Origin of the sequence: Cellulophaga fucicola (assembly GCF_900119145.1) — a bacterium.
Taxonomy (GTDB): domain Bacteria; phylum Bacteroidota; class Bacteroidia; order Flavobacteriales; family Flavobacteriaceae; genus Cellulophaga; species Cellulophaga fucicola.
Genome location: NZ_FPIY01000002.1, coordinates 342,205 through 399,875 on the forward strand (window position 1 = coordinate 342,205; position 57,671 = coordinate 399,875).

Annotated in this window: 49 protein-coding genes (2 of these 49 only partly in view); 21 read left to right on the forward strand and 28 right to left on the reverse strand. The window is 32.5% G+C overall.

Going from position 1 to position 57,671, the window contains the following annotated elements; translation table 11 throughout:
• The 4 genes from BT107_RS07850 to BT107_RS07865 form a co-directional block, all read right to left on the reverse strand.
• A protein-coding gene (locus BT107_RS07850; protein ID WP_072303238.1) for a DUF1444 domain-containing protein crosses the window boundary here: on the reverse strand, nt 1–463 show its 5' portion. The gene continues 158 nt to the left of window position 1, outside the view; the window shows 463 of its 621 coding nt (coding positions 1–463); it begins with the start codon at nt 461–463; its stop codon lies off the left edge, out of view.
• Between the two features lie 117 nt (nt 464–580).
• Nucleotides 581–997 (reverse strand): hypothetical protein, encoded by a 417-nt coding sequence (locus BT107_RS07855; RefSeq protein ID WP_072303239.1) that lies wholly within the window; start codon nt 995–997, stop codon nt 581–583.
• 123 nt (nt 998–1,120) lie between these two features.
• Nucleotides 1,121–6,112, reverse strand: coding sequence for a DUF4132 domain-containing protein (locus tag BT107_RS07860; RefSeq protein WP_072303240.1), 4,992 nt, complete (start codon nt 6,110–6,112; stop codon nt 1,121–1,123).
• A 27-nt stretch (nt 6,113–6,139) separates the two neighbouring features.
• Complete coding sequence (locus tag BT107_RS07865; protein WP_072303241.1) at nt 6,140–6,901, reverse strand: hypothetical protein; 762 nt, start codon at nt 6,899–6,901, stop codon at nt 6,140–6,142.
• A gap of 121 nt (nt 6,902–7,022) precedes the next feature.
• Here BT107_RS07865 and BT107_RS07870 point away from each other — a divergent pair, with 121 nt between their 5' ends.
• From BT107_RS07870 to BT107_RS07910, 9 genes are all read left to right on the forward strand, one after another.
• The gene (locus BT107_RS07870) at nt 7,023–9,593 is read left to right on the forward strand and encodes a leucine-rich repeat domain-containing protein (protein ID WP_170854720.1); all 2,571 of its coding nucleotides are present in this window, start codon (nt 7,023–7,025) and stop codon (nt 9,591–9,593) included.
• Between the two features lie 78 nt (nt 9,594–9,671).
• On the forward strand, nt 9,672–12,197 hold the full coding sequence (locus BT107_RS07875) for a leucine-rich repeat domain-containing protein (protein WP_072303243.1): 2,526 nt from the start codon (nt 9,672–9,674) through the stop codon (nt 12,195–12,197).
• Nucleotides 12,198–12,417: 220 nt separating this feature from the next.
• A complete protein-coding gene (locus tag BT107_RS07880; RefSeq protein ID WP_072303244.1) occupies nt 12,418–13,137 on the forward strand; it encodes a YqjF family protein in 720 nt (239 codons plus the stop codon).
• Nucleotides 13,138–13,141: 4 nt separating this feature from the next.
• Entirely contained in the window at nt 13,142–13,645 is a 504-nt protein-coding gene (locus tag BT107_RS07885; RefSeq protein WP_072303245.1) for a GbsR/MarR family transcriptional regulator, read from the forward strand.
• Between the two features lie 7 nt (nt 13,646–13,652).
• Nucleotides 13,653–14,045 carry a DoxX-like family protein gene (locus tag BT107_RS07890; RefSeq protein WP_072303246.1) on the forward strand — a complete coding sequence of 131 codons (393 nt, stop codon included), beginning with the start codon at nt 13,653–13,655 and terminating at the stop codon, nt 14,043–14,045.
• Nucleotides 14,039–14,773: a DUF2071 domain-containing protein gene (locus BT107_RS07895; RefSeq protein ID WP_072303247.1), complete on the forward strand. Its 735-nt coding sequence runs from the start codon at nt 14,039–14,041 to the stop codon at nt 14,771–14,773. The genes BT107_RS07890 and BT107_RS07895 overlap by 7 nt, the downstream gene beginning before the upstream one ends.
• A complete protein-coding gene (locus BT107_RS07900; protein WP_072303248.1) occupies nt 14,767–15,516 on the forward strand; it encodes a class I SAM-dependent methyltransferase in 750 nt (249 codons plus the stop codon). Before BT107_RS07895 ends, BT107_RS07900 begins: the two co-directional genes overlap by 7 nt.
• A gap of 19 nt (nt 15,517–15,535) precedes the next feature.
• The gene (locus BT107_RS07905; RefSeq protein WP_072303249.1) at nt 15,536–15,934 is read left to right on the forward strand and encodes a hypothetical protein; all 399 of its coding nucleotides are present in this window, start codon (nt 15,536–15,538) and stop codon (nt 15,932–15,934) included.
• Between the two features lie 4 nt (nt 15,935–15,938).
• The gene (locus tag BT107_RS07910) at nt 15,939–16,826 is read left to right on the forward strand and encodes a TIGR01777 family oxidoreductase (protein ID WP_072303250.1); all 888 of its coding nucleotides are present in this window, start codon (nt 15,939–15,941) and stop codon (nt 16,824–16,826) included.
• A gap of 2 nt (nt 16,827–16,828) precedes the next feature.
• On the opposite strand, the gene BT107_RS07915 is transcribed toward BT107_RS07910, so the two are convergent.
• Nucleotides 16,829–17,185 (reverse strand): rhodanese-like domain-containing protein, encoded by a 357-nt coding sequence (locus BT107_RS07915; RefSeq protein WP_072303251.1) that lies wholly within the window; start codon nt 17,183–17,185, stop codon nt 16,829–16,831.
• Nucleotides 17,186–17,258: 73 nt separating this feature from the next.
• Here BT107_RS07915 and BT107_RS07920 point away from each other — a divergent pair, with 73 nt between their 5' ends.
• Together BT107_RS07920 and BT107_RS07925 are read left to right on the forward strand one after the other, a co-directional pair.
• Nucleotides 17,259–17,807: a sigma-70 family RNA polymerase sigma factor gene (locus BT107_RS07920; protein ID WP_072303252.1), complete on the forward strand. Its 549-nt coding sequence runs from the start codon at nt 17,259–17,261 to the stop codon at nt 17,805–17,807.
• Between the two features lie 2 nt (nt 17,808–17,809).
• Entirely contained in the window at nt 17,810–18,040 is a 231-nt protein-coding gene (locus BT107_RS07925; RefSeq protein WP_072303253.1) for a hypothetical protein, read from the forward strand.
• Here the strand turns inward: BT107_RS07925 and BT107_RS07930 are convergent.
• Nucleotides 18,003–18,857: a UbiA prenyltransferase family protein gene (locus BT107_RS07930; protein ID WP_072303254.1), complete on the reverse strand. Its 855-nt coding sequence runs from the start codon at nt 18,855–18,857 to the stop codon at nt 18,003–18,005. The genes BT107_RS07925 and BT107_RS07930 overlap by 38 nt on opposite strands.
• Before the next feature lie 134 nt (nt 18,858–18,991).
• Here BT107_RS07930 and gcvP point away from each other — a divergent pair, with 134 nt between their 5' ends.
• The 4 genes from gcvP (at nt 18,992) to BT107_RS07950 (ending at nt 24,458) form a co-directional block, all read left to right on the forward strand.
• Nucleotides 18,992–21,844: an aminomethyl-transferring glycine dehydrogenase gene (gene gcvP, locus BT107_RS07935; protein ID WP_072303255.1), complete on the forward strand. Its 2,853-nt coding sequence runs from the start codon at nt 18,992–18,994 to the stop codon at nt 21,842–21,844.
• A gap of 157 nt (nt 21,845–22,001) precedes the next feature.
• Nucleotides 22,002–23,060, forward strand: a complete 1,059-nt coding sequence (locus tag BT107_RS07940) for a 3-oxoacyl-ACP synthase III family protein (protein ID WP_072303256.1) — start codon at nt 22,002–22,004, stop codon at nt 23,058–23,060.
• A gap of 1 nt (nt 23,061) precedes the next feature.
• A complete protein-coding gene (locus tag BT107_RS07945; RefSeq protein ID WP_072303257.1) occupies nt 23,062–23,586 on the forward strand; it encodes a class I SAM-dependent methyltransferase in 525 nt (174 codons plus the stop codon).
• Between the two features lie 20 nt (nt 23,587–23,606).
• Nucleotides 23,607–24,458, forward strand: a complete 852-nt coding sequence (locus tag BT107_RS07950) for a glycosyltransferase family 2 protein (RefSeq protein WP_072303258.1) — start codon at nt 23,607–23,609, stop codon at nt 24,456–24,458.
• On the opposite strand, the gene pafA is transcribed toward BT107_RS07950, so the two are convergent.
• Nucleotides 24,455–26,149: an alkaline phosphatase PafA gene (gene pafA / locus BT107_RS07955; RefSeq protein WP_072303259.1), complete on the reverse strand. Its 1,695-nt coding sequence runs from the start codon at nt 26,147–26,149 to the stop codon at nt 24,455–24,457. The two genes, BT107_RS07950 and pafA, sit on opposite strands and share 4 nt — an antisense overlap.
• A gap of 113 nt (nt 26,150–26,262) precedes the next feature.
• Here pafA and BT107_RS07960 point away from each other — a divergent pair, with 113 nt between their 5' ends.
• Nucleotides 26,263–27,000, forward strand: coding sequence for an MlaE family ABC transporter permease (locus BT107_RS07960; protein WP_072303260.1), 738 nt, complete (start codon nt 26,263–26,265; stop codon nt 26,998–27,000).
• Entirely contained in the window at nt 27,000–27,767 is a 768-nt protein-coding gene (locus BT107_RS07965; protein ID WP_072303261.1) for an ABC transporter ATP-binding protein, read from the forward strand. Before BT107_RS07960 ends, BT107_RS07965 begins: the two co-directional genes overlap by 1 nt.
• Here BT107_RS07965 and BT107_RS07970 read toward each other — a convergent pair.
• The 9 genes from BT107_RS07970 to porV all read right to left on the reverse strand — a co-directional run bounded on the left by BT107_RS07970 (nt 27,764) and on the right by porV (nt 37,291).
• Nucleotides 27,764–29,269, reverse strand: a complete 1,506-nt coding sequence (locus BT107_RS07970; protein ID WP_072303262.1) for a DUF389 domain-containing protein — start codon at nt 29,267–29,269, stop codon at nt 27,764–27,766. The genes BT107_RS07965 and BT107_RS07970 overlap by 4 nt on opposite strands.
• A gap of 11 nt (nt 29,270–29,280) precedes the next feature.
• On the reverse strand, nt 29,281–30,351 hold the full coding sequence (locus tag BT107_RS07975; RefSeq protein ID WP_072303263.1) for a mannose-1-phosphate guanylyltransferase: 1,071 nt from the start codon (nt 30,349–30,351) through the stop codon (nt 29,281–29,283).
• Between the two features lie 4 nt (nt 30,352–30,355).
• Nucleotides 30,356–30,955 (reverse strand): SprT-like domain-containing protein, encoded by a 600-nt coding sequence (locus BT107_RS07980; protein WP_072303264.1) that lies wholly within the window; start codon nt 30,953–30,955, stop codon nt 30,356–30,358.
• 179 nt (nt 30,956–31,134) lie between these two features.
• Nucleotides 31,135–31,815 carry an SDR family NAD(P)-dependent oxidoreductase gene (locus BT107_RS07985; RefSeq protein ID WP_072303265.1) on the reverse strand — a complete coding sequence of 227 codons (681 nt, stop codon included), beginning with the start codon at nt 31,813–31,815 and terminating at the stop codon, nt 31,135–31,137.
• Nucleotides 31,815–32,774 (reverse strand): M28 family metallopeptidase, encoded by a 960-nt coding sequence (locus BT107_RS07990; RefSeq protein ID WP_072303266.1) that lies wholly within the window; start codon nt 32,772–32,774, stop codon nt 31,815–31,817. The genes BT107_RS07985 and BT107_RS07990 overlap by 1 nt, the downstream gene beginning before the upstream one ends.
• Before the next feature lie 87 nt (nt 32,775–32,861).
• Complete coding sequence (locus tag BT107_RS07995) at nt 32,862–34,487, reverse strand: pyruvate dehydrogenase complex dihydrolipoamide acetyltransferase (RefSeq protein ID WP_072303267.1); 1,626 nt, start codon at nt 34,485–34,487, stop codon at nt 32,862–32,864.
• A 3-nt stretch (nt 34,488–34,490) separates the two neighbouring features.
• A complete protein-coding gene (pdhA, locus tag BT107_RS08000; protein ID WP_072303268.1) occupies nt 34,491–35,489 on the reverse strand; it encodes a pyruvate dehydrogenase (acetyl-transferring) E1 component subunit alpha in 999 nt (332 codons plus the stop codon).
• 173 nt (nt 35,490–35,662) lie between these two features.
• The gene (locus BT107_RS08005) at nt 35,663–36,145 is read right to left on the reverse strand and encodes a cytidine deaminase (RefSeq protein WP_072303269.1); all 483 of its coding nucleotides are present in this window, start codon (nt 36,143–36,145) and stop codon (nt 35,663–35,665) included.
• Complete coding sequence (gene porV, locus BT107_RS08010) at nt 36,146–37,291, reverse strand: type IX secretion system outer membrane channel protein PorV (protein WP_072303270.1); 1,146 nt, start codon at nt 37,289–37,291, stop codon at nt 36,146–36,148.
• 404 nt (nt 37,292–37,695) lie between these two features.
• Here porV and gldJ point away from each other — a divergent pair, with 404 nt between their 5' ends.
• Both gldJ and BT107_RS08020 read left to right on the forward strand, forming a co-directional pair.
• Nucleotides 37,696–39,363: a gliding motility lipoprotein GldJ gene (gene gldJ, locus BT107_RS08015; RefSeq protein WP_072303271.1), complete on the forward strand. Its 1,668-nt coding sequence runs from the start codon at nt 37,696–37,698 to the stop codon at nt 39,361–39,363.
• A gap of 66 nt (nt 39,364–39,429) precedes the next feature.
• The gene (locus tag BT107_RS08020) at nt 39,430–40,707 is read left to right on the forward strand and encodes a UDP-N-acetylmuramoyl-tripeptide--D-alanyl-D-alanine ligase (RefSeq protein WP_072303272.1); all 1,278 of its coding nucleotides are present in this window, start codon (nt 39,430–39,432) and stop codon (nt 40,705–40,707) included.
• 36 nt (nt 40,708–40,743) lie between these two features.
• On the opposite strand, the gene BT107_RS08025 is transcribed toward BT107_RS08020, so the two are convergent.
• From BT107_RS08025 to BT107_RS08050, 6 genes are read right to left on the reverse strand one after another with little or no spacing between them, the layout of a single operon-like run.
• A complete protein-coding gene (locus tag BT107_RS08025; RefSeq protein ID WP_072303273.1) occupies nt 40,744–41,520 on the reverse strand; it encodes an RMD1 family protein in 777 nt (258 codons plus the stop codon).
• Nucleotides 41,521–41,522: 2 nt separating this feature from the next.
• A complete protein-coding gene (locus BT107_RS08030; RefSeq protein WP_072303274.1) occupies nt 41,523–41,822 on the reverse strand; it encodes a hypothetical protein in 300 nt (99 codons plus the stop codon).
• Between the two features lie 2 nt (nt 41,823–41,824).
• Nucleotides 41,825–42,793: a deoxyhypusine synthase family protein gene (locus BT107_RS08035; protein WP_170854721.1), complete on the reverse strand. Its 969-nt coding sequence runs from the start codon at nt 42,791–42,793 to the stop codon at nt 41,825–41,827.
• An 8-nt stretch (nt 42,794–42,801) separates the two neighbouring features.
• Nucleotides 42,802–44,334: a bifunctional GNAT family N-acetyltransferase/carbon-nitrogen hydrolase family protein gene (locus BT107_RS08040; RefSeq protein ID WP_072303276.1), complete on the reverse strand. Its 1,533-nt coding sequence runs from the start codon at nt 44,332–44,334 to the stop codon at nt 42,802–42,804.
• A gap of 9 nt (nt 44,335–44,343) precedes the next feature.
• On the reverse strand, nt 44,344–45,291 hold the full coding sequence (speB, locus tag BT107_RS08045; protein ID WP_072303277.1) for an agmatinase: 948 nt from the start codon (nt 45,289–45,291) through the stop codon (nt 44,344–44,346).
• The gene (locus BT107_RS08050) at nt 45,275–46,678 is read right to left on the reverse strand and encodes an arginine decarboxylase (protein ID WP_072303278.1); all 1,404 of its coding nucleotides are present in this window, start codon (nt 46,676–46,678) and stop codon (nt 45,275–45,277) included. The genes speB and BT107_RS08050 overlap by 17 nt, the downstream gene beginning before the upstream one ends.
• A gap of 593 nt (nt 46,679–47,271) precedes the next feature.
• Between BT107_RS08050 and BT107_RS08055 the strand changes: the two genes are divergently transcribed.
• Both BT107_RS08055 and BT107_RS08060 read left to right on the forward strand, forming a co-directional pair.
• On the forward strand, nt 47,272–49,194 hold the full coding sequence (locus tag BT107_RS08055) for a DUF294 nucleotidyltransferase-like domain-containing protein (RefSeq protein WP_072303279.1): 1,923 nt from the start codon (nt 47,272–47,274) through the stop codon (nt 49,192–49,194).
• Complete coding sequence (locus BT107_RS08060; RefSeq protein ID WP_072303280.1) at nt 49,191–49,856, forward strand: 3'-5' exonuclease; 666 nt, start codon at nt 49,191–49,193, stop codon at nt 49,854–49,856. The genes BT107_RS08055 and BT107_RS08060 overlap by 4 nt, the downstream gene beginning before the upstream one ends.
• A gap of 78 nt (nt 49,857–49,934) precedes the next feature.
• On the opposite strand, the gene BT107_RS08065 is transcribed toward BT107_RS08060, so the two are convergent.
• The 6 genes from BT107_RS08065 to BT107_RS08090 all read right to left on the reverse strand — a co-directional run.
• Complete coding sequence (locus BT107_RS08065) at nt 49,935–50,351, reverse strand: heavy-metal-associated domain-containing protein (protein WP_072303281.1); 417 nt, start codon at nt 50,349–50,351, stop codon at nt 49,935–49,937.
• A gap of 43 nt (nt 50,352–50,394) precedes the next feature.
• Nucleotides 50,395–52,158, reverse strand: coding sequence for an efflux RND transporter periplasmic adaptor subunit (locus BT107_RS08070; protein ID WP_072303783.1), 1,764 nt, complete (start codon nt 52,156–52,158; stop codon nt 50,395–50,397).
• A gap of 3 nt (nt 52,159–52,161) precedes the next feature.
• A complete protein-coding gene (locus BT107_RS08075) occupies nt 52,162–54,657 on the reverse strand; it encodes a heavy metal translocating P-type ATPase (protein ID WP_072303282.1) in 2,496 nt (831 codons plus the stop codon).
• Nucleotides 54,658–54,727: 70 nt separating this feature from the next.
• A complete protein-coding gene (locus BT107_RS08080) occupies nt 54,728–55,282 on the reverse strand; it encodes a helix-turn-helix domain-containing protein (protein ID WP_072303283.1) in 555 nt (184 codons plus the stop codon).
• 2 nt (nt 55,283–55,284) lie between these two features.
• Nucleotides 55,285–56,526 (reverse strand): TolC family protein, encoded by a 1,242-nt coding sequence (locus BT107_RS08085; RefSeq protein ID WP_072303784.1) that lies wholly within the window; start codon nt 56,524–56,526, stop codon nt 55,285–55,287.
• Between the two features lie 2 nt (nt 56,527–56,528).
• A protein-coding gene (locus BT107_RS08090; RefSeq protein WP_072303284.1) for an efflux RND transporter permease subunit crosses the window boundary here: on the reverse strand, nt 56,529–57,671 show its final stretch. It continues 2,652 nt past the right edge of the window; only the last 1,143 of its 3,795 coding nucleotides appear in the window; its start codon lies beyond the right edge, outside the window — the gene reads right to left on this strand; its stop codon occupies nt 56,529–56,531.

Genomic DNA, 57,671 nt, shown 5'->3' on the forward strand with positions numbered 1-57,671 from the left:
TATTACCACGTCTAGGTATAGATACAAATAATTCTTCTGACTCTAAAAAATCATGAGCCATACGCATCTGTGTATAACTAAGAGCTCTTTCATTAGAAAATCGAGTTCCATTTGAACTCAACACTTTATTATCAAATTCTTTTTCAAACTTAAATCCTTGTTCAAGATCGTCTAAGTTGTCGCTAGCTTCTTGATATAAGTTTCTATTTCCAAAAAAATCTTTATGTTTCTTTGATAGATATACCAAACCATTTGGCGTTTCTACGGCATAAGATTTAACAACTAAAGGAATTTTATCATCATCATTATCTTCAAGAACTTCTACATTATAGAGTGCTCCATTTTTAACACCTGGCCAACTTGCTGGTTGTAGTACAGGATAAAGTTTATATTCTCCATCTACAGCTTTTTGCACGTCTTGGTCTATTTCTGCTAAATATTGTTTTTTTTCTTGATCTGTCATAAGTATAGTGATGTGTAATTAATTTAATACAAATGTATAAGAGTATATGACCAATTTTATCCCTGTATTCAGCCATTTAAAGATTTAGTGGTTTACATAGTTTTAGTCCATAAAAAACTACCAGTAAGTGCCCACTAAAAACGTCATACGTATAAAAGCAATTACACTTTCTTCCGTCAAGACTAAGGGAGTTTCCAAGGTGGTAACTTCATCACCATCTACAAAAACCACAAATAATCCGTCTTTAAAAGCTAGTATTACATTATCTATAGCCTCTTGTTCTACAGCTAAATCTTTATTTGCTAAGTCGCCAAAATCTACTTTACCTCTCTGGGCTTGGTCTTGTATTTCTGCTGGACTTAAAAAACCAACTACATTAACTTCTATTCTTTTTTTATTAAAAGCCTCTACTTGGTTTTTTACACAACCTACCAATAACTCTTGCAGGTTTTTTGGAGTAGTTTCTAGCGTTAATGGTATTTGTTTTACCTTTTTTTTACCTAGTCTTTTAAGTTGTAGTGTTAGTTGTGGCATATGTGCATTTTGTTTTTTGGTGCGTTAGGGATTGGCGTGTAAAGCCCAAAGTGCGATAGCACGAGGACTTGCAACAAAAGCCCGCCCCACCTTAAGTGGGGAACGCCCTTATTATTTTATAAATTAGCTATTTATTTGTGCTAAAATGGTTGGATCTTGTATTTTGTTGTCTTCTGATAAAAGTTTCATTTTAGAAATAATTTCTGCTGATTTTGGATCGTCGTCTACAAAGGGTAAAAACATACGGCCTCTGTGCTGACTGTGAACCGGAATTATTGATAATTGCAAGCCGTTTTTACTTACTTGTCCGCTTCCTAAATGTATACTATACTCGCCCAAAGTACCTGCTACCAATATGTGGCGCTCTTTAACCGTAATGTTTTTGAGTTTAAACAGCTGTGCAGACTCGGTTGCTAGAACAGCACGCATTTGCATTGTACTATGGCTAGCTTCTGGGTCTACACCACCTACGTGAGCAACACTTACCACTAGGTCTATGTCTCTCATAATTTCGCTAAAAACTACCGAAGGCACATCTTTTAAAGGTATTGGCTTGTAATTTTCTAGTGAATAAAACACAATATGTTCTAAGGTAGGTGCTTCTATATCTGCTGGCGAAAACCAATCTGCCATTGCGTACATAGTTGCCATAAATCCTAGTTTATGATATACTTTTTGCAATCCGTCTTCATGGCTAACCGTCCAGCCACGACCGCGTAATAAGGCTACCGTTTTTTGTGGCTGTATTTGGTGTCCTTGGTAACGCTCTGACTTTGCGCCAAGCTCTAGCTCGTCTTTAGTAACCAAGTACAGTTCTCTAAAAACTTGTTTAAATGGTTGTATTAAGCGCTCTGCAAATAGGTGTTTTTGGTACAAATCCCACTGTACGGCTTTGTATAAGTGAGATGGATGTGCAATGACCAAAACATCGTCTTCTTGTAAATGATGTTTTTTACCTTGTGTGTCTGTTAGTACACCGTCTGCATAAAAACCAGAAATTTCTTTTTCTGGAGAAAACAACACCAATTTGCTAAGCATAACCTTTACAATTGGGTGCTGCATTATTTTGTGTATCTCTGCTGCGGTAAACTTATCTTCGTTTACCATAGCATTTTCTAGAGATAAACGAGTTCTACTGTATTGTTTAGATAAATAAGATTTGCCTTCTTTTAAAGCTAATACTTGCTTGTCTTTTTTATACTTAGCAGGTATAGACTTTTGCTTTTTATTGCCTTTGGTAACTATAATGTCTGTTTTACCTTCATCTGTAATTACCAATTCTATAACTGCATCTTCAAAGGTGAGTACGGCATTTTCCATTATAGCTAATGTTGCTTTACTCTCCATAGCCCAGCTAAAGCGTACGCGGTCCTGGAAACCTGCGTTCCTAGACAGGTTGTCTAACGCAATTTCTACAGCATTTTTCTCGCTCTCTTGACGTTGTGCACCAAATTGCTTACTTTCTTTTAAAAACTGTTGCAACAAGTTGTAGCGCTTTAATAAATCTTTTTCTGGAATGGTTTTACTAAGCGGAATTAACCCTAGTGCACGTACATAGTCTTTATCTCTTTTCTCTGTAATTTTCTTTAAGGTTTCGGTAATTTTTACCTCACCCAACATTACACTAGAGTATAATTTTACTTGTCTGTGCCCATTACCATCTGTAATATATTTGGCAGCATCATGCAAAATTTTCCAATTGGCTTTACCTATACTTTTGTATACTTTATTAAACCAATCTATATCTATTGCACCAATTGCAAAGTCGGACTTTGGAATATTAGAATACCTAGAAATTATAGTTTCCTTTTCGCCACTCATATAATCTGATGCATGCGCTTGAAACCACCAAACTGCATCTTCTAACTTCTCTAACCCTAGATATTCGCCAACAAAACCTGCCCATTGCGTTGCGTAGCAAGCCAGTTCTACCAATCGTTTTTTAGGAATTTTAGTTTCATCTGCAAGTGCCGCAAAATCTGAATAACTTTCTGTTTCTTTAAGTACACTCTTTTTTAAAATAGCACTAAACTTAGATTTTTTAGTATCGCCATAATAACTATAACCACGCTCAAAAGTATCTTTACCCATACGTTGTAATACTTTAAAAACATAGTCTACACCCTCTACCTTACTAAGACTAGAAATATATTCTGATGCATCTGTAGCTAAATCTCCACGTTCTAATTCTACCGAAAGAATATTTGTTTTTAAATCGTTAAAAACACCTTTAGGAACTAAGCTTACATCTAAATTACCATTGCGTATTCTGTAGTTTTGTGCACCATCTAAAATAGACATTAACTCTGATGAGTTTAGTGCTTGAAAAAGAAGATCGTCTTTAGTAATTAGATTTTTTTGATATAATACCAAAGAAATATCTATGAATGGCAATACCAAACCTCTATCTATTACTCTCTTCTCTGTAATGTCTTTTATATCTGTTATTGGTTTTGGATACCCAATATATTGCGCTCCTAAAAACATTTTTATATCCCAAAATTTCTTTAACTGTGCTTCATCTGCAAACTGTTTTAAATCTTCTTCATTTATTATGCAAACTAAACCATCAATAACATTAATCCAGTGATAATCATCGTACCTATAACTTCTATTATAAGAAAATTTAGTTGTTTTTAGTTTCTCTGGAAAGTTAGCAATGACATCTTCCCATAAATCTAATTTAAAGCTAAATACAGCTGCTCTATCTGCATTAACATTATACAAACGTTTTAAAATTGTTGTGTACTTGGTATTAGTACTGTAGTAACTACGATCTGTAGTGTCTAATTTTATCTGAGTTAAATCTGGAACATATTGTTTAGTATACTCTTCTAACTTTTCATAATTACCATAAGGAGCATTAATTCTGTTTATATAACGAATAGCAAAATACATTTCAAAATCGTTAAGATTACTCTCTTCATACCATTTTATCCATAGATCTGCTAAGGGTAAATTTTGTAGATGTACTTCTGGAGTAACTATTTCTTGAATTCTTTTTATGTCATGAATACCATTCGCTATTAAGGTTGTACCTGTTTCACCATCATAAGCCTCAAATTGGTATTCGTGATTTCTATGCTCGTGCACAAGTGTTATTAGGTTATTAATTGCAGTTACTATTTTACGTTCATCTACAAAATCTCTAAACTTAAAACTCCCTGTGGTAATACCTAGCTTATTAAAAAAACCTTTATTATCATTAAACCTAACTTGTGGCGTATATAATGGAGATAAGTTAGCGTAATCTACCTCTCCAAAACCATTACTGTAAGAATACCCAATTTTTGTTTTACAAAACTTCTCTAAAAATACACTCTCGTTTTTAGTAAATTTTGGACGTTCCTTGTATAAGGTAACCTGCTCTTTTATAAATTCTGGATATTGTTCTACGTCTTGTACTAATGTTAGTATTTCTAGAGCTGCTAAACGTTGGTCTACATTTTTAGCTGTTATTAAATTTTGTGTACTTGTTTTAAATGTAGTTTCTGGCTGTTTAATTATCAACTTCATTAATCCAGATCGTAGACTTTTATTTTTTCTAGTAAAAAGATCTTCTACAACATCTAAATCTTCTTGGTGCAAAGGCATATGATGAAAAACCTGTATACCCGTAGACATTACAGACTCACTCCTATCTTTAATAGCTTGGTGTGCTAATTTTCTACGCCAAGAATTCTCTGATAAAATTAATTGAGTTGGTTTTGTGTTTCCGTAGTTATACCCATAAGAATATGTAAAATGATTTGGAAACACTTTCCTCATATATCTTTCTCTTACCCCAGTTGGCAATTTTGCTAATTGATCTGATAGCAATAGTAACTGCTCTTCCGATGCTTTTTCTATAATTAAATCATAGAAATAATTTGGTGTAATTGTAAAACTATGCCAAGAGAAAACCATACCCTCATAGCATTTACCATCTTTTGGCAAAGATTCTGCAACTTTTTGTATTTGTACAAAAAGCTTATTATCTATATTTATAGCAGGTAAACTTAAGCTTAGCCAATAATCTAAAGCTGGGTTATTACCCAATTCTTTTTTATAATACTCTACAATAGATTCGTGTGTTCGTTGGGTCTGATTAACAAAGTAAAGTCCTAGTAATTTTTTCTCTAATTTATCTGTTGCATATACCAGTTCTAATGCCTTTTTGTTTGCAACATCTACATCTACTAAACCAATTGCCCAAAGACCTACATAAACCTCTAAATTATCTTTGCTAGTAAGTAATACGTCTATATCTTTTAGGTTTAAAATATAAGCCTCACTCAATTCTAAAACTCTTCTTATTGTTGCCTTTTTAGGTGCTTCCCAACCAAAACCAAACCAAGTATCTACAGCTCTAACTACACTACTAAAGCGTGTTAAATCGTTCTCTAGAATAACTCCAATCATATATTTTAATGCACCGTGACTGGTAGAATCTAAGGACTCTAAAATAGTTTGTCTTAATCCTTCTTGCCGTTGCGCTGCCAATAATAACTTAGAAACTAATTCCCAATTCTCTTCTTTCTGAGTTAACAACAACCCTTTTATAATATCTCTACTTACACCTCCAATTTCATCTTCAGCTTGTATAATGTCTTTAACAACATCTATAACTAACTCTGTTTTATATTGTAATACCGTACCAAAAAAATAACTGTTTTTGTGATCAAAATATGTACTATATTGAAACTGCTCTACTAAAGACAACGCTCCAAAACCTTTACGACTAAAAGCCAAAAAAGTTCTAAAGTAATCTAATTTATTGTGTAAATGATTTGTGTTTACTTTTGCCCTAAAAGCTCTTCTGCTATAGCCATTCTGATATGGTAAATAATCGAATAAGCTCCACATAGCAGCTAAATATGGAGCTTGTACTTCTCCGTACAATAAAACCCCTAAACGAAAACCTTCATCTGTTGTCCAAGGGTTAACCGTAACTGCATCATCAAAAGCATTAGAAAAAATAGTTATTGTTTCGTGATTCATTCGTGGATTAAGCAAATTTGCTAATATTTGCCCTAGTACCTCATATGGATACGAAAACCCCTCTAAATCTTCATCTTTTAATGCTGCCTTTTGGTGCTTTTTTATATACTCTTGTGCTTTTTCAAATGGAATCATAATTATGTTATTCTTTTGATGTATTTTTTATTTTATTAGTCCGTTTTTGTAGGCTCCTAATTTAAAATCTATTTGACTTTTAAAAACCTCTTTAAGATCTTCTTTTGGCTGTAGTGTAAGTCCTAGTTGAAAATGTTTATTGTGATCATATCCTATATATTCTTGAGCAACAAAACGCACCTGTGCTTCATTAGTAGCGCTATTATAATCTAGCACAGTAAAACTGTGTGTTAAAAATTGCATTGATGCTGCTTCACTTAAAAAATAAAGGAATGCTTTATAAGTTTTAATTTCTGAAATAGTAATATTATTTAACTGTGCCAACTCTTTAATCCAAGAATCATTTTTTAATGCCTTTAAAAGAGATTCTTTTGTAAAAATATCTTGCAGTGTAACATTTTGCATTGTACGCAAATCTAGTGTTATTACCCCTAAAGAGTTCCCCATAGGACCACACGCTTCTCTACTATTAACACCATATTCGTAACTATAAAAAGGTCCAACAAGTGAAAGCGGATTGTAATACGAATAATAGAAAACCTCGCATTTATTAGACTCTAGTTTATTTTTAGTAAAAAAGTTGATACTGTCAGTTTTTGCATCATACAATACAGCTCCCATAGCTGTTGCTTTCTTTGTTGTTATTTTAAAATTATTTAATTCAAATAGCACAGAATCTACTTGTGCACTTATTTTCTGCGCACTAAGAGAAACTACACTAAATAGTATACCAATTACAACTAATGAGCACCTTTTTTTCCTAATTTTTAAAGTGTGTATTGTATGCATATCTTATAAACAGAAACCTTTTTATCTTATTTTATACAGGCGTAAATTCTTTTGCAATTTAAAATGAATGCAGAACTCTTTTATCCCTGAATTAAGGGATATTTTAGCTTCACTGAATACAGTGAAAAACATCATTGTTTTTTTTGAGAAATTTGTAAAACCAAAATTAAACGGCCTTATGATACTTGCTAAACACGAACTTGGTTTCAATTTTTATGAAGACGAAACATCTTTTGAAAAAATTAAAGGATGTGACAATTACCCAGAAGATTTTTATTACGAGATTTTTGTACTTGCTAAATCTACTAAAAACAAGCAGATTAGAACCGAATGTGCCAATATCATAAAAAAACAGGCACCAGAAGCTTTACAACTCGCCTTTAAGAGTCGAAAAAAAATAACGACAATACAAGATTCTCAATCTTTTAACAAGAAACTGATTGCTGTATTAGAGTACGGCGTACTTTCAGAAGACTTAGACCTTTGTAAACTATACACACTTGTTTGTAAGCGATTAACGCTTTCGCTTGAATATAGAAGTAAAGAAGTTATTGAACTTCTCATAGAAACACCACGTCTTTTAAGTCAGTTTAATGGTGTTAAAGAATTAACAATTAGCACCTCTAGACAGGAAGAAGGTTTTAGAAACGTTGTAAACAACATAACGCAACTTTCTTCATTAGAGAAACTTGAGCTTGACATTGATTATAAATACATACCAGAAGAACTAGAACGATTAGTTAACTTAAAAGAGTTTATACTAGCAGCACCTAACTTAGTATGGGTTCCCGTAGGAATAACCAAGTTAAAAGCACTTAAAAAGTTGGAGTTTAGAGGAGATTTTCGTTATGGTGATGACGATCCTAACCCTAACATCGTTAACTTTATTTGGCTTACAGAACTTACAAGTTTAAAGCATTTAAGAATAGGTTCTTTTACAGTGCAAGATCTCTCTAATGTTGAGCTTCCGGCAAGTTTAAAAAAATTAGAGCTTTTTAGGTTAGAAAATCTAACCGCTTTACCCGAAACACTTGGTCACTTACCAAAACTAAAAACATTAAGGCTAAGTGGTATAAGGGAGCTAGAACACTTTCCTGCATCTGTTAGTGAATTTAAAACCTTAGAGGTTTTAGAAGCTATTCATTTATCTAAATTAAAAAAAGTTCCTGCTGCTTTTATTTTTGGACCAAATATTAAACGTTTACTAGGTTTGTATACAGAGTTTATGCCTTATGGAGTAACACCTGTAACTAAGCTAAAAAGAATCGTTTTTACCAATCCAGAGCTTCTTAGTTTTGTATTAGATAATGCCTTGTCTTTTACTAATTTAAAAGAGATAGAAATTAATTGTGATGCACCACAAAGAAGAAGTGAGCATACGCTTTCTGCATTTAAAAAACTTAAAAACCTTAAGTATAAGTTAGCACATCATTTAGAATGGGTTTTAGAGGATATTCACGAATGTAAAAAGCTAGAAGACGTTTTTATTTATGGTATATATAATGGAGCTGATGCTAAAATAACAAACGCTGATGTTGCTAATTTTCCTCAGTCATTTTCTAGAATAGAGTATTTGCAAACCTTAAAAGTGCACAGTGCAAAAGCACTAGTTTTAAATACAGATTATTTACCTATAAAGACAGACAGTCTTACCATTACAGGTATAAAAGTCATTGAGCCAGGTATTGAAGATTTTGAGGTAACTAATCTAAAGGTAATAGATACACCTATTACCGCATTACAAAAGTTTTATTCAGTAATACGTGCTAAAAAAATAAAGTTAGACGATGTAAATAGTGCTAAAAATGAGACTTTAGATTTTGATAATTTTAAAGACCCTGAAAGCATTAAGGATTTTATATTTAATAGTAATGTAAAAGGCTTAGATAAGGCATTAAAAGCACTTTGTAATTTACAAACACTAACCATTGATTTTAATGTAGATAATGCCGAACAAAACAATGGTTTAACCGCTTATACGCATCATAATTTAAAGAACTTGACGATTAAAAATTTTAATGGTGACACTAGTGTTATTAAATTATTATTAGAGCATACGCCTCATCTAGAGTTTTTAGAAATTTACGATTGTGTAGGCCTTGTAGATCTTCCTAAGGTTACTTTAAATAAACTAAAAACGCTAAAATTATTTTATAGCGATGATATACAGTCTATAGAAAACGTAACAGTGCCCAACATAGAACTTTTTAAAGTTTTATCGTGTGACAATTTTGGTTACAATGCTATGGTTACGGCATCGCATTGGAAAACGCTTAAGTTTCTTTGGTTAGAACACATTAGTAAAGATCTTGAAACCTACCCAGAGACCATTGCAGACTTAAATTTAGACACCTTTTTTATTGATGGATTTTTAACTAAAAGACAAATACCAAAATGGATAGGCAGAATGAAATCCTTACGAGTTCTAGGAATAGAACAGTTTTATTATTGTCCATTACCGGAAGAATTAGCCGAATTAACCCAATTAAAAATAATGAGTATCAGAGGGTGTGATTTTACAGAACAAGTATCTGATAAATTTAAGAATCTGAATTTAGAGGATTTAATTTACAGGTATTCAAAATTTAATGGAAACAATATGAAATCCTCTAAATTTTACGCATTAGCTAAAAATAAAATCTTAAAAGAGGATTTTGATAACAGATATGAAAAATATGATCTGTACTGCTAAAGAAATTTAAGCACAACGTACCGCAACCCAAAGCCCTATTTTCAAAAGAAATTTATACTTTAAAAATTAACGATTACTATGACAAAACCAACAGAAGTCCCTGAATTCACCTATTATAAAATGGATGAATATTATGAAGATATTAAAAAGTGTAAAAACTTTCCAGAAGATTTTTACTATGAAATTTTTACGATTGCAAAAGCAACCTCAGATAAAAAAAATAGAGCAGAGTGTGCTAACATTATAAAAAAACAAGCCCCAGAAGCTTTGCAACTAGCCTTTAAAAGCCGAAAAAAAATTACACAAAAAGGAAGAAACGCAGCTAGAATGATTTCCTTTTTAGAATACGGGTTGCTATCTAAAGACTTAGACCTTCTTAAATTATATGATCTAATGACGAGAAAGAATAGAAAACTGGGATTTTTTAGGTTTTCGGTAGATTTTTTAGATCGCTTGTTAGAACATCCACATATATTAAGACGATTTAATGGCGTAAAAAGTTTAGAAATCCATTTAAAAGGACAAGGCAATAAATATGATAGTATTCTTAATGAGATATCAAAATTAACGTCGTTAGAAGAAATAGATCTCGAGGGAGAGTTTGAGCAACTACCAGAGGATTTTGGTAATTTATCAAAATTAAAAGAATTAAAGCTTGTTGCGCCTTGTTTAAAAAGGTTTCCAAGTACAATGTCTCAGTTAACATCCTTAAAAAAAATACGTATAGAAGGTGATTATTGGATTGGAAAAATTATTCCTAATATGAATCTAACCGATTTTAATTGGCTTACAAAACTTACTAAATTAAAAGTGTTCAAACTACGTTATGTAGGCGTGCAAGACCTATCTCAAGTCGTGTTTCCTGCATCCTTAAAACGTATAGAATTGTTTTACTTAAATGAATTAACAACATTACCTAAAGATGTTAGTCATTTAAAGCAACTAAAAAAGTTTCAGATTTTATCTAAAAGCATAGCTAGCTTACCAAGTGGTTTTGAAGATTTACCAAAATTAGAGCTTTTTGAACTTAACGCTCCTAAGATAGATTCCATATCATCTACCTTATTTTTTGGCGATGCGTCTAGATGTTTTGGAGATACACCTAGACCTAAATTAGAAACAAAAATTACATATAGCGAAACTAATATATCAACAATGACAGAAGTAAGTCTGCGAGAATATATAGAAATAGATTCACCCAAACTACTTCATTTTGTGTTAGATAATGCGTCGTTTTTCCCTAATTTAAAGACGATAACTGTAGATTGTGAAGCACCAGAAACCCCACATAAAACATCGTTAGCAGCATTTAACAATTTAACAACGCTTAACTACAAACTAGAGCATAAACTAGATTGGCTTTTAGAAGGGATTGAGCAATGTACAAATCTTAAAAATGTAGAATTATACAGGTTTCAAGAGTCAGGTACTAGAGATATAAAATTAGCTGTTAGAATTTTTCCTAATGTGTTTTCAAAAATAGCACAGTTAGAAAACCTGACGATTAAAAATGCTAGTGCTTTAGTTGTAGACACTGACCATTTACCTAAGCATATTACTAATTTAACTATTTCTGAAATTAAAGGCATAAAAGCAGGAACAGAACCTTTTGATGTGTTTAATGTGGAAATTAAAGCCACACCAATTCTTAATTTACAGGAATTTTATGCAGTAATTAGTGCGGCTAAATTTAATCTTGGACATAGAAATAATGATGTCAATAATGTATTAGATTTTGAAAACTTTAGACATCCAGAAAAAATTGAATCGTTTGATTTTACCAGTGATGTGAGTCAGTTAGATAGCTTACTTAAAAACTTCATAAATTTAAAAGAGCTTACCATTACGTTTAAAAAAAATAAGCCAGAACATAACAATGCATTAACTGCTTTTAAACACACCAATTTAAAAGTATTAAGAATTGATGATTATAACGGAACTACTGAAGCTTTAGAACGTTTATTAACACACACACCAAACCTTGAATTTTTAGGGATATTTGAAGCCAAAGGTTTTGATGCTTTTCCTGCTGTAAGCTTGCCTCAGCTTAAAAAGTTAAGAATGCAGAGTGTCGCTCTTAAAACCATAGACAACCTTAAAGTGGAAACTATAGAAGCCATAAAACTAATACATTGTGATCATATTAGTGATGAAAGTATCGAAGTGATATCGCGTTGGAATTCTTTAAAACACCTTTGGTTTGAAGGCTTAGATGAAAATGGAGGCACATACCCTGAATCGATTTCTGAATTAAATTTAGAAACACTTTTTATCAGAGCACATCATAAAGAAGAAAAAATCCCTACTTGGATTGCTAATCTAAAAAATCTACGTGTTTTAGGAATAAACAATTTTAAACAAGTTGTTTTACCTGTTGAATTAGCCACATTAACACAGCTTGAAGTATTAAGTATTAGTGGATGTGAATTTTCAGAACAAGTATCTGAAGACTTTAGAACCCTTAACCTACAAAAATTGGTGTATTGGACCTCTAAATTTAATGGTAGTAATATGAAATCTGAACTCTATGAGCCATTGGAGAATAAGTTGGTGTCTCAACGTAATTTTGATAATGAAGATAGTGAAGCGCCTTTTAGGGTCTAATTAAAATAACAGCATTATCATTCCTATTTTTATTACTCGTAATTGTTTTCAAAAAAATAAAAATTACGACATCTATCCATAGCACTTAAATAATCTAGTGTTGCAATAGTACAGTACTAGATTTTGTGTTTTTTAAGCATTAATTAACTAAAGTTTCAATAATTACTGAAACTTTAGAATATTTAATATATCTTTGTAAAAGACTAATAATATATACTTTATGAGTTTTTTAAAAGCAGAATGGCGAAAATTAGCATTTGCTAACTATACAATAGACCCAAAATTATTAAAGAAATATGTTCCGTTTGGTACAGAACTAGATACCTACAATAATAAATGCTACGTTAGTTTAGTTGGTTTTATGTTTGTAAACACAAAGTTACTTGGAGTTAAAATTCCTTTTCATTCTAATTTTGAAGAAGTAAATCTTCGCTTTTATGTAAAAAGGTTTGATGGCGAAGTTTGGAAAAGAGGTGTTGTTTTTATAAAAGAAATAGTTCCTAAAGCTGCATTAACTTTTGTGGCTAATACCGTTTATAATGAAAATTATGAAACACTACCTATGCAACATATTTGGGAGCAAAATAACACCAATAAAAAAGTAGTTTACAAGTGGAAAAAGAATAACAAATGGAATTCATTTTCAATTAATGCCAATACTACGTCAAAAACCATAGAACTTAATAGCGAAACAGAATTTATTACAGAACATTATTGGGGTTACGCAACAGTTAATAAAAACAGTTCTAATGAATACGAAGTAACACATCCAAAATGGGAAGAATATCCTGTTAAAGAGTATTCTATTTCTGTAGACTTTGGAGCATTGTACGGAGAAGAATTTCAGTTTTTATCTAAACAAAAACCATCTTCTGTAATGCTAGCAGAAGGCTCTACAATTACAGTAGAGAGCAAAAGAAAACTTACGTTAAAAGAATAATATAATGAACTATACTGAAGCTAAATTAAAATTTATAAATACCTGGGGAACTTTAGGTTCTCTTTGGGGTATAAATAAAGCAATGGCACAAATACAAGCACTTTTATTTGTTTCTACTTCTCCTCTTTCTATGGAAGAAATAATGGATGAATTAAAGATATCTAGAGGCAATACAAGTATGAATCTTAGACAACTTATAGATTGGGGCATTGTAACCAAAGAATTTAAAGCTGGCGAACGCAAAGAGTATTTTTCGACAGAAAAAAATGTACAAGAGCTTACGCGTATTATAGCAAAAGAAAGAAGCAGAAGAGAAATACAACCTGCTGTAAAAACATTAAAAGAAGTTTATACTATTACAGACGATGGTACTGCAGAAACTAAAGAACTTATAAAGCAAACAAAAGCACTACACGACCTTGCAGAGACTGCTGATATAATGCTAAACAAAATTGTAAGTCACAAACAAAATTGGTTAACAAAATCTATTTTCAAAATTTTTAATTAACCCTATAATGCAAAAGAAAATCCTAAATAAAATACTGACCATTAGTATTGGACTCGTTTGGCTTGCAAACGGATTGTTATGCAAAGTACTAAACCTTGTTCCTAGACACGAGCAAATTGTAGGTCGTATTTTAGGAGATGCTTTTGCTAAACCACTAACCATAAGTATTGGAATATCAGAAATAATAATGGCCATTTGGGTTTTTACTGGTTATAAATCTAGACTTAATACTGTATTACAAATTTCAATAATTACAATTATGAATAGCATAGAGTTTGTAGTAGTACCAGACCTACTACTATGGGGTAAATTAAATTCGGTTTTTGCTTTGCTTTTAATTGCTGTTATTTTTTACAATGAGTTTTATTTAAATAAAAAAACAACAAACGCATTATGTTAAACGCTTTAAAAAATCATCCGTTTGCAGTTGAAGCTTTTTTTAAAAACTCTACCGTATTAACTTTTGCTATTCCTAAAGAAGAATTAGAAAACAAAATACCTAAGCATTTAAAATTAGACACATTTAAAGACAAATGGGCTTTTGTTGCTATTGCAATGGTACAGACACAAGATTTAAGACCTAAAGGTTTTCCTAAATTTATGGGGAATAATTTTTTCCTTATTGGGTACAGAGTTTTTGTTACTTACACTAATAAAGCGGGTAAACGTTTGCGTGGTTTGTATATTTTAAAATCTGAAACAAATAAAAAAAAGATGCAGTTAATGGGTAATATTTTTACACATTACAACTACACAACTACAGATATTACCATAACTAAAGAAAAAAACAATACAGAAATAAGCTCTTTAGCATCTAATTTTAAGGTTAATTATAATGATAATTTAGATCTTGTTAATTTACCTGAAGACTCACCTTTTAGCGACTATAAAGAAGCTAGAAGATTTGCAGGCCCACTACCTTTTACATTTACTTATAAAAAAGAAAACAACAGTATTTTAATAATACAAGGTGTACGACAAAATTGGATACCATCTCCTATTCATATTAATAAATACCACTTTAACTTTTTAGAGGAAGCCGGATTTAAAAATCCAATTTTAGCAAATGCTTTTAGCATAAAAAATATTCCATATCACTGGAAAAAAGGAAAACTAGAATTATGGTAACAGACAGAAAAAAATTTCAAGGTGTATTAAATATACTAAGCTTTAATAGGCATTTTTATGGTTTTGGGCTACTTATTTTAGCAATCCTAATAACCATACTAAGCCTAGCACAACTACCTAGTAATTTAATTTGGTTAGTAATTGCTTTATTTTCTTACGGTTTATTAATTCCATTAGTAGTATCTGCCTATGTTTACGATTTTTCAGGTTACTATAATTTTAATTGGCTAAAAGAAGAAATTGGCAACAGTTTTAAATCGCAAAAAATAGTAAACATAAATGCTGGGTTTGATGAGACTAGTTTCATTTTAAAGAATAAATTTCCTGAATCCAATCTACAAGTATTCGATTTTTATAATGTAGAACAACACACTGAACCTGCCATTGTACGTGCACGCAAAGTAAGTTTAGTATACCCAAAAACAACAACCATAAAAACAAAAAAAATCCCTTTAGAAGAAAATTCTATAGATCTATTATTCTTATTATCCGCAGCACATGAAATTAGATCTAACCAAGAAAAAGTCTTGTTTTTAAAAGAATGTAGAAGAGTATGCAAACCAACAGGAAAAGTAATAATGGTAGAGCACTTAAGAGATGTACCTAATTTTTTAGCATTCTCTGTTGGCTTTACCCATTTTTTTAGCAAAAAAACGTGGCAAAAAATATTTAAAAATGCGGGGTTTACTAAAATCGAAGAAAAGAAATTTACACCATTTATGTCGGTTTTCACTTGTAGTTAATAACCTTATTATTTAAAATATGGAATTTCATTTATATATTATTGGCACGCTATTAATGGTTTTAGCCCTAATACACATTATTTTTCCAAAGTACTTTAACTGGAAAATAGAGTTGCAACCACTTAGCTTAATTAACCGTCAGATGATGACTACGCACACCTTTTTTATTGCACTAACTGTATTTTTAATGGGGTTATTATGTGTAACATCTGCAACCCAATTAATAAAGACAAGTTTAGGGAACAAGATAATTTTAGGCTTAGCTATATTTTGGAGTATTAGGTTATTTTTTCAGTTTTTTGTGTATTCTAAAATTTTATGGAAAGGCAAAAAATTTGAGACCGTAATTCATATTATATTCTCAGGATTTTGGGTATATTTATGTACAATATTTTTCACAATCTATTTTAACAACTAAACATATGAGTAAGCTAGTAATTGCAGGCGGGACAGGTTTTTTAGGGAATGAGCTACTAGATTTTTACGGCAGTAAATACAATGAAATAGTTGTTTTAACGCGTGGAGAATCTCGTACATCTAAAAATATATCTTATGTACAATGGGATGCTAAAACTATTGGCAAATGGCATCGCAGTTTAGATAACGCAGATGCATTAATAAACCTAACAGGTAAATCTGTAGATTGTAGATTTACCAAAAAAAATAAAGAGCTAATTTTAAATTCTAGAGTAGATTCTACTTTAGCACTTGGTAAAGCAATAAACTTAGTAGATAACCCTCCTAAAGTTTGGCTAAACGCATCTTCTGCAGCAATATCTCACCCTAATAAAGAAGAAAACGGAGAAGATTTTATGCTTTACGTAGGTCAAGAATGGGAAAAAGCTTTTAATTCAATTACACATAAAGAAACTAGAAAAGTAGCTTTACGTATCTCCCTAGTCTTTGGCAAAGATGGTGGTGCTTTAGTTCCTTTAAAAAAAATTACCCAGTTTGGACTTGGTGGTAAACAAGGTAGTGGCAACCAAATGGTAAGTTGGGTGCACAGCAAAGACTTTGTTGGTATCACTAACTTTTTATTAGAAAAAAATTCTGTTACCGGACCAGTAGTTGTTGCGGCTCCAGATTCAAAATCTAATAAAAAATTAATGGCAACAATAAGAAAGACTTTAAAAGTACCTTTTGGCTTACCTTCTTTTAGTTGGATGCTAAAAATAGGTGGCTTTATTATTGGTACAGAACCAAGCCTAATTTTAAATAGTATGAATGTTTATCCTGAAAAATTAACTAAAAACAGATTCAAATTTAAATACGCAACATTAGAATCTGCTTTAAAAAACATTTTAAAATAACATTAATTTTTAGCGTTCTCTTTTACAGCGTCATAACCACCAAGTAAGTTTATGGCGTTATACCCCAAAGATGTTAGCTTTTCTGCTGCTTTTGCACTTCTTCCTCCGCTTTTACAATACACGTAGATAGTTTTACTTTTTGGTATACTATCAAAATAACTAGTAAAAGAATCGCTTAGAACATTTACATTCTTAGCATTTTCTAAATGCCCCAAACCAAACTCCTCAGAAGTACGTACGTCTACTAACAAAGTGTTTTTAATATCACTTTGTGAAAATTCTGTGATATGTTTTGATTTACTTTGTGAACAAGAAGTAATTACAAGTGCAAAAAAAATAATACTGAAAAAATATTTCATAAGAAGATTGTTTTTATTCAAAATTAAACATTTTAATTAAAATCCCCTACATTTGGAAAATCAACAAGAACTAATGCACCAACTTAAACCTAACACTTGGGTAGATAACTATGCTGATTATTTATTTAATTACGCAGTAGCTAGAGTAAGCGATTCTGAAATTGCTAAAGATTTAGTGCAAGAAACTTTTTTTGCAGGGTTAAAATCTGCAAAAAATTATAAAGGAGATGCCGCAGAGCGTACGTGGTTAATTGCTATTCTAAAGCGAAAAGTGATAGACCATTACCGTAAAATAAATTCTAACAAAGGCAAAGCAGAGGTTAGAATGTCTTACAGCTCTAGCATTGACTCTGACGGAGATTGGTTAGAGGAACAAGTCGCAGATCCTTTTAGCAAACTAGAAAATAGCGATTTAGAAAACGAAGAATTGGGTCTTGCTATTCAAGAATGTATTTCTAAGTTACCTAAAAAACAGGCATTAGTTTTTAAAATGAAAACAATTCAAGGCATAAGTACAGAAGATATTTGTAATGAACTTGGCATTAATTCGTCTAACCTTTGGGTTATTATCCATAGGGCCAGAACAGCTTTAATGGGATGCTTAAACACTAATTGGTTTTAATTATGATTTCTTGTGAAAAAGCAGCTAAAATCTGCAACAAACTACAATACAAAGAAGCTTCTTTTTTCGAAAAGATAAGTCTTAAGTTTCATTTATTAATTTGCAAAACTTGTCCTCAGTTTTCTAAAAAAAATTCTGAGTTTACATCACTTTGTGAAAAAGCTCATTTACAATCTTTAACAGAAGAAGAAAAGATTAAGATGAAACAAGAGCTAGAAAATGTAAATGAATAAGATAATCTACTAGGTAGACTATTAAAAGCCAAGCAATAGGTATTGCCTCTACCCAAAAAGAAGCAAAATACTTTGTTTGCTTACCTTTTGTATGCAACACTAAAAAACCAAAACTTAAAAAAAGAATACCTTTAGCTATTAAGTCTAAAGGTGTAATTGTTTCTTTTAAATAGGTTGTAAAAAAGAAAATTAAGACAACAACTCCTGTTGTTAACTTTGTATGTATTACACCAAAACGTTGTGGTATTGTTTTTAAGGACGGAGAATCGTATGCTAAATCTCTAATCTCAAAAGGCATTAGCAGTATTAAAACAATTAGGAAACGCTGAAAAGTTTCTATCCAAACATCTGGACTTAAGTCCATATTAGCAGATAAAACAGGTAACAACACTGTAACTCCTGCCCAAACAATGGCAACCATAAAAACTTTTAATGCACCAAAACTTCTTAAATTTTTAGCTTTTGGTAACACAGGCAATGTATATATAGCGGTAAATACCCCCAAAGCAAACATACAATACCAAACATCTTTATGTAAAAAAAAAGCAAAATAGACAGCAAAGGCCATTGCTAAAAAGCTAAAAACCTGAATGCTTTTATGGTATTTGTTTACTACCAAGATATACTTCTTTGCCTCTACTCCATATTTTATAAAATTATAGCAAGCTATAGTACTAAAAAAACAGAAATAAGCAAGGTTCTGATTTATAGTGATATCTAAAAGTAGTGCGGTAATTTCTAGCAGGCAAAACACAGAAGCAGCAACGTGAACGCTCGCATCTAGGTAAAAATTAAAAATTCTCCTGACTAATTTCATTACACAAATGTAACTAAAGTGTTCATAACATTAATTATTCGTTAAAAACTTTAGATTAAGTACGGCACAATTTATCAATTTTGATAAAAAATATCATTAATTTTGCACATCTTTTATAAAAAATACTCTAGAATATGAGAACAGATTTGTTTGCCTTAAGACACATTGGTATAAATGAAAACAATTACCAGCAGATGCTTAATACTGTTGGAGTGGAAAATTTAGACCAGCTGATAGATGAAACTATCCCAAATGACATTAAGCTAAAAAAGAACTTAGATTTACCAGAAGCATTAAGCGAAAATGAGTATTTAGAACACTTACAAGAGCTAGCAGACAAAAACAAAGTTTTTAAATCCTATATTGGTCTAGGATATAACGAAGGTCTTTTACCTTCTCCTATCAAAAGAAATATTTTAGAAAACCCGGGTTGGTATACTGCTTACACTCCTTATCAAGCAGAAATTGCTCAAGGTCGTTTAGAAGCATTGTTAAACTTTCAAACAATGGTTTGTGATTTAACAGGTATGGAACTTGCAAATGCATCTCTTTTAGATGAAAGTACAGCAGCTGCAGAAGCAATGGCTATGCTTTTTGATGTACGTAGTAGAGCTCAGAAAAAAGAAAATGTAGTTAAATTTTTTGTTTCTGAAGAAATACTACCTCAAACTTTATCTTTATTACAAACAAGAGCTACTCCTATAGGTATAGAACTTGTTATTGGTAATCATGAAGACTTTAAATTTGGAACAGATTTTTACGGAGCATTATTACAATACCCAGGTAAATTTGGTCAAGTTTATGACTATGCTAGTTTTGTAGAAAACTGTAATTCTAACGAAATTAAAGTTGCTGTTGCAGCAGATATATTGAGTTTAGTAAAACTTAAAGCTCCGGCTGAATTTGGTGTAGATGTAGTTGTAGGTACAACACAACGTTTTGGAATTCCTTTAGGGTACGGTGGTCCACACGCAGCATTTTTTGCAACTAAAGACGCGTACAAAAGAAACATACCTGGTAGAATTATTGGTGTAACTAAAGATACAGACGGTAAGCCTGCTTTACGTATGGCATTACAAACCAGAGAACAACACATAAAAAGAGATAAAGCAACCTCTAACATTTGTACTGCACAAGTATTATTAGCTGTTATGGCTGGTATGTATGCTGTTTACCACGGTCCAAAAGGCTTAGAGTATATTGCTAATAAAGTACATAACACAGCTAAGGCTACTGCAGCTGCATTAGAAAACTTAGGATTTAAGCAGTTAAACTCTGCTTATTTTGATACTATTAAGGTTGAAGTTAAAGATGCAAACGCTCTTAAAACGATAGCTGAATCTAAAAAAATAAACTTTAATTATATAGATGATACCACTGTATCTATCTCTATAAACGAAGCTACATCTAAAAAAGATCTTATTGCTATTTTAGATTGTTTTGCAAAACTTAATAATAAAGAGAATACAACTTCATTTACAGAAAATGTAGCAGATGTAATACCATTTGCTGTACAGAGAAATACACCATTTTTAGAAAACGCAGTTTTTAATTCTTATCATTCTGAGACAGAATTGATGCGTTACATTAAAAAATTAGAACGTAAAGATTTAGCATTAAATCATTCTATGATCTCTTTAGGGTCTTGTACTATGAAATTAAATGCAGCATCAGAAATGCTTCCTTTAAGTTCTGCACAATGGGGTAACATTCACCCATTTGCTCCTATAGACCAAGCAGAAGGATATCAAATTCTATTAAAAAAACTAGAAGACTATTTAAGTGAAATTACCGGTTTTGCAGCAACTTCTTTACAACCAAATTCTGGTGCACAAGGAGAATATGCAGGTTTAATGGTAATTAGAGCATATCACGAATCTAGAAATGAGTCTCACAGAAATATTTGTTTAATTCCTGCTTCTGCACACGGTACAAACCCTGCTTCTGCAGTAATGGCAGGTATGAAAGTGGTTGTTACTAAAACAGATGAATTTGGAAATATAGACGTAAATGACTTAAAAGAAAAAGCTGAATTACATAAAGACAATTTAGCTGCTCTAATGGTTACTTACCCATCTACTCACGGTGTTTTTGAATCTTCAATTAAAGAAGTAACAAAACTTATACATGATAATGGCGGACAAGTTTATATGGATGGTGCTAACATGAACGCTCAGGTTGGTTTAACCAACCCAGGTAATATTGGCGCAGATGTTTGTCACCTTAACTTACACAAAACTTTTGCTATACCACATGGTGGTGGTGGTCCAGGTGTTGGCCCAATTTGTGTTGCACCACAATTAGTACCATTTTTACCAGGTAACCCAATAATAAAAACAGGTGGAGAAAAAGCAATAACTGCAATTTCTTCCGCTCCTTGGGGTAGTTCTTTAGTTTGTCTTATCTCTTACGGGTATATTGTAATGTTAGGCGAAGCTGGTTTAAAACAATCTACTTCTATTGCTATTTTAAATGCAAACTATATAAAAGAAAGATTAACTGGTAAGTTTGATGTTTTATATACAGGAGAAAAAGGTAGAGCTGCACACGAAATGATTATTGACTGTAGACCATTTAAACAAAATGGTATAGAGGTAACAGATATTGCTAAGCGTTTAATGGACTATGGTTTTCACGCGCCAACAGTATCTTTCCCTGTTGCAGGTACTTTAATGATAGAGCCTACAGAAAGTGAAAGTTTACCAGAACTAGATCGTTTTTGTAACGCCATGCTATCTATTAGAGCAGAAATAGATGAAGCTACATTAGATAACCCTAACAATGTTTTAAAGAACTCTCCACACACACTAGATATGGTTACTAGTGATAGTTGGGAGTTTCCATACAGCAGACAAAAAGCTGCTTTTCCTTTAGACTATATTGCAGATAATAAATTCTGGCCTGTAGTAAGACGTGTAGACGAAGCATATGGAGACCGTAATTTAATATGCACTTGCGCTCCTATAGAAGCATATATGGAAGCTTAATAAGCTCAACAAAATCAACACATTAAAGCCGTTTAGAAAATTCTAAACGGCTTTTTTTATTTTCAACTTTTAGCTTGAGCATCATACAATTTATTATGCACGCATAGTTTATTTCATTCGTTTGTTGTAACTTTAATTTTTAAATTAAACCCTAATTATGCATATCGGAATTACAGGAACTGGTAGTTACATACCATCCATAACTACCTCAAACTCAGACTTTATAAATAACACTTTTTTAAATACCGATGGCTCCGCCATACCTAACTCTAATGAAGTTATAATAGAGAAGTTTAAAAAAATAACAGGAATAGAGGAAAGAAGGTATGCAAAAAAAGATCAAAACACATCGGACATTGCATATTTAGCTGCTGAAAAAGCAATAAAAGATGCCAATATAGATAAAGAAACAATAGATTATATTATTGTTGCACATAACTTTGGAGACGTTTCTCACGGACAAATTCAAGGAGATGTCTTACCTAGTTTAGCTAGCAAGGTTAAACACTTACTAAAAATTAAAAATCCAAAGTGTGTTGGTTACGACATTCTTTTTGGTTGTCCAGGATGGGTACAAGGCACTATACAAGCCTATGCTTTTATAAAAGCTGGTTTAGCCAAAAGATGCTTGGTAATAGGTGCAGAAACACTGTCTAGGGTTGTTGATCCTTACGATCGTGATTCTATGATATATTCTGATGGCGCAGGTGCTACTATAATAGAAGCTACAAATGATTCTGGTAATATTTTAGCCCACAACACAGCAACCTATACTGTTGACGAGGCTAACTATCTATTCTTTGGAAAAACATACAACAAAGAAGATAAAAATGACCGCATGTATATTAAAATGCACGGTCGTAAAATATATGAATTTGCTGTAACTCACGTTCCGCAAGCGATGAAAGATTGTTTGGATGAAAGCGGAATAGCTATAGATGACGTAAAAAAGATATTTATACATCAGGCAAATGAAAAAATGGATGAAGCTATTGTAAGTAGGTTTTACAAATTGTACAATAAAAATATGCCTACAGACATTATGCCAATGAATATTTACAAACTTGGCAATAGCTCCGTAGCAACCATTCCTACACTTTTTGACGTTGTTAGAAAAGGAAAATTAGAAAATCACGCTGTAAAAAAAGGAGATGTTGTTATATTTGCGAGCGTTGGCGCTGGTATGAACATCAATGCCATAGTTTACAAATATTAAAATGTACGAAAAAACATATCCTAGCAAACGTTTTAAACATACGCTAGAATTTCTTCAAAAGCACGTTAACACTAAAGAATCTATTTTAGATCTAGGCGTAAAAAATCCTTTATCTAAAATTATGACAGAACAAGGCTACAAAGTAACCAATACAAAAGGAGAAGATTTAGATATCGACTTTTCTTCGGTTACCGCAACACAAACAGACGTTGTCACTGCTTTTGAAATTTTTGAACATTTACTAGCTCCTCTTAACGTACTTAAAGAAATTAAGAGCGACAAACTAGTTACTAGCATTCCGCTAAACCTTTGGTTTGCTCCTGCCTATAGAAGCAAAACAGATAAATGGGATAGACACTACCACGAATTTGAAGATTGGCAGTTTGATTGGTTACTAGAAAAAGCTGGCTGGGAAATAAAAGACACTGCAAAATGGACTAATCCTATTAAAAAAATTGGACTTAGACCAATACTACGTAGTTTTACTCCTAGGTACTATATTGTATATGCAGAAAGAAAAAAATAGTATCCTTTTATCTTTTTAGTATGATGTATTACATTATAATTCCCGCTCACAATGAAGAAGCTTTTATAGCAAAAACGTTAAACTCTATACTTCATCAAACCTTAGCACCTAAAAAAGTAATTATTGTAAATGATAATTCTACTGATGGCACTGAAACAATTATAGACTCTTTTACAGACAAACACAGCATCTTTAAAAAAGTAAACACAACATCTTCTACCAAACATATGCCTGGTAGTAAAGTTATAAATGCTTTTACAAAAGGATTAGACGTTTTAGATAACAAATACGACTTTATTGTAAAGTTAGATGCAGATATTATTTTACCTGAAAATTACTTTGAAAAAATAGCTGGTATTTTTAAGAGTGACAAAACTGTAGGTATTGCTGGTGGCTTTGCATACGAAGAAGATAAAAATGGCAACTGGAAACTCAATCACCCAATGAACAAAGACCACGTTCGTGGCGCATTTAAAGCCTATAGAAAATCTTGTTTTAAAAGCATAAACGGATTACGTAGTGCAATGGGCTGGGACACTGTAGACGAGCTTTTAACACAATACAACAACTACACCATATATACAGATACAAGTTTAAAAGTAAAGCATTTAAGACCTACAGGAAACGCATATAACAAACAAGCTAAATTACTACAGGGAAAAGCTATGTACGCAATGCGATATGGCTTTGTCATAAGCTGCATTGCATCTCTAAAAATGGGGTTAAAACAAAAAAAAGCAGCTGTTTTTTTTGATAACCTATCTGGTTACTCAAGTGCTAAAAAAGAAAAATTGCCCTTTTTGGTTACACCAAAAGAAGGCAATTTTATTCGTAATCTTCGCTGGAAGAATATTAAAAGTAAATTATTTTAATTCTGTAAAACAGCTTCAATAGGTTTACCAGTTGTTCCGTTAGGAGCAGCCATACCTAATAAAGCTGAAACTGTTGGCGCTATATCAGGAATTTCTGTAAGCTGTACTGTACTTCCTTTTTTAATTCCTTTTCCAAAAAACAACAAAGGCACATGAGTATCATAAACCCTTGGAGAACCGTGTGTAGATCCCGTTCTTGAATAACTAATATACCCTGGTTTTAAAACAACAATAACATCACCAGAACGTTTTTGATTGTATCCGTTTTGCACAACATAAGGTATACCTCTTGTGTAATTATTTTGCCACATTTGGTAAGCTGTATATGTTTTGTCTACATCACTAAAAGTAAGTAACTCATTTGCAAAAGCTTCTTGTACTGTTTTAGGATCCAAATCTAAGTTTGCAATTACTTTATGATCTAAAAATATTTGATCATTAGAAACATTCTTTATTAAATCCTCTGACCCAAACTTAAAGTTAGACCACTCGTTTAATTTAGCAGATATTTCTTTATAACTAATATACTCACCCGGTATTTTATTATCCTTTAAGTATGTTGGCACTTGTACGGCCGCATGATCTGCACTTAAAAAAACTGTATACTCTCCTTTACCTACTTCCGTATCTAACTCCTTAAATAAACGAGCCAAATCCTGATCTAAACGAAGGTAAGTATCTTCAACCTCTTTAGAATTAACTCCAAATTGATGTCCTACATAATCCGTAGAAGAAAAACTAACAGCTAAAAAATCTGTAACAGCATCTTTTCCCAGATTTTCTCCCTTTAAAGCTGCTATAGCAAAATCTGTTGTTAAACTATTACCATAAGGAGTAGCCTTAATAATATCAAAACCATTATTATCATCCCAAATTGCAGGTAAATTATGCGGAAAACTTGTTGATGTTTCACCCTTAAACTTACCCTCATAATTATTTTCATCAGTACCACTTTCTACATATGTATTTATATCTTTTAGAGTAGTCCAAGTCTTTTTATATTTTTCTGCAGCATCAGAAGAATTAAAACTAGTAACCCATTTAGGCAAACTATTCATGTAATAAGAACTAGTTATAAAGTTAGCCTCATCTTTACCAACAAACCAATATGCAGCATTGGCAGCATGACCGCCCGGCAAGACCGCCCCTCTATCTTTTATAGCAACAGCAATAACTTTACCCTTCATTTGTGTATGCAAACGCAATTGATCTGTAACCGTAGTTGTTAACATTCTATTTGGGCTCATTTTACCTTCACTCCCAGTTGTACCAACAGAATTATAGTTACTATCACCTGCACAATATACATTTACACCTAAATCTTTGTCGTACCAATTATTACCAATTATACCATGCATTGCAGGTGTAGTTCCGGTATATACAGAAGTATGACCAGGGCCTGTACTTGTTGGAGAATAATTATAATGGTGATTTTTTGCCGTAAAGCCTTCATTTACCATACGCTTAAAACCATCCCCACCGTATTGATCCCAAAAACGTGTAAGATAGTCGTACCTCATTTGATCTACTATAATACCAACTACCAACTTAGGAGTTGTACTTAGAGAGGTGATATTTTGCACTTCTACATCACTTTTACTCTTCCTTTTAGATTTTTTTTGCGCATTAATTCCCTCTGTGTTAGACACAAAAAACACAGCTAATAATGCCGCAATTAGTCTTCTCTTCATTGCAATTATTTTTATTGATAACGTAAATGTAAATAAATAAACTTTTAAATTTTTTATTTGGATGTCAAATGAAAGTTAATATTATTATTTTTACAGACAGAAGTCTATTTTATATGAATTACATAGCATCTATTGGCAGTTATTTTATAATGATTAAAGAAGTTTTTAGGAAGCCCACAAAATGGTCTATCATGAAAACCCTTATCCTTAAAGAAATAGACGAATTGGTTTTTGGCTCTTTGGGTATCATCATCTTTATTTCGTTTTTCATTGGTGGTGTTGTAACCATACAAACTGCACTAAACCTTACAAACCCTTTAATACCAGAAAGTCTTATTGGTTTTGCCGCAAGACAATCTGTAATATTAGAGTTTGCTCCAACATTTACCTCTATTATTATGGCTGGTAAAGTTGGATCTTATATTACATCTAGTATTGGCACAATGCGTGTTACAGAACAAATAGATGCACTAGAAGTTATGGGAGTAAATTCTTTAAACTACTTGGTTTTCCCTAAAATTATAGCCCTATTATTATATCCGTTTGCTATTGCAATTGCAATGTATGTTGGTATTTTTGGAGGATGGATAGCTGGCGTTTTTGGTGGTTTTACAACAAGTGCTAGTTTTATTGAAGGAATTCAACTAGATTTTATTCCGTACCACGTTGCATATGCTTTTATAAAATCTATAATATTTGCTTTTGTTATTGCGACTATACCATCTTTTCACGGGTATTATATGAAAGGTGGTGCTTTAGAAGTTGGTAAAGCAAGTACCACTGCCTTTGTCTGGACCAGTGTTGCTATTATTATTTTAAACTATATATTAACTCAATTACTATTAGGATAATGATAGAGGTAGATAACTTACACAAATCTTTTGGCGAATCGCATATTTTAAAAGGTGTAACAACTAGTTTTGAAAAAGGAAAAACTAACCTAATTATAGGACAAAGTGGGTCTGGTAAAACTGTATTTTTAAAATGTTTACTTGGTTTATTTACTCCAGATGAAGGATACATCTGCTATAATGGGAATATTTATAACGACTTATCTCCTGATCAAAAAAGAAACCTTAGACAAGAAATGGGGATGGTTTTTCAAGGCAGTGCCTTGTTCGATTCTCTTACTGTAGAAGGCAATGTAATGTTCCCTTTAGAAATGTTTACAAAACAGTCTAAGTCAGAAATGCAAGACCGCGTTAATGCCGTTTTAAAAAGAGTAAACCTAATAGATGCTCACCATAAATATCCATCTGAAATTTCTGGAGGTATGCAAAAAAGGGTCGCAATTGCAAGAGCAATTGTAATGAATCCTAAGTATTTGTTTTGTGATGAACCAAACTCTGGTTTAGATCCAAAAACCGCTATACTAATAGATAACCTTATACAAGAGATTACTCAAGAATACGATATTACTACTGTAATTAATACCCATGATATGAACTCTGTTATGGAAATAGGACAAAAAATCTTATTCCTAAAAAACGGACATAAAGAATGGGAAGGCACTAATAAAGAGATTTTTAAAACAGATAATGAAGCTGTAACTGACTTTGTTTATTCTTCAGAATTGTTTAAAAAAGTTAGACAAATGTATATTGAAGAACGAAATTAATTCTTTAATTCTCGTACTTGAATATTCTTATCTTTCAATCTTAACTTTAACCATTCAGATATTTTTTTCATATCTGCATCTTTATCTTTAGACTTTGTTTTTAGCTTCCAATTAACCTCAAAAACAGGGATAGTATCTACTTTTTTAAAATCAGTACGTATTGTATAAGAGTAACCTATAGAAGCTAAGTTTTCATAGTTAGCTTTGGCCTCTGCACTTACATCATTAAAAGGAATTTGCTTAGATACAATTTTTTGTAATTGTGTTAACTCTTTCTCTAATAGGGCAATTTTTTCTTCTTTACCCATTAACTCAGCTTTCTTAGCCTGGTATAACTCGTCTACGTATTTTATCTGATCTACTTCTTTATTTTTAGAACCTTGAATAATTTTTAAATCAGTATCCGCAAGCTCTTCATAATCTTCATTCTTTATCGTATTCCAACTAGAAATAATATTATCTGGAACCAATTCTTCTCCCATAAACATCACCTCTATAACAGATTTTTTCGGATTCTTATTTTTACCTAATATTTTATCTAACAAAGTTCTATCCCCTCCATGATATTCTATATTAGTTAAATTCTCTAAATACATACCATTACCAGCAAACTGATATTTTGCAATATTTTCAGAAACAAATTTTTGTGCATCACCTCTAAATTGAGATTCACCTAAGGCTTTAACAAATGTCCAACCAGCAGGAACCATCATTAAAATAGCAACTATAGAAGCAAGCCTACTTATTAACCTACGGCGCTCAGAATTAGCATATCTTACCATAGGGAAACGCAATATTTTTATAACCAAGAAGGTTGCTAAAGCTATAAAAATAGTATTAATAGTAAACAAATACATTGCTCCACTAGCGTAATCCCAATTCCCAATTGCCAAGCCAAAACCTACCGTACACAAAGGAGGCATTAATGCCGTTGCAATTGCTACTCCAAAAATTACACTCGCAATAGTTCCTTTTTTTGCACGTGCAATAACCAAAGCTAAACCACCAAAAAATGCAATAAGAACATCTCTAATATCTGGTGCAGTACGTGCTAAAAGTTCTGAAGACTCATCTCTTAAAGGAAAAAATTTAAAAAATAAAAAGGCAGTAAGAATACTTAAGACCACCATTACTCCAAAATTCTTAAGAGAACGGCGTAATGTATCAATATCATTAATAGCTAATGATAAACCCATACCTAAAATAGGACCCATTAATGGTGATATTAACATGGCACCAATAACAACAGCTGTAGAATTTGCATTTAAACCAATAGAAGCTATAAAAATAGAGCATATTAAAATCCAAGAAGTATGTCCTTTAAAAGGTATATCTGCCACTATAGATTCTCTAGTAGCTTCTTGGTCTGTATTATTACGTATATCTAAAAGTTCTTTTAAAAATTTCTTTGTACTTCCCAATAAGCCTTGAAAATCTTTCTTTACATTTTCTGATGACTCATTACCTGCAACATTATTTTCTTGCTCTGTATTATTACTCATATAGACTGGTATTATTTACCAAATTTTTCCTTAACCTCGTTTAAGATAATCTTAATATCTTGCTCTTTGTCTTTAGGACAAATTAATAAAACATCTTCCTTATCTACTACAATATAATTATCTAAGCTATCTAAAACCACAACTTTATCTTTTGCCGTACGTACTATATTACCATTAGAGTTTCTATCTAACAACTTAGCTCCAACAACAGCATTTTCTGCTTTATTCTTATCTAGCTTATCATACAAAGAACCCCATGTACCAAGATCATTCCAATCAAAAGTCGCTGGTAAAACAAATATGCTTTTAGAATGCTCCAGAATAGCATAATCTATAGATATATTCTCTGCTAAAGCATAGTTTTTAGCGATAAAATCTTTCTCCCTTGGTGTATTGTAATCATCCATTCCAGAATTAAATAATTCGTATTGTTTAGGCTGAAACGTTTTAAATGCATCAACTATTGTCTTTACACTCCACATAAATATACCTGCATTCCAAAGAAAATTACCTTGACTAATAAATTCTTTGGCTGTATTATAATCTGGTTTTTCTCTAAACTGATTTACTTTTTTAATTTCTAAATCAGCATTTTTATTATACTCAATATACCCAAATCCCGTATTAGGAAATGTTGGCTTAATGCCTAGTGTACATAATACATCTTCGCTCTCACACTTAGTAAAACATTGTTTCACGTTATCTTCAAAAGCATCTTCATCTTCAATCCAATGGTCACTAGGAGCAACTATCATTACCGCATTAGGATTCTCTTTCTTAATTTTCAGGGCTGCATACAAAATACAAGGAGCAGTGTTGCGCATTGCAGGTTCTAAAACTACTTGATCTTGCGTTAACATTGGCAATTGCTCTAAAACCAGGTCGTTGTAACTTTCATTAGTTAACACTAGAATATTCTCTTTAGGAATAAATTTATGTAGTCTATTAAACGTTTTCTGAATTAAAGTATCACCAGAACCTAACATATCATGAAACTGCTTAGGGTATTCGGCCGTACTTACAGGCCAAAACCTAGACCCAATACCGCCAGCCATTATAACTGCGTAATAATTTTTGTTCATGTTATTAATCTTTTATAAGTTCTACTTCTGCGTTAGGTTGAAAAACGTAGGTTCTTCCACTGGATATTTCAACACACTCATATCTCTTTATTTTTCTGCTCCCCTTTTTAAATAACTTACCGTTGTAAATTCTAAACACACTACCTATTGGTAACTCAAAAATATATGTTTTATTTGACACAGGATCAAATTGCTTTAATGCTAACGATAACTTAGCATCTGTATCACTACTTGCCTTAGGATTTTTAAAATGATTAGCTATAACCGGCAATACTTTTGTTGGAAATATTTCTGGCCTTATAAATGGCAACATTAAAGACTGAAACGTTTTTTTCCACTCTATACCGTGTGGCTTAATACGTCTTCCATATTTTTCAAAAGCGACTAAATGTGCAATCTCATGTATTAAGGTTATTAAAAATCTATATTTATTTAATGATGCATTTATTGTTATTTGGTGCATACCGCTTGGTAACCTTCTATAGTCACCGTGACGGGTAACTCTGTCTCCTACAATTTTTAGATGCACTGCATTTATTTTTATCAAAGAAACACAAGCTTGCACAGCTCTTTCTGGTAGATATTTTAGAAGGGTACTCTCCATATAAACAAAAATAATAGATTCTACCTTTTACTGCTAAGGTTCACAGTTTATTTTGTAGTAAAATACAACTTTTTTAAATTATTTTTTAACGACTTATATAATATTTACTCACAACACATCAAAACAAAACTGCCTATTAAAAAAACAGGCAGTTTTATTATTCTAATTTATGCTACAAATTAAGGAGTACTATTACTTACTTGCAACAGTTTTCCGTTATACATTTTATGTCCTGTAAGTGCAAAATTCTGAATATACTCTGCCATTTCTAACGCAGTAGTTGGCGCTGTATACCCAGGAAAAGCTTCTTCTAGCATTTCAGTCTGTACTGCTCCTAATGCCAAAACATTAAAAGATGGTCCAGTTTCTTTAAATTCTTCTGCCCAAAGCTCTGTTAATGTTACCACAGCTCCTTTACTAGAACTGTATGCAGATAAGCCCGCAAATTTAACACTACCCTGAACACCTCCCATAGAACTTATAGTTACTACATGTCCGTTATTAGGCATTTTTGGAATCACCAGTTTTGTAATACTTGCCACTCCAAAAACATTGACTTTATAAACAGCTTCAAAGTCTTCGGTTGTCGTTTCTAAAAATGGCTTATTTGCTAATTTTCCGGCATTATTAATTAAAACATCTACCTGTTGCCAGTTTTGGGTAATAAAATTCTCAACCTTTTTTAAATCTTCTTCTTTTGAAATATCAAACGGAAAAGAAAAAATATTTGGATTATTTAGAGACGCTATAGGCTCATTATTTCTGGACAATGCCAAAACTTTATGCCCATTATTTGCAAATAGCTGTGCCATTTGATACCCTATACCTCTACTAGATCCTGTAATTATAATATTAGCCATTAATTGTACTTTATTTCTTTTGTTTTAGCATTTGCAATACTTTCTAACACCGGCACAAACTTATTAATTAAGCTAGCCATATGATCAAAATCCATTGCTTCTGTCTCATCACCTACCTGATGATAATGAGCAAAATTTGTAAAATCGAATGTAGAATAGGTTTGCGAAGGAACATTAAACTCTTGATGAAAAGGATAATTATCTGACCTCATAAACAACCTGAATTCACCTGCTTTAGGCAAAAATCCTGCTATATTTTCTCCTGCATATTTATTACTTACTTCAGCTAAATTAGATTCGTTAAAACCTGTAACATATGTTAAGTAATCTTTGTCTTTCATTGGTATACCAATCATTTCAAAATTTAGCATTGTATACAAATTAAGGCTTTCTTCTTTTAATTTAGTTGCCAGATGTTTAGAGCCTAAAAGTCCCATTTCTTCTGCAGAAAATAAAGCAAAAATAATACTACGCTTATTCGTCTTGTTTTTTCCAAAGTAACGCGCAAACTCCATAACTGCAGAAGTACCAGAAGCATTATCATTAGCGCCATTTGCAATAACATCATCTCCGTTTGCTTTAGCCTTACCTATATGATCATAATGCGCTCCTAAAATAATAAACTCATTTTTTAAAACCGGATCATTACCCTCTATGTAACCAACTACATTATAAGCTACACCTTTTTTTGCATCAAAATTAGTTAATGTATCTCTGTATGATAAAAAATATGGTTTTACACCGCTAGATTTAAAACTGTTCTCGATAAAAGTAGCTGCTTCTGCAATACCCTCAGAACCAGACATTCTGCCTTGCAGATCATCTGAGGCTAAAAAGCTAACAATTTTTTCTACACTTTTTGGTGTTACTGCTACACTATGGTCTACAGAATTTTGCTGCGCTTGCGTTGTGCAAGAACCTAACATAATTATAGCTAAAAAATAAAGTATCTTTCTCATATTTAATTTATTTAAGCACTAAAGATAAAAAAAGCATCTCAAAATTAATGAGATGCTTTTTAATATAATTTATAAGAGTTTTTACAATTACGCTAACATTGTAACTGGATTCTCTATATAACTTCTTAATGTTTGTAAAAATTGAGCTCCAACTGCACCATCTACCGTTCTGTGATCGCACGCTAAAGTTAATTTCATAGTGTTACCTACTACAATTTCTCCGTTTTTAACAACTGGCTTTTCTACAATTGCACCAACAGATAATATTGCTGCGTTAGGCTGATTTATGATTGATGTAAATTCCTGAATACCAAACATACCTAAGTTAGACACTGTAAATGTACTACCTTCCATTTCTGAAGGAGCAATTTTTTTAGATCTTGCTTTACCTGCTAAATCTCTTACAGATGCACCAATTGTAGTTAAACTCATTTGATCTGCAAATTTAAGAACAGGTACAACCAATCCTTCATCTACTGCCACCGCTACTCCAACATGTATATGTTTGTTGTAACGCGTAACATCATCTTTCCAAGTTGTATTTACTTGCGGATGCTTTCTTAAAGCCATTGCACAAGCTTTTAAGACCATATCATTAAATGACACCTTAATATCTGGCAAGCTATTAATTTGAACTCTAGAAGCCATTGCATTGTCCATATCTACCTCTATTGTAAGGTAAAAATGTGGCGCTGTAAATTTAGACTGTCCAAGAACTTTTGCAATTACTTTACGCATTGAAGAATTTTTAACATCTTCAAAACCTTCTTCTCCAACCGGCGCATATATTGCAGGTTGCGCTTTTGCTTCTGGAGCAGCAGCCTTTGCCGCTGTTGCATTAGAAGAACTAGAAGTTGCAGAAGGAGTAAAACTCTCTACATCTTTCTTTACTATTCTTCCGTTGTCACCAGAACCAGTAACATCTGCTAAGTTAATACCTTTATCTGCTGCTATTTTTTTAGCTAACGGAGAAGCAAAAACACGCTTACCATCTGTAGAAACTGCTTCTACTGGCGCTGCTTTTTCTTCTTTTTTATTTTCTTTTTTTGGAGCCTCAGAAGTTGCTTTTGCTGCAGGAGCATTACCGCTATTTAACACAGCATCTACATCTGTACCTTCTGGGCCTATAACTGCTAAAATTTCATCAACCGGAGAAGATTCTCCTTCTTTAATACCTACATACAGTAATGTACCTGAGTAAAAAGATTCAAATTCCATTGTTGCCTTGTCAGTTTCAATTTCAGCAAGAATATCGCCTTCCTCAACTTTATCCCCAACATTTTTTAACCAAGCAGCAACGGTACCCTCTTCCATAGTATCACTAAGGCGAGGCATTTTTATTACTTCTACTCCTTCTGGAATTTCACTACTTGAAGTTGCTGCAACTGGTGCCGCTTCTTCTGTTGTAGTTTCTTCTTTCTCCTCTGTTGTAGACGCTTGTGCACCTCCAGATACTAATGCAGAGATATCTTCACCCTCTTCACCTATTATGGCTAAAAGAGAATCTACAGGAGCAGTTTCTCCTTCGTTTATTCCTATATATAATAGAAAGCCTTCGTTAAAAGACTCAAATTCCATTGTAGCTTTGTCCGTTTCAATTTCAGCAAGAATATCTCCCTCTTCAATTTTATCACCAACATTTTTTAGCCATGCAGCAACGGTACCCTCTTCCATGGTATCGCTAAGTCTTGGCATATTTATTATCTCTGCCATCTTTTATAATTTATGTTGTACAAATGGATAATCTTTTTGTTCGTAAACCATATCGTATAATTGGCTTACTGGTGGGTAATCAGAATTTTCTGCAAACTCTTCACACTCCTTAACCATACGCTTAACTTCTTTACCCATTTCGGCAATTTCGTCTTCTGTTGCGTATTTTTTATCTTTTATAACCTCTAAAACCTGAGTAATAGGATCTATTTTCTTGTACTCTTCTACTTCTGCTTTAGTTCTGTAGTGTTGTGCATCTGACATAGAGTGACCTCTATAACGGTATGTTTTTATCTCTAAGAAAGTTGGTCCTCCTCCAGATCTTGCTCTTTCTACGGCTTTACTTACCTCTTCTGCTACAGTTACAGGATTCATACCCTCTACTGCTTTACAAGGCATCTCGTAACCTAAACCTAGTTTCCAAATTTCTGTAGAATGAGATGTTCTTGCAACGGATGTACCCATTGCATACCCATTGTTTTCACAAATAAAAACAACTGGCAATTGCCAAAGCATTGCTAAGTTAAATGTTTCATGTAAAGAACCTTGCCTTACAGCACCATCTCCCATATAACATAATGTAACAGCATCATTACCTGCATATTTGTCTCCAAATGCAAGACCTGCTCCCAAAGGAATTTGTCCACCTACAATACCATGACCACCATAAAAACGGTGTTCTTTAGAAAAGATATGCATAGAACCTCCCATACCTTGAGATGTACCAGTTACCTTACCATAAAGTTCTGCCATTACTCTTTTAGGATCTACTCCCATACCAATTGGTTGTACATGATTACGGTATGCTGTAATCATTTTATCTTTAGTAAGATCCATTGCATGTAACGATCCAGCTAAAACAGCTTCTTGTCCATTATATAAATGTAGAAAGCCTCTAACTTTTTGTTGAATATACACTGCAGCAAGTTTATCCTCGAACTTTCTCCAGAACAACATATCCTTGTACCAATTAAGGTAAACTTCTTTGGTTATTTTTTTCATTGAAAACTTTTTTTTTAAAAAGGTCTGTTTTACAGAGTAGCAAAAATACACATTAAATCCACTATCAAAAAAAAATTAAAGAAAAAGCACAGACAAGATGCTTATTGTTTTTTTAAATTAAATTTTTATCAGAAAATTAGCTATAAAAAAAATAATTCATCAAAAAAAAGCTACTATAAGAAAGAATTACTGAAAGCTAGCGGTAAAATATCTGAGATAGAATTACACTTTAAAACCTTACCTACCTCACCCATTAGCATTAAAGCAAGCGGTTCTTTTTGTTTTTGCTCGTATTCTATCATAGATTGTCTACAATTACCACAAGGAGCTGCAGGCTCTAATACCTTATAATTTTTTGATGTAGCCGAAATTGCCACAGAAACCATTTTTACATTTGGGTATATAGCGGCTGCTTGATAAATTGCAACACGCTCTGCGCATAAACCAGAAGGGTATGCAGCATTTTCTTGATTGTTACCTACTACTATTTCTCCGTTCTCTAAAAGCACTGCTGCACCTACTAAAAAACTAGAATATGGAGCATATGCGTTACTACGTGCACCTACAGCTTTAAGCATAAGGTCTTTGTCTGTTTTAGACAACTCATCTATAGAGTCGTAAACAGACATATCAAAAGATATTGTTTGTTTCTTCATTTAGTCGTTTAATAATTCTTCACCTAAGTTAAAGGTAAGAGAAAAACGTAAAGTATTTTCTAACGGATTTTTTATTTTTGATGTAGAGAATAAATAAGATAAATCTACCTGTGTAGCTTTAAATTTAAATCCGGCTCCTAATGAAAAGAATTTACGAGCTCCTTTTAATTCGTTTTCATTAAAGTAACCTGTACGTAGCATAAATGCATTTTGAAACGAATACTCTGCTCCTAACGCCCAAGTTACTTCTTTAATTTCTTCTCCAAAACCATCTGGAGCGTCTGTAAAAGAATTAAAAGCTCCTTCTAAAAAGCTTATTTGTTGGTAACGCTCGTTATCTTGACTATCTATTTGTCCGTCTTCATTAAAATCCTGAGGAGTAGGAACTAATAATTTATTAAATTCTGTTGTTAATGATAATACATTGTCTTGGTCTAAAATAAAATCAAACCCTGCGCCAAATTTTAAATTCCCTGGCAAAAAGTTTTCTTGTCCATTATTATCGTAAGAAATTTTACTACCTAGGTTAGAGATATTAAAACCAGCTCTCCACCTACCATCAAAATTATCATAAGCTATTTCTGGAGATCTATAAAAACCCGATATATCAACAGCAAAAGCAGTTGCGGCTTTAGAATCTACACTGGGATCTAAAGGAAATTTTAAATTAGAACTAATAAATCTACCACCAATACCCATAGAAAACTGAGTAGATAATTTTAAAGAATATGCACCTTCTAAAACAAATTCATTTGGCTTAACTGTTGTACCTTCTTCATCTATGGTTTGCCTAAGCTCCACTTCTCCTAATCCAAAATAACGCAATCCAAAAGCAAAAGCACTTCTATCATCTAACTTGTTATAAAAACTAGCATTTAGCAAGGCTACATCTGTAACTATGTTTTCTAAATAAGGTGTATAACTTATACCAAAACCCATTTTTTGTTCTGCAAAAGCAAATTTTGCTGCATTCCATTGTAAAGAATATGCATCTGCAGATGTTGCCACTCCCATATCTCCCATTCCAGCTGCCCTAGCATCTGCTGCAATATTTAAAAAAGGTACTGCAGTAGTAATAGATCTGTTTTCTTGAGCTTTGCCTGTGTAAGCCGATATTAAAAGCGTTACAATTAGTATTTTTTTCATCATCATATGTAAATAGTGGTATTAACTACCTTTTTTATATCTAATTAGGTACAATAAATTAATTAACGCTCATTTTTAAAATATCTTATAAATAAACAACTTTATTTTTAAAACAAACCTAAAGACTTCTAATCTACTATCATAAGAAAACTTGTTCTTCCTTTATTATTAAGGATATAAAAATTTCTATTAAAAAGAATTTAAAAAATAATACTATTCTATTATTTACTGCGTTATAGATGTGTTGAACCTTGTTTTTTGGCTAGTTTCAGTTTTTTTTAGGATATGTAAAATATTCTTAGAAAATTTGCGTTTAATAAGCCGATAGTAAGCAAAGTTTAAACAGAAAATAAGTATAGTATAACTGCAAATTAGCAGTAAAGTATAGAACTCAAGTCTTAATTATGAAAAAACAATTCATTAAAGTTGTACTCTCGTGTGCTGTTGTAGCAGGTAGCATTACAAGTTGTAAAAAATCATCTTCATCCAAAGATGTATCTCGTGCCACAGGTTGGAAAATTAACGCCAAAGAAGGTGGTTTTCAGCACAACTCTGATTTTAAAGAACAAGTTACCGCACCCGGTCTTGTCTTTGTAGAAGGAGGTACCTTTACAAAAGGTAAAGTGCAAGATGATGTTATGCACGATTGGAATAATACTCCAACTCAGCAACACGTACAATCCTTTTATATGGATGAAACTGAAGTAACTAATAAAATGTACCTACAATTTTTAGATTACTTAAAATCTGTATACCCACCAGAAGATCCTAAATATGCTAACATATACAAAGGTGCATTACCTGATACATTAGTATGGAGAAACAGACTTGGTTTTAATGAAACTATGACTAACAACTATTTGAGACACCCTGGTTATGCGGAGTATCCTGTAGTTGGTGTTAACTGGGTACAAGCTACGCAATTTGCAGAATGGCGTACAGACCGTGTTAACGAATTAATGTTAGAAAAAGAAGGCTACCTTAATGACGAAGCTAAATACAAAGCCTTAAAAGGTGAAGGCAGTGGTACTTTTAGCACTGAAGCTTACCTAAACAGACCAGAATCTGTATATGGTGGACAAATAGATTCTCTACAAGGAAAAGCTCAAAAGACGGATTCTGTTTCTACTTTTGCTAAAAGAAGTAGTGGTATAATTTTACCAGAATATAGATTACCTACAGAAACAGAATGGGAATATGCTGCACAAGCGAACCAAGGTAACAGAGAATACAACAACTATAGAGGTAGAAAAAAATATCCTTGGGATGGTGATTATACTCGTAACGGACAACGTGTTGGTAGAGGTGATCAATTAGCAAACTTTAAACAAGGTAAAGGTGATTACGGCGGAATTGCTGGTTGGTCTGACGATGGTGCAGATATTACTAATGCAGTTATGTCTTACAAACCAAATGATTTAGGTCTTTACGATATGGCCGGTAACGTGTCTGAATGGGTTGCCGATGTATACAGACCAATAGTAGATGATGAAATTAGTGATTTTAACTACTATAGAGGTAACATTTATATGAAAACAGCTATTGGTGAAGATGGTAAAGTAAACATCCTTAGAGATTCTGTTTTATATGACACATTACCAAACGGAAAAATAGTAGCGGTTAACTTACCAGGAGAAATTAAAATGGTTCCTGTAGATGAAGAAGAAACGTACTTAAGAACAAACTTCTCTTCTAGTGATAACAGAGGTTACAGAGATGGTGAGCCAGGATCTACAAGATTTTACGACAAGTTTAATGATGCAGATGGTGACGAGGAAAATAAAAAGTCTATGTACAACTCACCTACTAACAAAATAGAAAGAGATAGTGCTGGTAAATTTATTAGAAACTATGACAAGTCTAACTACAGAACTTCTTTAATTAACAATGAAGTTAGAGTATACAAAGGTGGTTCTTGGAGAGACCGTGCATTCTGGTTAGACCCTGCACAACGTAGGTACTTACCACAGTATATGGCTACAGATGATATTGGCTTTAGATGTGCAATGTCTAGAGTTGGTTCTAAGTCTAAGACTAAAAATAAGACTGCTAGAGGTAAAAAAGTAAAATAATTTACTATAACATATTTTTTAAAAAAGACTGCTCCAAAGAGCAGTCTTTTTTTTTATATTCGCTTTATGACTATAGCACAAATCCATCAACTATTTTTAACGTATTCTACTGTCTGTACAGATACAAGAAAAATAACCAAAGACTGTATTTTTTTCGCTCTTAAAGGCGATAACTTTAACGGTAATAAATATGCCGCAGAAGCACTACAAAAAGGTGCTACTTATGTTATTGTTGATGAAAAAGAATACGCAACATCAGATCAATTTATTTTGGTTGAAGATGTTTTACAAACCTTACAACAACTTGGTAAATACCATAGAAAACATTGTACTGCAAAAGTAATTGGCTTAACAGGTAGTAACGGAAAAACAACTACCAAAGAACTTATAAAAGCTGTTATTCAAAAAAAATATAAAACTATTGCTACTGTTGGCAACTTAAACAACCACATTGGTGTTCCTTTAACTCTGTTAACCATAAAAGAAGATACCGAAATTGCTATTGTAGAAATGGGAGCTAATCACCTTAAAGAAATAGAGTTTTTAAGCAATTTAGCAGAGCCAGATTATGGTTACATTACTAATTTTGGAAAGGCCCACCTAGAAGGTTTTGGTAGTACAGAAGGTGTAATACAAGGTAAAAGTGAATTATACCATTACCTAACAACAAACCAAAAGCACATTTTTTTAAATGCCGATGACCCTATACAAGAAGCTAAACTTGGAACTTATATTAAAAAAATAGGATTTAGTACTAGTAACGAGCAATACTACAAGGTAGAACTATTAAATGCAGATCCTTTTGTTACTATAAAGGTTAAGGATTTTACTATAACATCTAACCTAGTTGGCGCCTATAATTTCACAAATTGTTGTGCTGCTATTTTAATGGGAAAGTATTTTAATATTACGTTACCAGATATTAAAAACGCTATAGAAAGTTACGTTCCAGAAAATAATAGATCACAAATACTAGAACAAAATGGGCATAAAATAATACTAGATGCTTATAACGCCAACCCAACAAGTATGGCTGCTGCATTAGACAATTTTAACGGCTTAAAAGTTGCTCGTAAAATTGTTTTTTTAGGTGATATGTTTGAGCTAGGCAATACAGCAGCTGAAGAACACCAAGAGATTGCAGATAAAGTTGGGAAAATGAATTTCACAACTTCTTTTTTAGTTGGGGAAAATTTTGCTAAAACAGAATCTGAAGCTGTAAAACTGAGTAGTTTTAATGATTTAAAAAACTACTTAAAAGAACACCCTATACAACCAATGAGTAACCTTTTAATAAAAGGTTCTAGAGGTATGGCACTAGAAAGAATTTTAGGTATACTATAAAAAAAGCCTCTCTATAAAAAGAGAGGCTTTTAATTTTTAAGTTAATTTTAGAAAAAACATATCTAAAACTTCTATTACAATTAAGATTATAATAATCCATTCTAGTCTACTACTTTCCTTATGGTCCATAATATCTTTAAACAGCTCTAGGTTTTCTTTTATAACACCTAACCGCTCGTGAATATACCTGTACCTGTCTTTTAAGTCAAACGTCTTTTTTAACTCTAGGTTTAAATGATTTAACGTTTCGTTATCCCAAGTTACATCTGGTGAATCAAAAATATATAAGTTTTCAGAAATCTCGTTTTTAATGTTTAAAACTCGACCTATAAACCGTTTTAACTTATTTCCGGATATATCTAATTTCCCTCTTTGCTCAAGATACTTTGTATGCTCATTTGTTTCCCCTAAAAGCTTCTCTGTAATTTCAAAATAATTATCTAAAGCTACAGACTGCGATGCATTTAAAACTATTAAACGTATTGTTTCTGTATCAAAAGAAGGTATTATCACTTTATAAAATGATACCTCTTGCTTACCTGGTTCTATTACAACGTTAACCTCTTCAGAAAAACGTTCTTCTTTTAGTCCTTTGCAAAAAGGCTTAATACTATCTAAAATTACTCTTTTCTCTTCTAAAGAATGATTAAAAAAACCAACCATTCCGTATTGAAATATGTACACAAACTTCTCATCACCCACCTCATAAAACAACTCGTCTCCGTCTAAAAAAAGCAGGTTCCAAGATAAATTACGTTTGCATTCTCTGATAGATATAGAGGCCGAAATTTGGTAGGCGTCTACGCTAAACATTGCTAATCTTCATCTTCTTCTAAAGGTACATCTGGTATTGCATCAGGGTCATCATCATCAAACCCATCGTAATCATCTTCATCATAATTAGCCATAGTTACTTCTAACTTCTCACTAATTTTAACCAAGTACTTAGTGTCCTCTGTTAACACCTCAACAGCTTCTATACGCTCTCCTTTGGCATTAGAAAAACGAATAACGTTTAGGTCATCATAACCATCAGGATACCTTTCTACCAAAAGTTTTAAAACTTCTGGTGTTAGCTTTTTAAAATCTACTATAACTCTTTTTAAATTATCCATAGTTACATATCTAATAAGTAAGCAAAAATTAATGGCGCAACAATCGTTGCATCACTTTCTATAATAAACTTTGGCGTATCAATATCTAATTTACCCCAAGTAATTTTCTCATTTGGTACCGCTCCAGAATACGAACCATAACTTGTTGTAGAATCTGAAATCTGACAGAAATAACTCCAAAATGGTGTTTCTGGTTTTTCCATATCCTGATATAACATTGGAACAACACAGATTGGAAAATCTCCTGCAATTCCTCCTCCAATTTGAAAGAATCCAATTCCGTTTTCAGAATTATTTGTATACCAATCAGCAAGGAAAGTCATATATTCTATACCAGATTTTACCGTACTTGCATTTAATTCGCCTTTTAAAACATAAGAAGCAAAAATATTACCCATTGTAGAATCTTCCCAACCTGGACAAATAATTGGTAAGTTTTTTTCTGCAGCTGCGTACATCCAAGAATCTTTAATATCTATCTCGTAATATTCCTCTAAAACCCCAGACAATAATAATTTGTACATATATTCATGAGGTAAAAAACGCTCGCCATTTGCCTCTGCATCTTTCCATATTTTTACAATATGTTCTTGAATTCTTCTAAAAGCCTCTTCTTCTGGTATACAAGTATCTGTAACTCGGTTTAGTCCTTTTTCTAATAAATCCCATTCATCTTGAGGCGTTAAATCTCTATAATTAGGTACACGCTTGTAATGAGAATGTGCTACAAGATTCATAACATCTTCCTCTAAGTTTGCTCCTGTACAAGAAACTATTTGCACTTTATCTTGACGAATCATTTCTGCAAAAATCTTTCCTAACTCTGCAGTACTCATTGCTCCTGCTAAAGAAACTAACATTTTAGACCCTTTATTTAATTGTGCTTCGTACCCTTTTGCAGCGTCTACTAAAGCAGCTGCATTAAAGTGTAAAAAGTATTTTTCTATAAAATTTGTAATTGGTTTGCTCATTTTGTTTTTTATTTTTTTGATAATTTTCTAACTTCGAAAATATCTGTTCTTCTATCTTTTAAATTACGTACACTACCAAATTTATTCAAGTCTTTTAACAAGTCTAAATCCACATCGGCAATTAAAATCATTTCGGTATTTGTAGTTGCTTCTGCCTTGATTCCGTTTGCAGGAAAAGAGAAATCGCAAGGTGTAAACACCATAGATTGCGCATACTGAATGTCCATATTATTTACTTTTGGTAAATTACCCACACTTCCTGCAATGGCAACATAACACTCGTTCTCTATCGCTCTAGCTTGTGCACAATGACGCACTCTAGAATATCCATTTTGCGTATCCGTTAAAAACGGAACAAACAAAATATCCATTCCTTCTTCTGCTAAAATTCTACTTAATTCAGGAAACTCAGAATCATAACAAATTAATACGCCAATTTTACCGCAATCTGTATCAAACGTTTTTATTTCATTACCACCTTGCATTCCCCAAACCTTTGCTTCATCTGGTGTAACATGTAATTTCTCATAACGCTCTGTAGAACCATCTCTTTTACAGATATAACCAGCATTGTACAACAATTCATCCTTAATTTCTGGCATACTACCCGTAATAATATTAATGTTATACGTAATAGCTAACTCAGAAAATTTCTGAACAATTTGTGGTGTATATTTTGCCAATTCTCTAATTGCTTCCGATTCTGGCAAGTGATTATTATCTGCCATTAACGGAGCGTTAAAAAACTCTGGAAACAACGCAAAATCAGATCTGTATGCAGAAACTGCGTCTACAAAATACTCTGCTTGTTGCATTAATTCTTCTAAATCTTTATACAAACGCATTTGCCACTGAATTAACCCTAAACGAACTACCTTTTTCTTAGTAGCCGCTTTTTTAGACTTTTTCTCGTAGTAAATATTATCCCATTCTAACAAAACTGCAAATTCACCAGAATTTTCATCACCTTCTAAATATCCTTTTAAAATTTTTGAAGGATGAAAATCATTCGAAATCTGAAAGTTTAAAACCGGATCGTGAATTTCTTTACGTTTTACACTTTCTATATACTCTTTTGGTGATAATGTTGCTGCATATTTATGGTAATTAGGAATTCTGCCGCCAAATGCAATTCCTTTTAAATTTTGTTTTTCAGCCAGTTCTTTTCTATAATCATACAACCTTCTACCTAAACGTAAACCTCTGTATTCTTTTTTTATAAAAACATCTATTCCGTATAAAACATCACCATCTTCATGATGCGTATTAAAGGTATAATTACCCGTAATATCTTCATACGTGTGTTGATCGTCGAAACTATCATAATCTAATTTTATAGATAATGCACAACCAGCCAACTCTCCATTTATCTTTATTATAACCTGTCCTTCTGGAAATTTATCAATTAAAGATTTAATTTGACTCTCTCTCCAATAAGAACCTGGCATACTAGAATATGCCTGAATCATTGCTTCTTTTAACTGTTTATAGTCAGTTAAAGTTAAATAATGAAGCTCAATGTTTTCTATATTTTTGATCATTTTATAATACTAAAAATCATCGTTATCAGCATCTTTAAACTTAGATAGTTTATTAAATGGATTTGCTTTATCTGCATCATCACCATTGTCATAACTATCATCGTTAGTAGCAAATTTGTAACTTAACATTTTGTAATATAATTTTGCAGCCAAAAAGTCTGATGATTTATCCGCTTTATTTGGGCAAAGTTCAACAATATCAAAACCAACAACATTTTTCTCTGTAAACACTTGCTTTAAAAACTCAAGCGTCTCGTACCAAAACAAACCTCCTGGCTCTGGTGTACCTGTAGATGGCATTATAGAAGGGTCAAAAGCATCTAAATCTAACGTAATAAATACGTTTTCTGTCATTTGATTTACAACTTTATCCATCCAATACTCATCGTTTACCATATCATGTGCAAAGAATGTTTTTTCTTCGTCCATAAATGTTTTTTCTATAGCATCCATACTACGTATACCAACTTGTAATAAATTAGTTTGTTGGCTAGCTTCATGCACAGCGCAAGCGTGATTACAAGTAGTACCGTCATAAGATTCTCTTAAATCTGCATGCGCATCTATATGTAATACAGTTAAGTTGCTAAAACACTCATTAAAAGCTCTAATTGTACCTATAGATATAGAGTGTTCCCCACCAAATAATGTAACAAACTTATTACGTTTAATGTACTTTTTAGTTATTTTATGCACCTCATCTACCATAGCTTCTGGAGAACTATTTTCAGTAATTGCATCTGCAAGATATACACCTTGCTGGTATGGTTCTGTTCCTGTTTCAATATCGTACAGCTCCATATTTTCTGATGCATTTAAAAAGGCTTCTGGCCCCTTATCTGCTCCTTTTCCCCATGTACTTGTTCCGTCATAAGGAACAGGTATTAAAACTACTTTTGCGGTTTCCAATTGCGCAAACTGGTCTGGTATGCCTGCGTAATTATTTGTTGTGCTCATATCCTAAAATTTTAAGCAGATCTTCTGCCTTTTGTTGTTCACTAAATAATTTGGTTGTTATATTTCCGTCTACATCTTTATCTATTAATATGTGCTTAGGATGTGGTATTAAACAGTGTTGTAAACCGCCATAACCACCAATACTTTCTTGGTAAGCACCTGTATTAAAGAATCCAATATATAATGGTTTATCTTTTTTATACTTTGGTAAATAAATAGCATTTGTGTTTTGCTCACTGTTGTAATAGTCATCACTATCACAAGTTAAACCACCTAGCAAAACACGCTCGTACTCATCTTCCCATCTATTAATTGGCAACATAATAAATCTCTTATTAATTGCCCATGTATCTGGCAATGTTGTAATAAAAGAAGAATCTATCATGTTCCACTTTTCTCTATCGTTTTGTTGTTTCTGGTATAGAATTTCATAAATAGCTCCACCAGACTCACCTACTGTAAAGCTACCAAATTCTGTAAAAATATTTGGTACGTCTACACCTGCTTCATCACAAGTTAGCTGAATTTGATTAATTATCTCATCAATAATATATTGATAATCATAATCAAACACCAACGAGTTTTTAATAGGAAAACCGCCCCCTATGTTTAAACTATCTAATGATGGGCATATTTTTTTTAGCTTAACATAAACCTTTAAACATTTTAAAAGTTCGTTCCAGTAATATGCGTTATCTTTTATACCTGTGTTAATAAAGAAGTGCAACATTTTTAATTGCACTTTATCATTATCCTTTATTTGACTTTCGTAAAAAGGAACTATGTTTTTGTAACCAATACCTAAACGAGAAGTATAGAACTCAAACTTTGGCTCTTCTTCAGACGCTATACGTATTCCTACTTTAAAATCATCATCAATTTCATTAGATAACAAATCTATTTCCTCGTAATTATCTATTATAGGAATACAGTTACGGTGACCCTCATTAATTAATCTAGCAATGTTAGTTATGTATTGGTCTCTTTTAAAGCCGTTACAAATTACATAGGTATCATCTTTAATTTTACCATCCTTTTTTAAATTTTCTATAATATTAATATCAAACGCCGAAGACGTTTCTATATGAATATTATTCTTTAATGCCTCGTGTAATACAGGCTTAAAGTGAGAACTTTTAGTGCAGTAACAATAATGGTATTTACCTTTGTACTTGTGCTTTTCCATTGCAATACCAAACCAATCTTTAGCTCTAGAAATGTTATCAGAGATTTTTGGTAAGTACGTAAATTTTAAAGGACTGCCATACTGCTCTACTAGTTGTTTTAGCGGTATGTCATGAAACATAAGGTTTTCTCCATCTAACTTAAATTCTTCTTGTGGAAAATGATAAGTCTGGTCAATTAAATCGATATATTTAGTATTCATTAAATTATTTTTTAGTAAAATTAAAAATTTGAAACACAAGAAATCCCTGTGCCTTTTGGCATTATTTTTTGCGGAAAAATTTCTAAATACTAAACAATGATTTGACGCTCCGTGGTTGGCACGAAGAAGTAGTCATGCTGACTGCAGACTATAGAGTTGTTACCGGAAGTTAGCTTTAAAATTCGGTTTCCTATCTTATAGGTTGTTTGTGGGTATGACTTCCTAATTCCCAAAAACCCGAACATATAAACATTATACATTTATGCTCAGCTATGTGCTAATACGCCAAAATTATTTGTTCTATTCTGACAGGACAAATGAAAACAAAAAAAATGAAAAAACTAATATTCAAATAAAAAAAATGAAAAAAATAATTTCTGCTTAACATTTAAAAAACACAACAACAAAAAACACCTTTAAAATTAGGAATTAAAACGTTTTTAATATCAAAATAAAAAGCTAAAAAAAAGATTATTTTACAAAAAACAACAAACAAATTGCATTCTATTAGTACACTAGCGTACATTAGTTCTGCTATTTTATAGCTTTATATTGCTAAAGAACACAAAAAACTAACACTATAGTCACCCACTATGAAAAATACTATTTCGCACAGAGTAGCAGATTTCTTAAAAAACTACCCTCCTTTTAATCAATTATTATTAGAAGAGTTACAAGAATTATCTACTCAGATTTCTATAGTTTACAAAGAAAAAGATGCTATTATATTTAATGAGAATGATGCACCTCACTCTCATTTTTATATTATACATAAAGGAGCTGTGTCTCTAAATAAAACCCAAACAAATACTATTGTCGATATCTGTGACGAGGGAGATATATTTGGCTTACGTCCTTTAATTGCTAATGAAAATTACAAAATGGAAGCCAAAGCGCATGAAGAAAGTATTCTTTACGCCATACCAATAACTACATTTAAACCTTATGCAACCAGCAATAGAGAGGTTGGTAATTTTTTAATAGACAGTTTTGCTTCTAATACAAGAAACCCCTATTCTAAGAGTCACAGAGGAACTTTATATGGCGAACCAGAAAGCACAGAAATTTACAATCCTAGTACCGAGTTATTAGATTTACAACCCGTTAAGTATTCTAAAAAACTTGTTAGCTGTTCTCCTAAAACACAAGCTAAGGTGTTAGCTGCTAAAATGACAAGTAAAAATGTTGGAGCTATTTTAGTGTTAGAAGATAAAATGCCTATTGGCATTATTACAGATAAAGATTTACGCAATAAAATTGTCACAGGACAATTACCTATTTCTGCACCAGCTAGTGAAATAATGACATCTCCTGTAATTACATATTCTAAAAAATTAACCATTACGCAGGCGCAAATGGCTATGATAAAAAGCAATATTAGTCATTTATGCTTAACCAAAGACGGCACAGTAAATTCTAAAGCTGTTGGTATATTATCTAAACATGATGTTATGCTGGCCGTTGGTAACAACCCTACCGTTTTAATAAAGGCAATAAAAAGAGCTACTAGAACCAAAGAAATTAAACAAGTTAGAAAAGGTATAATGATGCTTCTAAGAGGCTATTTAGACCAGAACATACCTATGACTTTAATTTCTAAAATAATATCTGAACTTAATGATGCTTGCATTAAACAAATAATTAAAAACTCTTTAGCAAAACTAGATACACCGCCGCCTGTAACTTTTGCTTGGCTTGCATTGGGTAGCCAAGGTAGAAGTGAGCAACTTTTGCATACAGACCAAGATAATGCGCTAGTGTTTGAAGATGTAGCTCCTGAAGACTTAGAAGAAACCAGAGCCTTTTTTATACATTTTGCTAAACAGGTTACACAACGACTTAATGTTATTGGGTACGAGTATTGCCCTGCAGAGATGATGGCATCTAACCCTAGCTGGTGTTTAAGTTTAAGCGAATGGAAAAAGAATGTTACTACTTGGATTACCAATCCTGGACAAGACGAAGTTTTATTATCCTCCATTTTTTTTGATTATAATAATGTTTACGGCAATCACGATCTAGTATCAGACCTATCAGACCATATATTTAAAACAGCCAAAAACTACCCTAGCTTTTTTTTACACTTAGCTAGTGGTGCATTACAGAACCCGTCACCTACAGGATTCTTTAGACAATTTTTAGTAGAACAAGATGGTGCAAATAAAGATTCTTTTGATATTAAAAGAAGAGCCTTAATGCCACTAACAGATGCCGCTAGAGTACTTCTTTTATCTCACTCTATAAAATCTATAAATTACACTGCAGAGCGTTTTGAAAAACTAGCCGAATTAGAACCTAATAACGCAGAACTTTTTATAGCTGCTTCTTATGCTACAAAAGCACTATTAAAATTTAGAACCAAACAAGGTTTAGCCCATAACGACTCTGGCAGGTACATATCTTTAAATAAGCTTACAAAAGCAGAAAAAATAAAACTTAAACGTACCTTTAGAACTATAAAAGAAATACAAGACCTTGTATACATTAGATTTAAAGTATCAACACTTTTAAGATGATAAATTTCTTCAAAAAAAAGAATACAGACTTACCCGATTTTTGGGTGAATTACGAAAACCTGTTTGTAACAAAACAAGATCAGAAATTAGAAGACATTACGTTTGTTGTTCTAGATACAGAAACTACTGGTTTTAGTTATGAAGAAGATCGTATGCTATGTATTGGCGCATTAAAACTTATAAAAAATAATATTAATGTTAGTACTAGTTTTGAGATTTTTATACATCAAGACCACTACAACCAACAAACCGCCGAGATTCACGGAATTTTAAAAGAAGGTAAAGCTACCAGATTAGAAGAATTAGAAACTTTAAAATTATTTATAGCCTACTTAGGCAATGGAGTTATTGTGGCTCACCACGCAGGTTTTGATGTTACATTTATAAACACAGCTCTAGAAAGGCACGGATTACCTAAACTAAAAAATAAGATTTTAGATACTTCTACACTCTACAAAAAGACACTTATTAGATCTAATTTATTACACAAAAAAGAACATTATTCTTTAGATGAATTGGCAGAAAAATTTAATATCTCTGTAAAAGACAGACATACTGCCCTTGGCGATGCTTATATTACTGCAATTGCCTTTCTTAAGATTTTATCAAAATTAAAAGAGAAGAATATTTCTACTTTAAAACAATTATTGCGAATTTACTAAGTACAATTATCTATAAAAAAAAGCACCAAATCCTTATATAGGTTTTGGTGCTTTTATATTTTTAAAAAATAGTATAATCTATTCTTCTAAACTCATTGCCATTTCGTGATCGTATTTACAACAAGCAGGTAATTCTTTGTAAGCGTCTTCACTACCTACAGATTTTTCCGTGTCATAACCAGAAGCTGCTATAGCATTATGCAAAGCTTCCTCGTTTGTTTTATCGCCATTAAAAGCTATGGTAATTTGTTTCTTTTTTACATCCCAATTTGCACTAGAAACACCCTCTACTGACTTAGCTGCCTTTTCTATAGTACTTTTACACATAGCACAATTACCACGCACACCAAAAGTAGCTTTGGCCGTAGCCAACTCATTTTCAACAGCCACAGTTGTAGTTTCATTAGCTTCCTCTGTTGTTTGCTTTGCTTCATTTTTACAACTTGCAAAGGCTAACAAACCTAATACAGCTGTACTCAAAATCATCTTTTTCATAGTTGTTAATTATTTAGTTGTTAATATAATTATTTTTGTTTTCTTATTCTACAATTTGATTAATTTCTCCACAATTAAGCATTGCTTCTCCAAAATACGGATTAACAACACTATCTTCTTTACTTAACCAAAAAGCACCTTTATTACTGTCTGCCATTGGACAAAAATGGCTGTATATTTTTTTATTCACTCCAAAAACTTCTATAGAACTTAATAGTTTTGCTGATATATTTTTAAAATGCTTACGTTGTTCTTTTATATCTTCTGATACTACAAAAAGCTGAGTTTCTTTTTTTATGGGACTGATAAACAATTCTCCTTTTTTACGAGCGTCTTCAGTTTTTAAAAGATTTAAATTTACTTTTTCTATTTGCTGAAGCATTTCTTTTGCATTCTTGGTTGATGCTGCTACGTTCTCATTAATTAAATCATCTTTCACTAAAATATAAGATTCTAAAACAGCTGCTAGCTCATCTTGAAAATCTTTAGACACTTTAATCCTTACATTTTTAGCGACTTTATCAGATTTCATTTTCATATGACTTTCGTGCCCTGTAATTGTTTTTCCTCCTGACTTATTCATCATAGATTTTTTCCCTTGTAACTGTGCTGCAGCATCTACAGTAAAAGCTCCATTGGTTACAACCTCATCGCCATTATTTAATCCGCTTACAACTTCATAATTAGCTCCAACTTTAGAGCCTAGTTCTATTTCTTTCATTTCAAAAATAGGTTCATTAGACGTAGCCTTGGTATATACCACAGAACGTTTGCCTGTCCATAAAACTGCTGAAACAGGCACAACTACAACTTGTTTTGTTGTCTCTGTACCTGTTTGTATTTTGCCTTCTACAAACATTCCAGGTTTAAACACATTGTCTTTATTACTCAAAATAGCTCTAAGTGTTACTGTTCTAGTTTGCGAATTTAAAATTGGGTCTATATAAGACACTTTTGCATTAAAAACTTTATTAGGATATGCTTTGGTTACCACTTTAATATCTTGGCCTTTTTTAAATAATGAGATTTGATTTTCGTACACATCAAAATTTGCCCAAACCGTATTTAAGTTAGATACTTTAAAAATAGGTTTACCATCCATAATATGAGCACCATCACTCACCGTAATTTCTGTTACCACACCAGACACGTGAGAGTATATTGTAAAACTCGTTTTTACATTGCCTGTTTTTACAACCTCATCTAGTTGTGGCCCGTGTACTTTCCAGTTTTTAAATTTTGTTTGTACAGCTTTATATAATTGTGGCTGGGACGCTCTTAATTTGTATGCCGTAATTAACTCTTGTTGAGCTGCAATTAACTCGGGCGAATATATTTTAGCAACAGCCTGCCCTCTACTTACTTTTTCACCTAGAGAGGTAACATATAGCTTTTCTATTCTACCATTAAAATGAGCTGGTTGTATAGCCGTCTCATCATCATTAATTACAACCTTACCAGATAAGGTTATACCATCATTGCCATCGGCATTACTTTGCCCAACAACTGTAGTTTCTATATTGGCTAAAGCCATTGCATTTTTTGTAAGCTTAAATTGATCTGCTAACAAACCTTCTGCACTAGTTTCTGCAGGAATTAAATCCATACCACAAATAGGACAATCGCCAGCTTCTGGTTGCATAATCTGCGGATGCATAGAGCACGTCCACATTTCGTTAACCACCGAAGCTTCATTATGGTTATGACTATCTTTAGCTTCTTGTACTCCTGTCGCTCCACCAAAAAAAAGTTTCCCCAACAAAAGACCCACAACTAAAATAACCGCATACACTAGATATTTTTTCATCATCTATATTTTTATATTTTTTAATCGCAATGCATTTGCAATTACAGAAACCGAACTAAAACTCATAGCCAAAGCAGCTATCATTGGAGATAATAACAACCCAAAAACAGGATATAAAACACCTGCAGCAATTGGCACACCAATAGTATTATAGATTAGCGCAAAGAATAAGTTCTGTTTTATATTTTTAAGCACAGCATCACTTAAATTATGTGCTTTAACTATACCGTGTAAATCTCCTTTTACAAGTGTAATCATTGCGCTCTCTATAGCTACATCTGTACCTGTACCCATTGCTATACCAACATTACTTTTTGCTAAAGCAGGAGCATCATTAATACCATCACCAGCCATAGCTACTATTTTACCTTGCTTTTGTAGTTTTTCAACTTCTTCTAACTTATTTTGTGGTAACATACCAGCTTTAAAAGAGGTTAAATTAAGTGCGTCTGCTACAGCCTTTGCTGTGTCATAATTATCACCTGTAAGCATAATTACAGCAATACCTTTATCTTGTAATTCTTTAATAGCCTTAGCACTAGTTTCTTTAATTTTATCGGATATAACAACATACCCAATAACAGAAGTCTTTATGGCTACATAAGAAACAGTTTTTCCTTGTTTTTGAAACACTTTTACTTCTTCTTCCATTGCAGGAGAAATAACAGCATTGGCAAACTCCATCATTTTAGCATTACCTAAGCTTACTTTTTTAGCAGCTACAATACCTTCTACACCTTTACCTGTTACAGCATTAAATTCATCTATCTTTAAAACTTCAACAGCATTTTCTTTACCATAATTTACAGTAGCCTCTGCTAAAGGATGCTCACTAGAATTGTTTAAAGAAGCGATATACTGTGTAATTTTATCTGTACTAAAATCAGCTGAAAAACTACCTACTTTTTCTACTGTAGGTTTACCTTCTGTAATGGTTCCTGTTTTGTCTACAATTAATGTATCTACTTTATTCATTAATTCTAAAGCCTCTGCATTTTTAATTAAGACACCGTTTTGTGCTCCTTTACCAACACCCACCATAATAGACATAGGCGTTGCTAAACCTAACGCACAAGGGCAAGCAATAATTAAAACGGCAATAGAATTTACCAATGCAAAGACGTATGCTGGATCTGGACCAAAAACTGCCCAAAGAATAAATGTAACTATAGAAATAAATACCACAATTGGCACAAAGTAACCAGATACTTTATCTGCTAATTTCTGAATTGGAGCACGACTACGACTAGCATCATTCACCATTTTTACAATCTGAGAAAGCAATGTATCTGCACCAACTTTTTCTGCTTGCATTAAAAATGATTGATTACCGTTAATAGTTCCACTGCTAACCTCATCTTTTACAGTTTTACTCACTGCAATTGGTTCGCCAGAAATCATAGATTCATCTACCGTTGTTTTTCCTTCAGTAATAAAACCATCTACCGGTATTTTTTCACCTGGTTTAACTCTTAAAATATCGCCTTTTTCAACGGCATTTACAGAAACCTCTTCTTCTACTCCGTTTACAACTTTAACTGCTTTGTTAGGTGCTAGCTTAAGCAACTCTTTTACTGCTGCATTTGTTTTACTATGCGCACGCGCCTCTAACACTTGTCCCATTAAAACTAGCGTTAATATTACAGTAGCAGCTTCAAAATAAACGTGTACTGCACCGCTTTCTGTTTTAAACTCGGCCGGAAAAAAATCTGGCATTAACAAACCAAAAACACTAAACAACCAAGCTACACCTGCACCAATACCAATTAGCGTAAACATATTTAGATTCCACGTTTTTACACTTCTGTAAGCACGCTCAAAAAACATCCAAGTTGCATAAAAAACAACAGGAACAGATAATACTAATTGCACCCAATTCCAATATTTTTGATCTAGAATAGTGTACAATGGGTTATTAGGGAGCATCTCGCTCATTGCTATTAAAAAAATAGGCAATGTAAACCCTAGTGCTATCCAAAACTTACGAATTAGCTTGTTGTATGTTTTTTCTTCAGCAGAAAGACTAGGTGCCATTGGCACTAAGTCCATACCACAAATAGGGCAATCTCCAGGTTCATCTTTTACAACTTCTGGGTGCATGGGACAGGTATATTGTTGTTCTGCAACAGCATTTAAGTTCTGTTCCTCTACCAAGTCCATACCACAAACTGGACAGTCACCAGCCTCATCATATGTTTTATCTTCTTCACAATGCATTGGACAATAAAAAACACCTGTTCCTTGCCCTTTAGGTTGTGTTTCTTTTTTAGGAGTATGCACGTGCTCACCTACATTATGTATGCTATATCTGCCGCCATCGTTTTTTAATGCTTCTGATAAAGTTTCTAATGCTATATAAGATTCCATCTCTATAACAGCTTCAGATTTTTCTAAATTAACTGCTGCATTAGTTACTCCGTCTATATTAGAAAGTATTTCTTCTACGTGACCACGACAACCATTACAAGTCATTCCGTGTATGTGATATGTATGTTTCATTTTGTCTTCTTTTTATACTACAAAATTAAATAGATACTTCTTCTTTGGTTTTCACAATTCCGATTCTTATTTATACAATTCTGTCTAACGTTTTTCTATCCCAACTTCCTAAGCTTTTATAATCGCTCATAGACATTCCTGTAACAGTCTTAAATTGCCTTGCCAAATGGCTACTTGTCTTATAATTTAAACTATAGGCTATTTCAGAAAAATTTAACTGCCCTAATTGTATGTGCTCTTTTACTTTTTCAATTTTTAGGTTGATGGTGTATTTCTCTAAAGTTAAACCTTCAGATTTACTAAAAAGTTTACTTAGAGCGGCTTCTGTTTTTCCAAATTTCTCTGCTAATGCCTGAAACAAATTCGCAGTTTCTCCTATTTCAATTTTATGAATTAGAGCAACCTTTATTTTTTCTATTAAAGCATCATTATCATTCTCTATAATTTTAAAACCAGCTTTTTCAAGAGCATTGCTTAAATTACTAAACTCACTTTTTAGCCCTTTAATAGCTACAACCTCTCCTAATTTTAAGGATTCCACAGTGTAATCTTCAGTCTTAAAAATATTTAAAACTGATACAATACAACGATTACAAACCATATTTTTTATATAGATAGTTTCCATTATTACTGTGTTAAATAGTTAATTATTGCAAATTGTAAATAATAGTTATAGACTGCATCAATCTGATTTATCTGAAACTTTAATTGTAGTTCTTGCACATCTAATACGTCATTAAAATCTATTGTTCCTGTCTCGTAACTCCTTATTAAAATTTCTTCTGCATCTTTGGCTTGCTGTATATTCTTAAGTTGTGTGTTGTAATTAATTTTAGCCGCATTTAAATTTGTTACCGCTTTACTTAATTGTGTTTCTAAAATATTTAATCGTTCTTGTTTTTGCTGTGCAATTTCTTGTTGCAAAAGCTTATTTTGTTTTGTTTTAGATTTATAACTTTTATTAAAAATAGGAATAGATAACGCTACCATTGGCATTAATACATCTTTACCGTTGTCTGTAAAATTCTGATTAGGTAATTCTGTAACGGCTATATAATCTACTCCAAAACCCACTAAAGGCTTACGTTCTTTCTGGTTTAACAATTCAGATTTTTCTATAGATTGATACAGCTTATCATACTTAATTAATTCTGGATGCAACGTAAAATCTTCATCTACAATTTGCATATCATTAGTCGGAAGAAATAATGTTTCTGCTACATTAACCACTTCTTTTTTATCTCTATTTAATAATTTATTAAACACAGTTTGTTCTCCTACATATTGCTGTTCTAAAACTTGTCTTAGTTGTTCTATCTCGTTTTGCCTCATTTGTAAACGCAACACATCTACCGCAGATGCAGCACCTGTTTCTACAGAAGATAAAGCTAGAGTTTCATACGTTTTTAGCAATTCAAAATTCTCTTTTAAAACTGCCTGTTTTGCTTTTAAGGCATAAAGGTTATAGTACGACTGTGTTACTGAAACCACTAATTTACGCTTTGCTATAACCACATCTTCAAAGGTTGCATCTACTAATGAAGTTGCATAATTTTCTCTAGCAGTAATAGTACCAAACCAAGGCAACATTTGCTTTGCCGATAATTTAAAGCGTTGCGGACCTGTTTTTGTCTCTGGCTCGCTCACAAAATAACCCGCAGAGAAATCTGTACTTGTCAATGTATTAGATTCGTTTACCTTTTCTAATGCAATACCATAACGCAACTGATACTTCTGAATCTCCGGACTGTTCTCCAAAGCTTCATTTATGTATGTTTCTAATTTCTGACCATTACTTAAGTGAAAAACTAAAAGTGAAAAACTAAAAAAAATGACTTTGCTTGTGATATTATGATTGTTATTTTTCATTTCTATTGTAATATTTTTTCTTTCAACTTTGCTTCTTCTCTCCAACTATATAAAACCGGAACAATAAAATAGGATGTTATATCTATTATCATTCCACCAAAAATTGGAATCGCCATAGGAATCATAATATCACTACCTCTACCAGTAGACGTAAGTACTGGTAACAATGCTAAAACAGTTGTAACGGTTGTCATTAAACAAGGTCTAATACGTTTTCCTGCTGCTTCTAAAGTTGCTAGTCTAATTTCGTTTTTAGTTGTTGGGGTTTCTTTATTAAAAGTCTGTGTAAGGTATGTTGCCATTACAACACCATCATCTGTAGCTATACCAAATAATGCAATAAAACCAACCCAAACTGCTACACTTAAATTAATAGTTTTCATATTAAATAAGTCTCTTAAATTTTCTCCAAATAGACTAAAATTAAAAAACCAATCTTGACCATATAGCCACATCATTATAAAACCACCTGCAAAAGCAACTGTAATTCCTGTAAAAATCATTAATGAAGTAGTCACCGATCTAAACTGAAAATACAGAATTAGAAAAATAATTACCAACGCCAATGGCACAACAACAGACAACGTTTTTTCTGCACGTATCTGATTTTCGTACGTTCCCGTAAATTGGTAATTTATTCCTTTTGGCACAACCAATTCTCCCGTACTAATTTTACTTTCTATTAACTCTTGCGCATTTTCTACAACATTTACCTCTGCAAAACCGTCTAGTTTATCAAACAAAACATAACCAACCAAAAAAGTGTCTTCACTCTTTATAACTTGTGGCCCTTGCTCATAGGTTATACTTGCCAATTCGCTTAACGGAACTGGACTTCCTTTTTCTACTGGAACATAAATATTTTTTAAATCCTCCGGATTGCTACGCAGCTCTCTTGGGTAACGCACACGAACACCATAACGCTCGCGACCTTCTACTGTTTTGGTTAATACCATACCACCAACGGCAACCTGTAAAACGCTTTGCACATTTTCTATAGAAATACCGTAGCGCGCTATTTTTTCTCTATCAATATCTATTAACAAATAAGGCTTACCTACAATACGATCTGCAAAAACAGCTTCTACTTTTACACCTTCTGCTTGTTTTAAAATACCCTCTAACTGAATACCAAAAGCTTCTAT

Excerpts from the sequence above, each read along its gene's own strand:
- BT107_RS07900 (WP_072303248.1), top strand. The coding sequence starts at position 14,767 with ATGGTAACAGACAGAAAAAAATTTCAAGGTGTATTAAATATACTAAGC.
- BT107_RS07940 (WP_072303256.1), top strand. The coding sequence starts at position 22,002 with ATGCATATCGGAATTACAGGAACTGGTAGTTACATACCATCCATAACT.
- BT107_RS08065 (WP_072303281.1), bottom strand. The coding sequence starts at position 50,351 with ATGAAAAAGATGATTTTGAGTACAGCTGTATTAGGTTTGTTAGCCTTT.
- gldJ (WP_072303271.1), top strand. The coding sequence starts at position 37,696 with ATGAAAAAACAATTCATTAAAGTTGTACTCTCGTGTGCTGTTGTAGCA.
- BT107_RS08070 (WP_072303783.1), bottom strand. The coding sequence starts at position 52,158 with ATGAAAAAATATCTAGTGTATGCGGTTATTTTAGTTGTGGGTCTTTTG.
- BT107_RS07925 (WP_072303253.1), top strand. The coding sequence starts at position 17,810 with ATGATTTCTTGTGAAAAAGCAGCTAAAATCTGCAACAAACTACAATAC.
- BT107_RS08060 (WP_072303280.1), top strand. The coding sequence starts at position 49,191 with ATGATAAATTTCTTCAAAAAAAAGAATACAGACTTACCCGATTTTTGG.
- BT107_RS07930 (WP_072303254.1), bottom strand. The coding sequence starts at position 18,857 with ATGAAATTAGTCAGGAGAATTTTTAATTTTTACCTAGATGCGAGCGTT.
- BT107_RS07910 (WP_072303250.1), top strand. The coding sequence starts at position 15,939 with ATGAGTAAGCTAGTAATTGCAGGCGGGACAGGTTTTTTAGGGAATGAG.
- BT107_RS07990 (WP_072303266.1), bottom strand. The coding sequence starts at position 32,774 with ATGAGAAAGATACTTTATTTTTTAGCTATAATTATGTTAGGTTCTTGC.
- BT107_RS07855 (WP_072303239.1), bottom strand. The coding sequence starts at position 997 with ATGCCACAACTAACACTACAACTTAAAAGACTAGGTAAAAAAAAGGTA.
- BT107_RS08055 (WP_072303279.1), top strand. The coding sequence starts at position 47,272 with ATGAAAAATACTATTTCGCACAGAGTAGCAGATTTCTTAAAAAACTAC.
- BT107_RS07945 (WP_072303257.1), top strand. The coding sequence starts at position 23,062 with ATGTACGAAAAAACATATCCTAGCAAACGTTTTAAACATACGCTAGAA.
- BT107_RS07960 (WP_072303260.1), top strand. The coding sequence starts at position 26,263 with ATGAATTACATAGCATCTATTGGCAGTTATTTTATAATGATTAAAGAA.
- BT107_RS08025 (WP_072303273.1), bottom strand. The coding sequence starts at position 41,520 with ATGTTTAGCGTAGACGCCTACCAAATTTCGGCCTCTATATCTATCAGA.
- BT107_RS08085 (WP_072303784.1), bottom strand. The coding sequence starts at position 56,526 with ATGAAAAATAACAATCATAATATCACAAGCAAAGTCATTTTTTTTAGT.
- pafA (WP_072303259.1), bottom strand. The coding sequence starts at position 26,149 with ATGAAGAGAAGACTAATTGCGGCATTATTAGCTGTGTTTTTTGTGTCT.
- BT107_RS08005 (WP_072303269.1), bottom strand. The coding sequence starts at position 36,145 with ATGAAGAAACAAACAATATCTTTTGATATGTCTGTTTACGACTCTATA.
- BT107_RS07965 (WP_072303261.1), top strand. The coding sequence starts at position 27,000 with ATGATAGAGGTAGATAACTTACACAAATCTTTTGGCGAATCGCATATT.
- BT107_RS07865 (WP_072303241.1), bottom strand. The coding sequence starts at position 6,901 with ATGCATACAATACACACTTTAAAAATTAGGAAAAAAAGGTGCTCATTA.
- BT107_RS07895 (WP_072303247.1), top strand. The coding sequence starts at position 14,039 with ATGTTAAACGCTTTAAAAAATCATCCGTTTGCAGTTGAAGCTTTTTTT.
- BT107_RS07970 (WP_072303262.1), bottom strand. The coding sequence starts at position 29,269 with ATGAGTAATAATACAGAGCAAGAAAATAATGTTGCAGGTAATGAGTCA.
- BT107_RS08030 (WP_072303274.1), bottom strand. The coding sequence starts at position 41,822 with ATGGATAATTTAAAAAGAGTTATAGTAGATTTTAAAAAGCTAACACCA.
- BT107_RS08075 (WP_072303282.1), bottom strand. The coding sequence starts at position 54,657 with ATGAAACATACATATCACATACACGGAATGACTTGTAATGGTTGTCGT.
- BT107_RS08035 (WP_170854721.1), bottom strand. The coding sequence starts at position 42,793 with ATGAGCAAACCAATTACAAATTTTATAGAAAAATACTTTTTACACTTT.
- porV (WP_072303270.1), bottom strand. The coding sequence starts at position 37,291 with ATGAAAAAAATACTAATTGTAACGCTTTTAATATCGGCTTACACAGGC.
- speB (WP_072303277.1), bottom strand. The coding sequence starts at position 45,291 with ATGAGCACAACAAATAATTACGCAGGCATACCAGACCAGTTTGCGCAA.
- BT107_RS07920 (WP_072303252.1), top strand. The coding sequence starts at position 17,259 with ATGCACCAACTTAAACCTAACACTTGGGTAGATAACTATGCTGATTAT.
- BT107_RS07980 (WP_072303264.1), bottom strand. The coding sequence starts at position 30,955 with ATGGAGAGTACCCTTCTAAAATATCTACCAGAAAGAGCTGTGCAAGCT.
- pdhA (WP_072303268.1), bottom strand. The coding sequence starts at position 35,489 with ATGAAAAAAATAACCAAAGAAGTTTACCTTAATTGGTACAAGGATATG.
- BT107_RS07950 (WP_072303258.1), top strand. The coding sequence starts at position 23,607 with ATGATGTATTACATTATAATTCCCGCTCACAATGAAGAAGCTTTTATA.
- BT107_RS07905 (WP_072303249.1), top strand. The coding sequence starts at position 15,536 with ATGGAATTTCATTTATATATTATTGGCACGCTATTAATGGTTTTAGCC.
- BT107_RS07875 (WP_072303243.1), top strand. The coding sequence starts at position 9,672 with ATGACAAAACCAACAGAAGTCCCTGAATTCACCTATTATAAAATGGAT.
- BT107_RS08040 (WP_072303276.1), bottom strand. The coding sequence starts at position 44,334 with ATGATCAAAAATATAGAAAACATTGAGCTTCATTATTTAACTTTAACT.
- BT107_RS08020 (WP_072303272.1), top strand. The coding sequence starts at position 39,430 with ATGACTATAGCACAAATCCATCAACTATTTTTAACGTATTCTACTGTC.
- BT107_RS07880 (WP_072303244.1), top strand. The coding sequence starts at position 12,418 with ATGAGTTTTTTAAAAGCAGAATGGCGAAAATTAGCATTTGCTAACTAT.
- BT107_RS08080 (WP_072303283.1), bottom strand. The coding sequence starts at position 55,282 with ATGGAAACTATCTATATAAAAAATATGGTTTGTAATCGTTGTATTGTA.
- BT107_RS07985 (WP_072303265.1), bottom strand. The coding sequence starts at position 31,815 with ATGGCTAATATTATAATTACAGGATCTAGTAGAGGTATAGGGTATCAA.
- BT107_RS07975 (WP_072303263.1), bottom strand. The coding sequence starts at position 30,351 with ATGAACAAAAATTATTACGCAGTTATAATGGCTGGCGGTATTGGGTCT.
- BT107_RS08050 (WP_072303278.1), bottom strand. The coding sequence starts at position 46,678 with ATGAATACTAAATATATCGATTTAATTGACCAGACTTATCATTTTCCA.
- BT107_RS07995 (WP_072303267.1), bottom strand. The coding sequence starts at position 34,487 with ATGGCAGAGATAATAAATATGCCAAGACTTAGCGATACCATGGAAGAG.
- BT107_RS07885 (WP_072303245.1), top strand. The coding sequence starts at position 13,142 with ATGAACTATACTGAAGCTAAATTAAAATTTATAAATACCTGGGGAACT.
- BT107_RS07915 (WP_072303251.1), bottom strand. The coding sequence starts at position 17,185 with ATGAAATATTTTTTCAGTATTATTTTTTTTGCACTTGTAATTACTTCT.
- BT107_RS07860 (WP_072303240.1), bottom strand. The coding sequence starts at position 6,112 with ATGATTCCATTTGAAAAAGCACAAGAGTATATAAAAAAGCACCAAAAG.
- gcvP (WP_072303255.1), top strand. The coding sequence starts at position 18,992 with ATGAGAACAGATTTGTTTGCCTTAAGACACATTGGTATAAATGAAAAC.
- BT107_RS07890 (WP_072303246.1), top strand. The coding sequence starts at position 13,653 with ATGCAAAAGAAAATCCTAAATAAAATACTGACCATTAGTATTGGACTC.